The organism is Amycolatopsis sp. NPDC059021, from assembly GCF_042739895.1.
Classification (GTDB): Bacteria; Actinomycetota; Actinomycetes; order Mycobacteriales; family Pseudonocardiaceae; genus Amycolatopsis.
Map to the genome: position 1 here is coordinate 64,783 of NZ_JBHYIQ010000009.1, position 57,671 is coordinate 122,453.

20 protein-coding genes and 2 pseudogenes (1 of these 22 running past the window's edge) are annotated in these 57,671 nt (G+C 71.4%); 3 read left to right on the forward strand and 19 right to left on the reverse strand.

What is annotated here, in order from left to right:
• Nucleotides 1-107: 107 nt before the first annotated feature.
• The 9 genes from ACFWX1_RS07685 to ACFWX1_RS07725 form a co-directional block, all read right to left on the reverse strand.
• Nucleotides 108-890 (reverse strand): choice-of-anchor P family protein, encoded by a 783-nt coding sequence (locus tag ACFWX1_RS07685; protein ID WP_378384933.1) that lies wholly within the window; start codon nucleotides 888-890, stop codon nucleotides 108-110.
• A 60-nt stretch (nucleotides 891-950) separates the two neighbouring features.
• Nucleotides 951-1,757, reverse strand: coding sequence for a L,D-transpeptidase (locus tag ACFWX1_RS07690; RefSeq protein WP_378384935.1), 807 nt, complete (start codon nucleotides 1,755-1,757; stop codon nucleotides 951-953).
• 816 nt (nucleotides 1,758-2,573) lie between these two features.
• On the reverse strand, nucleotides 2,574-4,910 hold the full coding sequence (locus ACFWX1_RS07695; protein ID WP_378384937.1) for an ATP-binding protein: 2,337 nt from the start codon (nucleotides 4,908-4,910) through the stop codon (nucleotides 2,574-2,576).
• A 56-nt stretch (nucleotides 4,911-4,966) separates the two neighbouring features.
• Nucleotides 4,967-5,161, reverse strand: coding sequence for a hypothetical protein (locus ACFWX1_RS07700; RefSeq protein WP_378384939.1), 195 nt, complete (start codon nucleotides 5,159-5,161; stop codon nucleotides 4,967-4,969).
• Between the two features lie 19 nt (nucleotides 5,162-5,180).
• The gene (locus ACFWX1_RS07705) at nucleotides 5,181-8,333 is read right to left on the reverse strand and encodes a GH92 family glycosyl hydrolase (RefSeq protein WP_378384941.1); all 3,153 of its coding nucleotides are present in this window, start codon (nucleotides 8,331-8,333) and stop codon (nucleotides 5,181-5,183) included.
• A gap of 220 nt (nucleotides 8,334-8,553) precedes the next feature.
• On the reverse strand, nucleotides 8,554-8,679 hold the full coding sequence (locus ACFWX1_RS07710) for a hypothetical protein (RefSeq protein WP_378384943.1): 126 nt from the start codon (nucleotides 8,677-8,679) through the stop codon (nucleotides 8,554-8,556).
• Between the two features lie 68 nt (nucleotides 8,680-8,747).
• Nucleotides 8,748-11,465, reverse strand: coding sequence for a GH92 family glycosyl hydrolase (locus ACFWX1_RS07715; RefSeq protein ID WP_378384945.1), 2,718 nt, complete (start codon nucleotides 11,463-11,465; stop codon nucleotides 8,748-8,750).
• Between the two features lie 787 nt (nucleotides 11,466-12,252).
• Nucleotides 12,253-12,738 (reverse strand): hypothetical protein, encoded by a 486-nt coding sequence (locus tag ACFWX1_RS07720; RefSeq protein WP_378384947.1) that lies wholly within the window; start codon nucleotides 12,736-12,738, stop codon nucleotides 12,253-12,255.
• A 188-nt stretch (nucleotides 12,739-12,926) separates the two neighbouring features.
• Nucleotides 12,927-13,859, reverse strand: coding sequence for a GlxA family transcriptional regulator (locus ACFWX1_RS07725; protein ID WP_378384949.1), 933 nt, complete (start codon nucleotides 13,857-13,859; stop codon nucleotides 12,927-12,929).
• 71 nt (nucleotides 13,860-13,930) lie between these two features.
• Between ACFWX1_RS07725 and ACFWX1_RS07730 the strand changes: the two genes are divergently transcribed.
• The 3 genes from ACFWX1_RS07730 to ACFWX1_RS07740 all read left to right on the forward strand — a co-directional run bounded on the left by ACFWX1_RS07730 (nucleotide 13,931) and on the right by ACFWX1_RS07740 (nucleotide 17,178).
• The gene (locus tag ACFWX1_RS07730) at nucleotides 13,931-14,617 is read left to right on the forward strand and encodes an HD domain-containing protein (protein ID WP_378384951.1); all 687 of its coding nucleotides are present in this window, start codon (nucleotides 13,931-13,933) and stop codon (nucleotides 14,615-14,617) included.
• A 38-nt stretch (nucleotides 14,618-14,655) separates the two neighbouring features.
• Nucleotides 14,656-15,075 (forward strand): Rid family hydrolase, encoded by a 420-nt coding sequence (locus ACFWX1_RS07735; RefSeq protein WP_378384953.1) that lies wholly within the window; start codon nucleotides 14,656-14,658, stop codon nucleotides 15,073-15,075.
• A gap of 159 nt (nucleotides 15,076-15,234) precedes the next feature.
• Nucleotides 15,235-17,178 (forward strand): serine/threonine-protein kinase, encoded by a 1,944-nt coding sequence (locus ACFWX1_RS07740; protein WP_378384955.1) that lies wholly within the window; start codon nucleotides 15,235-15,237, stop codon nucleotides 17,176-17,178.
• Nucleotides 17,179-17,248: 70 nt separating this feature from the next.
• On the opposite strand, the gene ACFWX1_RS07745 is transcribed toward ACFWX1_RS07740, so the two are convergent.
• The 10 genes and pseudogenes from ACFWX1_RS07745 to ACFWX1_RS07790 form a co-directional block, all read right to left on the reverse strand.
• A complete protein-coding gene (locus tag ACFWX1_RS07745) occupies nucleotides 17,249-18,304 on the reverse strand; it encodes a DUF1565 domain-containing protein (protein ID WP_378384957.1) in 1,056 nt (351 codons plus the stop codon).
• A 314-nt stretch (nucleotides 18,305-18,618) separates the two neighbouring features.
• Nucleotides 18,619-18,942 carry a hypothetical protein gene (locus tag ACFWX1_RS07750; protein WP_378384959.1) on the reverse strand — a complete coding sequence of 108 codons (324 nt, stop codon included), beginning with the start codon at nucleotides 18,940-18,942 and terminating at the stop codon, nucleotides 18,619-18,621.
• Nucleotides 18,943-19,276: 334 nt separating this feature from the next.
• A pseudogene (locus ACFWX1_RS07755) lies at nucleotides 19,277-28,549 on the reverse strand (type I polyketide synthase); the annotation flags it as partial.
• A gap of 218 nt (nucleotides 28,550-28,767) precedes the next feature.
• Entirely contained in the window at nucleotides 28,768-29,865 is a 1,098-nt protein-coding gene (locus ACFWX1_RS07760) for an HAD-IIIC family phosphatase (RefSeq protein ID WP_378384961.1), read from the reverse strand.
• A 34-nt stretch (nucleotides 29,866-29,899) separates the two neighbouring features.
• Complete coding sequence (locus ACFWX1_RS07765; protein ID WP_378384963.1) at nucleotides 29,900-31,009, reverse strand: acyl-CoA dehydrogenase family protein; 1,110 nt, start codon at nucleotides 31,007-31,009, stop codon at nucleotides 29,900-29,902.
• Nucleotides 31,002-31,280 (reverse strand): acyl carrier protein, encoded by a 279-nt coding sequence (locus tag ACFWX1_RS07770; protein ID WP_378384965.1) that lies wholly within the window; start codon nucleotides 31,278-31,280, stop codon nucleotides 31,002-31,004. The genes ACFWX1_RS07765 and ACFWX1_RS07770 overlap by 8 nt, the downstream gene beginning before the upstream one ends.
• Nucleotides 31,277-32,140: a 3-hydroxyacyl-CoA dehydrogenase family protein gene (locus ACFWX1_RS07775; RefSeq protein ID WP_378384967.1), complete on the reverse strand. Its 864-nt coding sequence runs from the start codon at nucleotides 32,138-32,140 to the stop codon at nucleotides 31,277-31,279. The genes ACFWX1_RS07770 and ACFWX1_RS07775 overlap by 4 nt, the downstream gene beginning before the upstream one ends.
• Nucleotides 32,133-43,766 carry a type I polyketide synthase gene (locus ACFWX1_RS07780; RefSeq protein WP_378384969.1) on the reverse strand — a complete coding sequence of 3,878 codons (11,634 nt, stop codon included), beginning with the start codon at nucleotides 43,764-43,766 and terminating at the stop codon, nucleotides 32,133-32,135. Before ACFWX1_RS07780 ends, ACFWX1_RS07775 begins: the two co-directional genes overlap by 8 nt.
• 51 nt (nucleotides 43,767-43,817) lie before the next feature.
• A pseudogene (locus ACFWX1_RS07785) lies at nucleotides 43,818-53,174 on the reverse strand (type I polyketide synthase); the annotation flags it as partial.
• A 42-nt stretch (nucleotides 53,175-53,216) separates the two neighbouring features.
• Nucleotides 53,217-57,671: the final stretch of a type I polyketide synthase gene (locus ACFWX1_RS07790; RefSeq protein ID WP_378384971.1), read on the reverse strand. Its footprint extends 9,453 nt past the window's final position; only the last 4,455 of its 13,908 coding nucleotides appear in the window; its start codon lies beyond the right edge, outside the window; its stop codon occupies nucleotides 53,217-53,219.

Consider the following 57,671-nt stretch of genomic DNA (forward strand, 5'->3'; position numbering starts at 1 on the left):
GCGACCTCCGGTCCAAACCAAAGGCGCGGGTTTATGCAAACCGCCCCACCGTCTGTTTGTCCACCCCCGGGGTGGGGGCCGCCGGCCACTCGGTGCGTCAGGCCAGGTCAGCCGGTGACGTCGAGGTGGGCCGGGACCGGGGTCGGGGTCGGGGCGTTGCCGTTCGCGTCGGGCTTGTCGCCGGCGGGCTGGTCCGCGTCGCCGCTTTTGTCGTCCGCGGGTTTGCTCGGTGAGGTGGGTTTGTCGGTGGGCTTCGCCGGTTCGGTGGGTGCGGTGGTCTGGGTGACGCCGCCGCTGTCACTCCCGGCGGCGCAGGTCGCCGAGGCCAGGCTCAGCTTCTGGACGCCGTCCACGCTGATCTCGATCGCGGTGACCGCGATCGAGTCGTCCTTGTTCCTGGTCTGCTTGTTCAGGGTGACCGAGGCCAGGCCGGGCACGCTGACCGTGGTGTTCGGGGCGGCGGCCGCGTCCAGCTTGATATCGCCGAGCGATGCCTTCGCCAGCGACGAGGTGGCCTTGCCGTCCTTGCAGTCGGCGGTGATCGCCGCTGCGGTCAGCAACGGCTTGTCCGCGTGGATCAGCACGCCCGGGTTCACGCTGACGTCCTTGATGCTCGCTTTGGCGAAGTCCTTGCTCGCCTGGGCGTTGAGCACGTTCAGCGTGAACAGCCCGCCCGGCAGGGAGAACTCGGCGACCGATTTCTGGTCGAAGCCCGCCGAAGCGCGCACCGACGGCAGCGGGTCGATCTTCAGCAGCCCGCTCGCGGCGATGGCGTAGGCGGAGTTGTCCTGGTGCTCGGTGGCGCTCGCCGCGGGGGCGAGCAGGGCTCCGGTGGCGAGGACGGTGGTCAGCGCGCCGACGCCACCGGCGACGGTCTTACTCGTGGACAATGCGGTGCCTTTCACAGGGAGGATACGGTTTTTCGGGGAGGTGAAGCGGAACCGCCGCGCTTACGTGATGTTCACGATCGTGCCGAGCGGAACCTTGACGAGTGCGTCGAGTGCGTCTTTGGGTACCCGGATGCAGCCGTCGCTGGTGGCCTTGCCGACGAAGCTGTCGTCCGGCCAGGTGTGGATGCCGACCGTGCCCGGCCCGCCGCCGAAGGTCTGGTGCGAGTCGGAGTGGAAGCTCAGCGGGAGCACGATCGGGCTGTACTTGTTCACGGTTTCCGCGATCGAGGCGAGGATGTACGCCCGCCCCTGCGGGGTCGGGTACTGCGGCTTGCCGGTGCCGATCGTCCACTTACCGAGTTTTTTCCCGGACTGCAGCAGTTCCAGGGAGAACGCGTCGCGAGCGACGTTGACGACGTAGTCGTTCCGCGCGTTCTCCGCTTTCCCCGCGTCGACGTGCACCCAGCCCGCGGCCGCGTTCGGCCGGGTCGGCAGCAGCACCTCGGCCCAGGACCCCTGTTCGGCGATCACCGGGACCCAGGTCGGTGACCCCATCTGGATCGGCGGGAGCTTCGCGATCGCCTTCCCGCCGACACTGGTGTAGACGATCAGATCTTCCTTGGGGTGGATGACCTTTCCCGTCGGCTGCCCGCCGGAATCCTTGACCGCCTCGGGAACCGAGCCGAACGTGGTGGCCTCGGGCAGTGCGGTCAGGTCCTCCCGGCTCACCGCCGCCGGGGCCGCCTCAGGGGCGTCGCTGCCACAGCCCGCAGTCAGGAAAGCCAGACCGGCGACCGCCGCTGCCGCGAACCACGCCCGATTCCGTCCCGGCTTCCGGGGACGACTCGGAATAGCGCAGAGTTTCATCTATCACAATCCTTGAATGGATGATTCAACGCAGAAATGAGCAACGCGGGAACGGACTGAGCGAATCGAATTCACTACTTGCCCGCTCGCGGAGATCCAGTGCGTCAACGGATCCCAGGTGACACTCCTGGGAGACACTTACGGATAACTCGAAAGAGTGTCAATCGTTAACGGAACGTCTACGTGCCTACCCTTCGAGCGACAAGCATTCTCACCCAGGTGGGTGCAGGCACGCATACTAGCGACACGCGCAGGCGCACTGCCAGTGGGTCACCGCTACCGAAAAGTCGACCTTTCTGAGTCTTTCGCGCGAGTCGACGCTGATCCGGATGACAAATATTCCGGTGACCAGCGGTGCCGGGGATTGGCCTGCTCGGCGGCGGCGATTCGGTTCGACACGGATGCGTCGCTCGTTTTCATCCGATCGGGTGGAATGGTCACACAGGCGGTAACGTGCACGCGGAAATTGGTACATACCATTCCAGCGTTATTCGGCAGCCCCGCCGTTGTCGGCCAGGTTCGGCGCGTGGGAATTCACCTGCATCGCTCTGCGGAACGTCACCAGGCCGTCGGCCAGCGCGTGAGTGGTGACTCGGTTACGGTCGTGACAGCCCCGGCGTCCACCTCACACCCATCGAGGCGCCGGGGCTCTTACCCGCCCGGTCGGGGCCGGCGTTGCGGGCGCCGCGGTACTGGCACGCGCCGAGCCGAGTGGACCGGAGCGGCGTTGGTGCCCGATGGAGGCGAAGGCCTCCACACCGGACAGCATCGGTTGTTCGCGCACCGGCGCGTTCTGCCGGCTGGGTGACCATCCGTTCATGATCCGCTTGGCGATGTCGTGGCAGTCGCCCGGTCTTGCCGGCGGGTGGTCCAGGTGGCGATCTGGGTGCGGTTGGTGAAGCCGAGTTTGGTCATGATGTGGGCGACGTGCGTTTCGGCGGTGCGTAGGGAGATGACGAGACGCTCGGCGATCTGGCGGTTGGTCAGACCTTGGCGGACGAGTTCGGCGATCTCGCGTTGCCGCCGGGTGAGGGAATCGCCGCCGGTCGGCCGGGAGGGTGATGGGTCGGTGGTGTCGAGGGCGTAGCGCAGCGCGTCGCGTTCGGACATCGCCGCGCCCGCCGTGAAGTGTTTCTCGAATTCGTGGTCGCCGAGGGCTTCGCGGGTGCGCTGGACGTGCCGGGCGTTCGGGATCTCGAAAGCGGCCATCGTGTGCATGGCGATGCCCTGGGCGCGGCAGGCGGTTTCGGTGATCCCGTACAGGGTGGCCGCGCGAGCGTGCTCGCCCAGACGGCCGGCGACCCAGCCGGCGCTGGAGAGCCATTCGACGTCCCACCGATCCAGCCCGGTCTTCTCGGTGGCTGCCACCAGATCCTCGAGGTTGCGCGCGGCGGTGGCCGCGTCACCGAACTCGGCCTCGATCATGACCAGCCCGGCCAGCGCGTAGAGGCGGGCGTACCGGTCGCCGTACTTGGCGCTGCGCGCCAGCCCCTCACGCACCAGGGCTTTGCCACCGTCCGGGTCGCCGGAGAAGCCAGTGCTCCAACCGTGGTGATTGAGAGCGACGAGCTCTCCTCGCCGGTCGCCGGCCTCGCGGAACCCGTCCACCGCGATCGAGAAGATTCCGGCGGCGCGGCCGGGCTCGCCTCGGCACTCGGCGAGGAAGCCGGTAGTGAACGTGGCCCGGGCCACCAGGGCCGCATCGCCCGTCCTGGCCGCGAGTGCGTTCGCTTCGGCCACCAGCTCGGCGCAACGGTCCAGAGCGCCTTCGTGCAGGCAATAGTCCGCGCTGTACAGCAGGGCCAGGCACACCCGCGGCCCGTCGGGCGAGGCGTTCGGCAGCAGGCGGTCCAGCCAGGTCCGGGCTTCGGCGTTCAGGCGCCACATCTGCCAGTACAGGTGCAAGTCGGTCGTCATCGCGATACCGGCATCGGCTTCGCCCTGGGTGCGCAGGCAGAACTCGATGGCGACCCGTAGGTTCGGATGGTCCGGCCGCAGCCGGTGGCACAGCGGCAGCGTGTCCAGTGTCCCCTCCGACTCGCGCACACGACCGGCGCGGGCGGCGTAGCAGTCCCGATGCCGGCGGCCCACCCGCAGCACCTCCTCGGCGGCCAGCTGCTCCCGCCCGTACTCCCGCAGCGCCTCCAGCATGCGATACCGGTTTTCCCCGGCGTGCTCCCGCACAGCCAGCACCGACTTGGCGACCAGCCCGTCGATCAGGTCCAGCACCGCGTCCGGTGCGACGCCGGCGCCACCGCACACCCACGTGGCCGCGTCCAGGTCGAACGATCCGGAGAACACCGAGGCCCGCGCCCACACCAGCCGTTCGTGCGGCGTGCACAGCCGGTAGCTCCAGCCCACCGTCCCGCGCATCGTGCGCTGCCGCTGCGGGGTGGCACGCGTGGTACCGGTCAGCAGCGACAACCGGGCGGTCAGCCGGTCGGACAACTGCCGCACCGACAGTGACCGGACGCGGACCGCGGCCAGCTCGATCGCCAGCGGCAACCCTTCCAAACCGTGGGACAATCGGGCGACATCGAGGTAATTGCCCTCGGTGATTTCGAACGAGGGCAGGACGGCCCGGACCCGGTCGGCGAACAGCGACACCGCGTCGTAGCGCGCGAGTTCGGCCGCGGACCCGATAAGGCGCGGATCCGGCACCGCCAGCGGCGCCAGCTCGAAAAGGTGCTCACCGGCCACGCCGAGGGGCTGCCTGCTGGTGGTCAGCACAACCAGCCGCGGACAAGCCCGTACCAACGCCGCGGCCAGCTCGGCACAGGCGTCGATCAGATGCTCACAGTTGTCCAGCACCAGCAGCATCCGCCGCTCCCGCAGCGAGGCCACCAGTGCCCGCGTCTCGGACCCGGTCCGGCCGCGCAGCCCGAGCGTCACCGCGACCGTGTTCGCCACCAGCCCGGCATCGGCCAACTCGGCCAGCTCGACGAACGCCACCCCGTCCGGCGGTTTCACCACCGGGAGGGCAGTAACCTGCGCGGCCAGGCGGGTTTTCCCCACCCCGGGCGGGCCCACCACGGTCACCAGCCGCTCGGTGCCCAGCAGATTCCGCAGCTCGGTCACCTCGCGCTGCCGCCCCACATAGCTGGTCAGTCGCACCGGCAGTCCGCGCGCCCCTGGCTCGGCCACCCTCGCCATACGCCGCTCCACGTCCCTCACGCACCCTACTTCTCGCCCCCCGCGTTCAGCCCCCGTCAGAATCTGCGAGCCCCGCGCAAGCCGTGGGTGGGCTTGGTTGCCTGGGTACCGTGGTCCGGTCCGGCGACCGCCGAAAACGGACTGATGTCCTTTTTGGACACGCTGGCCCTGTCCACCGCAGCCGCCGCCGTACCGGCGGCCCCGAAGGTGTCAAACCCGACGACGACCACCGTCACGACGGCTGCGATCACGGACTTCACCTGGCCGGCCTCAGCCAAGGCCGATCGTGAAGACGTGGAGGTTCGCCTCGCGCGGCAATGTGACCGTGGCGAGTCGTTTGCCCGCAGGCACATCGAACGGTGCCGTCGCGTAGACCGATGCCCCGCCGCCTCGCGGGTTGCGGTGGTCGGTGCGCGCGACCAGGGTGTTGCCGAACACGGGGGTCGTGCCGCCGCCGGGGAACACCCAGTCGCCGAACGACAGGTCGGCCTGCCCGGTGGTGCCGTCGGTGAAGGTGACCGTGGCCGTGGCGCGGTGGTCGCCGTTGGCCGCCGCGCCGACGAACAGCAGCCGCGTCGCGGTGCTGCCGGTCAGGCCGATCACCTGCCCAGCAGGCACGACGTTGTCCGGCTGTCCGGCGGGCGCGGCGGGCCAGACGAACGACGTGCCCGAGACCTGCGACGTCCGGCCGCCGACGAGTCCCGCGGCCGCCAGTGCCTGGCGCGAGTAGCTGTTTCCGCCGGCGTCCAAGTTCGCCGCGCCGGCGTCGCCGTCGTCGGAGACGCCGACGTTGCCATACGCGGCGGTGAGGCTGTTCTTCGGCGCGACCCCCACGATCACCGAACCCGGCACGGACGTCCCTCCGCCGCGGACGGTCACCGGGATTTCGTGGTAGCCCTCGGCGGTCCCGGCGGCGACGGCGACCGACAGCTTCGCGGTGCCTCCGCCGGTGCGGCCGTCGAGTTCGAGCGTGCGCGGGCCGGACACGGTGAATCCGGTGGGCGGGTTCGCGACGACGTCGAGCGCGCGGTCGTGGCCGCCGAGACGCTGCGCGTTCACCGTGATCTCGCCCGTGCCGCCGGGCGCCACGGTGACCTGGTTCGTGACCGTCGCCAGGAACGGGCGTTCACTGTCGCGATAGGACGGTGGCGCCGCGTCTGCTGCCCATTGCCGGTCGGGCTGCGCGGAGAGGGCGAAGTCGAGCCGCCCGCCGTCCCGCACGGTGTTCCGCGGCAGGTACGTGCGGTTCCAGTCCCGGCCGTCCAGCCGCAGGTCGTGCACGTACGGCGTGGTCGCCGACGCCTTCGGGGCGCGGATGTCGATGGTGCGCCCGTTCGGCAGGGCCATCACCGCGCCTTCGAACAACGGGCTGTGTACGACCAGATCCGGCGTTCCCGGCGTGGCCGGGTAGATGCCGAGCGCGGCCCAGACGTACCAGGACGACTGCGCGCCGAGGTCGTCGTTGCCGGGCTCGCCGTCCGGGGTCGCGCTGAACAGTGTCGTGGCGATCTTGCGGACGACCTGCTGGGTCTTCCATGGCTGCGCGACGTGGTTGTACAGCCACGGCACGCCGAAGTCGGGTTCGTTGCCGGCCCACATGTACGGCTCGTTCGGGCCGGCGTTGAGCTTCTGGAAGAACGTGTCGAGCCGCTGGGACACGGCCGCCGGGCCGCCCATCGCCGTCACCAGCCCGGCCGCGTCCTGCGGCACCAGCCACGTGTACTGCGCGGCGTTGCCCTCGTCGAAGCCGTCCTGGCCGAACTTGCCCGGCGGCGGGGGAACGTAGGCGGGGCCGTCGGGGAAGCGGCCGTCCTGTCCTCGCGGCTGAAGGTATCCGGTGGCCGGATTGAAGATGTTCTGCCAGTTCTGGCCACGTTTCGTGAACTCGCGAGCCACGTCACGATCGCCGATGCCCTCGGCGAACCGCGCGATGGCGAAGTCGTCGATCGCCCATTCCAGGGTGGTCGACGCGCCGTTGCGGGAGTGATCGCCGCCCGAGGCGTCGTTGTTCGGCAGGTACCCGCGGGCGACGTAGTCCGCGATGCCCGGCCGTTCCTGATAGGCGCCGGGCGTGTTGTCGACCGACGTCGCCCCCTTCACCAAGTACTTCAACGCGGTCTTGACATCGAAGTCCCGCGCGCCGAACGCGTAGAGGTTCGAGAGCAGCGCGACCGAACTGTCGCCGGTCATCTGCCCGGTGTAGCCGTTGGCCAGCGGCCAGCGCGGCCACCAGCCGCCCTGCACCGCGTCATTGGTCAACGACTGCGCCATGTCGCTCGCTTCGGCCGGGAAGAGCATGGCGTGCAGCGGCGCGAGCGAGCGATAGGTGTCCCAGTCGGAGAAGTTCGCGTACTGGATGTGCCCCTTGGGCAGGGTACGGATCTTGTTGTCGAAACCGATGTAGCGCCCGTCGGCGTCGTTGAACGTGTTGGGGTGCATCAGCGAGTGGTACAGCGCGGTGTAGAACGTCTTGAGCTGCGCGGTGTCCTTGCCCGCCACGCGGACCTTGCCCAGCGTGACCTCCCACCGGTCCCTTGTGGACTTCCGGACCGCCCCGAAGTCCCAGCCCGGGATCTCCGCCGCCATGTTGGCCTTCGCGCCATTGACGTCCACATAGGACATCGAAACCTTGGCACGCACCTGGCGTTCCGCGCCGAAGGACAGGTACGCGCCCGCCTTGGCGGACTCGACGCTGTCAGTACCCGGTTTCACCGCCGAGCCGTCCCAGGTACCGTGCGCGGTGAACGGCTTGTCGAAGGTGATGGCGTAATAGACGGTGTACTTGTTGGGCTTACCGCAGAACCTGCCGGTGGTCGCCGACCCGCTGACCTCACGGTCGCCGGTGATCTTCAGGTCCGCGTGGGAATTGCCCGCGAGGCTGGCGCCACCCTTGACCAGCACCTGCGCGGCGGCGCCTGCCGGGAAGGTGAACGCGGCGAGGCCGGTGCGCGTGGTGGCGGTCAGCTCGGCGCGGACCTTCGAATCGGCGAGCGTCACGGCGTAATAGCCGGGCTCGGCCTTTTCACCGTCGTGGGTGAAGTGCTCGACGCGGTTCCACGGCGCGGAACCGACACCACCTGTGACCGGCAGGATCGGCACGTCTCCGAACGCGGTGCAGCCGACCGAGGCGTGATCCAGGCTGAACCCGCGGATCTGGTCGCTGTGATACTGGTAGCCCGCGTAGGCGCCCTGGGTGTCTGGGGAGAACTGCATCATGCCGAACGGCACCGCGGGACCGGGGAAGTTGTTGATCTCCCCCACCGAAGTGCCGCCACGCCCGGTTCCGATCAACGGATCGACGTAGCCTGCCGGGTCGCCGACCAGCTCGGACTCCGATGGCATCGTTGCCGGAGTCGCCGAAGCGACGGCAGGCACCCCGATCACCACCGCCGCGACCACCGCCGCCATGAACCTGTGCCGCACCGGTGCCTCCCAAGGCCCGTAGACCGACGTTTCCTGCTCATTCGACTTTCCGTTGCCGCCGCCCCGCGGTCAACACTTTGACAAAGACCTGACCGGTTCCGGAGATTTCGGACACCGTCCGGTGGGCGGGCCACCGGGCGGCCTGATTGTCCACTCAGGACAGGCTCGAACCCTGGCGGGACGGAATTCGCACCACCCCGCCAGGGTTGGCGAGCCACGATCATTCCGAGCGGCTCTCCCAGTTCGCCGGATTCGCCGACGTCTTGACGTTGCCGGAACTGGTACTGAATTCCTTCCGCGTTTCCTCGATGGTCCAGCGCGGCGAGCGACCCTGGTCAACGCTCACGGTCCACTCTGGACTGCGGCGACGAACGCCGGGTAGAGCCCCGCGCCTCCGTTCCTGGCACGCCACCATCAGCCGTGGACCTCGAATTCGTAGATCCGCGCGGCGCCGTTGCCGTTGTTCGCCGGGGTGGTGACGTTCACCTTCACGTACCGTGCCGATCTCGCGGTGATCGGATGGTAGGTGCGGCTGGCTCGTGACCCGCTGACGTTCACCGCCGTCGTCCAGTTCGTCCCGTCGACCGAGGTCTGGATGGTGAACGCGCCGGTGTTCCAGCCGGTGGTCTCACCGCCGAGCCCGGCGTGCTCGAGCACGAACGACGACACGTTACGCGCGGACCCGAGGTCGACCTGCAGGAACTTCGTGCCCGACGCGTTCGAGCACCACTTACTGTTGTTCGCCAGGCTGCCGTCGAACGCCTTGGCCGCGGCTTCGTCCGAGGTGCACGGCGCCGACCCGGTCGCCGGCTTGCCCTGGGCGAGGTTCGTGCCCAGGTTCGGCGCCGTCGCCGGGGGCGTGAACCCGTCGTTGTACGACGGCGGGACGTCCGCGGCGCCGGTTCCCCACGCGCTGGGCGAAGAACCCATCGCGTAGTCCAGCGTCGCAGTGCCCGCGATGTCGCCGTAGCGGATCCACGACTTCGTCGTCGCGGTGCCGTTGACGCGCAGGTTCTGGACGTACTGGGCCCCTTGCCCGGCACCGGTTCCGGTGATCTTGACCGTCCCGTTCGGACGGTTGATGGTCACCGAGGAGAACAACGGGCCGTGCAGCGCCAGCACGTCCGCGCCCGGCGTCGCCGGATACATGCCCAGCGCGGACCAGACGTACCACGCCGAGGTGGCACCGAGGTCGTCGTTGCCGGGCAGACCGCCCGCACCCGTGGTGAACGACTCGTTCATCACGCGCCGTACCGCCGCACTGGTGCCCTGCGGGTAGGCGGCGTAGTTGTACGCCCACGGCACACCGTGCTCGGGTTCGTTGCCGATGTAGAAATAAGGCTGTGTCAGCCCTCCGTTGAGCTTGGTGAAGTGGTGGTCGAGCCGCTGGATCGCGGTCTTGGGCCCGCCCATCAGGTTGATCAGGCCCTGGTAGTTGTAGGGCACCATCCACGTGTACTGCGACGGGTTGCCCTCGGTGTAGCCCGCGTCGCTCGACGGCGTGACCGGCCACGCCCAGGTGCCGTCGCTGCCACGCGGCTGGATGTACCCGGAGTCGCGCCCGAACACGTTGATCCACCACTGCGCCCGCTGCGTGTAGGTGTCGTACTTCGTGCTGTCGCCGAGGGCACGGGCAAACTGCGCGATCGCGAAGTCCGAAGCGGAGTACTCCAGCGAATCCGACGGGTTCTCGTAGATGTAGTGGCGGTCGAGGTAGCCGCTTTCGCGCCCACGGATGGCCCGGCCCTGCATGGTGCCGCCGTGGGAACTCTTGTCCATCAGCGCCAGCGCCGCGGCGGTGTCGAAGCCTCGCACACCGAAGGCGTACATGCTGGACACGATGATCGGACCGGGGTCACCGGTCATCACGAAGTGCTCGTTGCTGTTGTGGGACCACTTCGGCAGCAGCCCGCCCTGCTGGCCGTCCAGCACCATCGACTTCGCGATGTCACTGGCCTCGTTCGGCGCCAGCAGACCGATCAACGCCGACCACGAGCGGTAGATGTCCCAGCCGGAGTAGTTCTGGTACACCGTGTGGTTCGCGGTGTGCACCTTCTGGTCGAACCCGAAGTACTGGCCGTTGACGTCGCTGGCGATGTTCGGATTCTGGAACACGTGGTACAGGGCCGTGTAGAACTTCTGCAGGTCCGGACCGGCGCCACTGCCGACCTGTACGCGGTTGAGGACCGTGTTCCAGCTCTTGTCCGCGGCGGCGCGCACCGCCGCGAAGTCGAACCCGGAGTTCTCCGCGTCGAGGTTCGCCCGCGCGTTGGCCACGCTGACGAAAGAGATACCGACCTTCGCCTGCACCGTCGTGTTGCCGGACGTGTCGAAAGTGAGATAGCCGCCCGAGTTCGTGCCACTGGCACTCGACGACCCGTCGGTGACCTTGTCGCCGAGCCAGGTGCCGAACCCGCTGGGCGCGCGGTCGAACTGGATCACGTAGAAGATCCGGTAGGTCCTCGACGAGCCGCAGAACCCGCCGCCGGTGACCGAACCGGTCAGCTGGCTGCCGCTGATGCTGATCGAACCGTCGCGGCTGCCGGTGGCGCTGCGGCCGGTGTTGACCAGCAGCCGGGCGCTGGTCGTGTTCGGGTAGGTCAGCTTCAGCATGCCGGTGCGCTGGGTGGCGCTGAGCTCGGCGGTGGTGTTGTAGGTGTCGAGCTTGTTCTTGTAGTAGCCGGGCGCGGCCGATTCGCTGGCCTTGGTGTAGCCGCTCGCGTAGCTCGTCCAATTGGTGCCGGGGGACTTCCCGAGCGCGCCGGTGACCGGCAGCAGGCCGAGGTCTTCGTTGTTGGGACAGCCGGCGCCGTTGAAGTGGGTGAGGCTGAACTCCTCGATCTTGGTGTCACCGTAGCGATAACCCGAGGGGGACGCGGTGGGCGTGTCCGGGCTGAACTGCACCATGCCGAACGGCACCACCGCGCCGGGGTAAGTACTGCCGCCCGCCCCGCCCGGCACCGGGTTGGGCGCGTTGCTGTCGTCGGTACCGATGAACGGGTTCACGTACTGGGTGAGAGCGAGCGTCGCGGCGCTCGCCGAGGTGACCGCGGTCGCGCTCGCCGCGAGCGCCAGGAGGACGAGCATCACCGCGGGGACGCGTCTGACGCGCCGTGACCATGTACTCGACATGGGTTTCTTCCCTCTCCGCCGCGCGCCACCGCGCGAACCGTCGATGACAACGTTGTCAGACAACCGGAGAGTGCCTCCCGCGCACCAGGAAGTGGATTCTGCTCCTGGCCACGAACCGGGGTCTGATGGTGAGAGACCATGCCACGGCGAGCCGACGTGTGCAATCGACGTTCGTCGAGTTCACGCCAATCTGTCCTGTCTTGCTATCGTTGTCATAACTGGCGGACGAACGGTCCCGTACGGTCGCGGCGGCCGGCGCGAATACGGGTCGGCCACTTCCAAGTCCAAGGTGGACGGTGAAAAAGTCCGGCAACCAACCCTGCCGGCCGGGCCGTCGGCAACGGACTGCGGAAGGGCGAACGCCGACGTTCGTACACCGATGAGCATCCGCCGCCATTCGAATACACCGCAAGTGCCAAAATTTCGACATCACTGAATCCTTTTCGCATTCCGGGATGTTCTGCCGCGGCAAACGGACTGGCGCCGCGCCCGGCCGGGCCTCCTCGCCGCGCGCCGTCGAGGTGCTCGAGGAGACCTTCGCGCTTCAGCGGAACATCACGATCGACCTCCGGGCCCAGGGCGATTTCGCCGCGGGCACCAAGCTGAGCGACCGCGCAGCGAAGCAACCCCGGAACAGGTACACACGCTTCGTTGCCCGTCCCGCTCGCTCGGTTTTCCGTGCGGCCCGCAACCCGCCAGCCGCCATCGCCTTCCGTTTCAGCTGTGCCTCGGTGAAGTCCTCCACCGACACGATCGCGGTCAGTACGTCAGCACCGTGCGCACGACCTCAGCGATCGACACCGCTCCTTCGTCGCGACCACCAGTACAACGCGGGTGGAGTCCCCGCGAGCAAGCCGGCAATGGTAATGCCGAGGCCGGCCAGGAAAAACGGATATGCATTTTCCATGCCGATGACCGCGCTTTCCATACCGGCGGGCGCGCTCTGGTTGGTGAAGACGAAGGTTCCCCAGCTCAGTACGATGGCCCCGCTGGTGATCAGGCCCACCGCGGCGATGGTCGAGCGCCTGAGACGCTTTTCCCAGGCCAGGAGCAGGGCAGGGGGATGTCGATCACCCCGCCTCCCCAGCAGCCAAGCCAGTGTTGCCACCACGCCGAGCACCAGGCCCATCCCTGTGGCGCACAGGCCGAGGAAGAAGCAGCCGGCGGAACCGATATTGGCACCGGTATGAGGTGGCGTGGTGATCTCGAAGAGGAATCCCGTGCCCAGCAGCGCGGCCCCGGCGGCGATCAGCCAGATCGCGGTGATGGTCAAGGGCCTGACAGCGGTTCTCATGGTTCTTCCTGGTGGCTGAGCTCTGTGTGCGGTGACACGGTCGTCCATTCAGGGTTTCCGCGCCCTCGTAGTGATCTTTCCCGAACAGGCGGACGTTACAGGTGGCGTGGTGTCGTCCTGAACTGTCCCGGACTGCGGCAGCGAAGGTGGCGGGGAGCGAGCCGGGTTCAGCTCCGGAAGGTGCGCCGGTAGGCGGTGGGGGTGGTGTCCAGCACGCGTCGGAAGTGCAGGCGCAGGTTGGCGGCCGTGCCGAGTCCGCAGTCACGTGCCACGTGCTCCACTGGGTGGTCGGTGGTCTCCAGAAGTTCTCGTGCCCGGCCAAGACGGGCGTCGAGCAACCACTGCAAGGGGGTCGTGCCGGTCTCCTCAGCGAACCGGCGCATGAGGGTGCGCTGCGAGAGACCCGCGTGCCGGGCGAGTTGGCGTAGTGTGACCTGCTCGCCGAGGCGTTGTAGAGCCCACTCGCGAGTGTCGGACAACGACGCGTCGCCGGGCACCGCGACGGGGGCGGGCACGTACTGGGCTTGTCCGCCTTCGCGGTGCGGCGCGGCGACCAGGCCGCGGGCGATCCGGTTGGCGACTGTCGCGCCGAGGTCGCGGCGCACGATGTGCAGACACAGGTCGATGCCGCAGCACACTCCGGCCGAGGTGAGGACGTCGCCCTCGTCGACGTAGAGCACGTCGCGATCCACTGACACAGCGGGGAAATCGCGTTGGAAATCATCGACGTACCGCCAGTGGGTGGTGGCGTGCAGACCGTCCAGCACGCCCGCGGCGGCCAGCGCGAACGCTCCCGTGCAGATCGACACGATCCGCTTGCCCCGCTCGTGCGCCTCGGCCAGCGCGGCGAGCATGGCTTCCGGCTGCCGGCAGGGTGGCTCGGATCCCGGCACGATCACGGTGTCGGCAGCGCGCACCTGTGCCAAACCTCCCTCGGCGACCACCGCGAACCCCCCGGTGGTGTGCACCTTCGCGTCGAAGGTGCACACGGTCGTCTCGTACGGGGTCTCCGGCCGAGCGGAGAAGATCTGCGCCGGGATCGCCAGATCCAGGGGCATGACCCCGTCCAGCGCCAGGATCGCGATCCGATGAGCCGTCATGGCAATATCCTAACGAAGTAGGGCAATTTTGCCTATCGCCAGGTCAAAGCGGATTCCAGCACGCTGGGAACATGACCGGACCTACCCATGAGGCGACTGCTGAGGGGGCGGCGGACTTGCTCACGCTGCCCGGTACCCCGCTGGCCGAGGCCGTGGTGGAGCTGATCCGCCCGGTGGAGACACCGCCGGTGTTCAACCACAGCATCCGCAGCTACCTGTTCGCCCGGCTGCTGGCAGGTCACCTCGGCCTGACCGCGGGCAGCGACTACAACGACGACCTGTTGTTCTCCGCGTGCGCGATGCACGACCTCGGCACCGCGGCGGACGGCCCGCGCCGGCAGCGGTTCGAGGTCGAGGGCGCCGATCGCGCCGCCGGATTCCTCGTCGAACGCGGGGTGCCCGGATCGGACGCCGACCAGGTGTGGCAGGCGATCGCCTTGCACACCTCGCCGGGCATCGCGGAGCGCCGCGGCACACTGTGCAGGCTCGTCCGCGAAGGCGTCGCGCTCGACTTCGGCGGCCCGATGGGCAACAACCACGGCGAGGCGGTCACCGACGAACAAGCCGATGCCGTGCACGCGGTGTACCCGCGGCTGAACATGATCCGTTCGCTCGTCGACGCGATCGTCGCACAGGCCGCGGAAAACCCGGACAACGCGCCCCGCTACTCGATCCCCGGCGAACTTCTCCGTGAACGTGAGGAGTTCGGCCGGACCCGGATGGAGCACTCCTTCCGCTCGTCCCGCTGGGGCAACTGAAACCCGCGATTCAGTAACAACAAAAGGGGAACACCGTAATGAGCATCCACACCGTCGAAGTCCCCGAGGACTCCGAAGTGTTCGGGAAAACTGTCAGCGCTTTCGCGAACTTCGGCTACTCCGCCGCCGTTCGTTCGCACGGGCATCTGTTCATCGCCGGCACGATCGGCCGCCGAGCCGACGGCTCCATCCCCGACGACATCGAGGAACAAACCGAGATCGCCATCGGGCGCATCGCCGAGATCCTCCGGCTGGAAGGCCTCGATCTGTCCGCGCTCGTCGAGGTGACCAGTTACCACGTCGACATCCACCAGCACCTGCCCGGCTTCTCCAGGGCCAAGGCGCGCCTGATCACCCCTCCCTACCCGGCCTGGTCGCTGATCGGCGTCAGCGGGCTGGCCAGCCCCGGGCTGCTCGTCGAAATCCGCGCCACCGCCGCCTACCCCGATCCGTCCTGACCGACCACCGCTCCCGAGAGCGGTGGTCACCGACTGGGAATTCCTCATGAGAACCGTCCGGCATACGGGCACTGGCGGCCTCTTGTCGCCAACCTCGACGTGTCGGCGGAGGGACGAAGCTGGAGCCGCTCAAACCCCTGCTGAACTCCATTGAGCAATGTGGAATTCCTCGTCCAAGCCGCGCCGCAGCCTGCAGAGAAACGCAACCGAGGGCTGGTCAAGTCCGTCCTGCAGACGCGCGCAAAAGTGCGGCTTGAATCCATGGCTCCATTCCGGAACAGCACGGTCGACGGCAGTGTTCGTCCCGCCAGCCCATCATGGCTACGCCGACTGGGTGGCAGATTCCTTCCCGACCGTCATGCTCACCACCATCCGTCTATCATCCCGGCTGTGTTCGAGGGGCAGGTTCTCGCGGGCCGTTACGAACTCGTGGAACGGATCGGCGCGGGCGGTATGGGAGAAGTCTGGTGCGCGACCGACAAGGAACTGCGCCGTGCGGTGGCGGTCAAGCGGGCCACTACGGGTGACACGGACCAGCTGCGGCGCGAGGCGCGTATCGGCGCCGGCATGCAGCACCCGAACGTCGTCACGGTCTTCGACGTCATCCCGGACGGGAACGACCGCCTGCTGGTGATGGAATACTTCCCCGCCCCCAATCTGGCCGAAATCCTGAACAACGAGGGCACGCTGCCGCCACGGCGGGCAGCCGAGATCGGGGCACAGATCGCATCCGCGCTCGCGGCCATGCACGCCAAGGGCATCGTGCACCGCGACATCACTCCCGGCAATGTGCTCGTCGCCGGCAACGGAACCGCGAAGCTGACCGACCTCGGCATCGCCATCTGGCGGGACCTCACCCTGACCGGTATCGACCGGGTCGGTGGAACGCGCGGGTTCGTCGCACCCGAGGTCACCAAAGGCAGGGTCGCGACATCCGCGTCCGACATCTTCGCGCTCGGCGCCACGCTGTTCGCCACCGTGGAAGGCACCCCGTACCAGCCTCCCGGGACACCGCGGCGCGCCGGGCGTCTGGCCCCGGTCCTGTCCGCGATGCTGGAACAGGACCCGGCCAAAAGGCCGACCGCCGAACAGGCTCGGCGGATGCTGCACCGCACCAGCGGCCGACCGCGGCGCATCACCGCCCTCGGCGCGGCCGTGACTGTTGCCGTCGCGATGCTCGGCGCCACCGTCTGGCAGCTGTGGCCGGCTTCCAGCGGATCCCCGGAACACCCCGTGCAGGCCCTCGCACCGCCGAACTTTCGCAGCGTGATGGGCGATCCGCGCACCGCGGACCCGTGTGCGTTGACCGATCCCGGCACGCTCGCCCGGTTCGGCCAGCCGCAGCTCGACTCCGACTACGACAACGGCTACCTCAACCAGTGCGACGTGCTGGTGCGCCTGAGCGAGGACAAGAAAGACGAGGCGGACGTCCGGATCGCATTGGAACCTCCGGAACCGAACACTCCCGCGGCACCCTCGTCGGAGCCGCCACCGGTCAGGTTCGAACCGCAAGACCTGAACCAAGGCGAATGCCGCCGCACGATCCGGTTGTCCGACACGTTCAGAGTCGTGATCACCGCCAAGCACAACGACGACAGGCCCGCCGACCTGTGCGCCATGACCGACGCCCTGACCGCGGGCGCCACCCGCGTGCTGGAGCGGGGCGAGGTCCCGAGACGGGCGCATCCCATCGACGCCGCCTCGGTATTCCGGCTGAGCACGTGCGCGCTGCTCGACGGCAGCGAGACAGCCGCGGCGATCGACGGCGCCACGCCGCCGGAGCAGGGATTCGGCGACTGGAAATGCCGGTGGGGCAGCAAAACCGACGGACGCTCCGCGTCGATCTCCTTCGGCCGCAGCAGACCGCTGTACTCCAGAGACGGCGACCAGATCAGGCTGCGAGGACGCGAGACCTGGGTTCAGGCCGACGGCCACGGCGCCGGAACCTGCGTCGCCCAGATCGTGTACCGGTCCATCACCGACCTCAAGGATCGATCGGAGCTGGAGGTGGTGATCGTCGAGGTCCGCGGAGGCGCGGGAGAGCAGCTGTGCCAACCTGCCACCAGGCTGGCCGACGCAGCCGCGGCGCGGTTGCCGCGCTGACCGATCACGCCAGGCACGATCACGCAAGCGTCACCGCCGCAGTGGCGGTCGTCCAGAGCCCGGCCCGGTGTCACTGCTCGTAGGCGCCGATGTCGTATCCGCGGCCCTGCGGTCGCCTTCGGCCGTCGATGTCGTGCCGGGGCGCCCCGGCGGCGGTGCCGCCGTCGATACCGGGGCTGCCCATTGCCAGGTGATAGTCGCCGGAACCGTCAGCCCGATAGTTCACGAACCGCGGATCCGCGACGACCACGCCGGGCAGCCGCGCACTGCCACTGCCGAAGGAAAGATTGTGCGACATCGTGGCTGTGCCCCGTACATCGTAGTTACTCGCCTGGTTGCCGAAGCTGATGTTGTTGAGCACCGTGAAGTCGGGGCCGGTGAGAATTCCCCTGCCATTGTTGAACACCGTGTTGTTCGCCACCAGCCAGTATCGTGGACGATGGTAGGAATGGATGCCGAAGTCAGCGACCTGGTGGACGAGATTGTTGACCACCGCGCACCCGCGGCACGGCACCGAAATGTAGATGCCCTGCACGAGCTGGTTGTCCCCGACGGAAAGCCCGATATCGTAGACATGATTTCCATCGACGACCACGTTCTCCAGCGGCTCGTAGTCGTCGGTGAACACCGTCAATCCGGAGCCGCCATCGGAGTTCGGCTCGAATTTGTGGATGTCGTGGAACTCGTTGTCCTGGATGACGGTATTGCTCGCCGTCACGTCCATTCCGTCGCGGATATGCGGCCCAGTGATGTCGAAGCCCGCCACCCGGACATACTCGCGCTGCACAGCGAACCGCCCCGAGAGCACGGCGGCGTGCCGGACTTCGGACAGGAAAGTGATCCACGAACCCGGCTTCCCGGCCTTTGCCAACACCACATCACCGGCGTAGCCGCCAGGCGCGACATGGACGACGGTACCGGGCACCGCGACGTCCGCGGCCTTCTGGAGTGTGCGGAACGGAGCGTCCCGGGACCCCACATTACCGTCGTCGCCGTCAACGGAGACATACAGCGCGGTGCCGCCACCACCCGGGCGCATACCGCTCGCGCCGGCAACGCCACCCATGGCCACCATCAGTATCGCGCCGGCACCGCAGGCCCATACCCTCCGCGCCACGGACCGCATCCTCGCCCCTCCCTGCCCCCGCCCACACCACGATTCGCTCCGTTGTCCCCCTGTCCCACCGAACGTAGCGTGGCAACGCGGGGACCCCTCCCACGCAGCGGCATCCGAACACACCGCGTTGCCAAAGCCGCCAGCCGACCGGGACTTCGCCATCGGCGGGTTTCCCGGCCGGGCCTGGACGGAACAGGTCACTGGTTCAATCCGGTATTGGCGCGCCCGTTTTCGTCAAGGCGTGGCTCAGACGCCAAGACGCAGGGCCGCCAGGTCATTCCGCACCTGACGGCCCCGGGTTCACTCACCCATGGTTTCCCCGGTCACGGGCGGTGCCAGTAGAGCCCCACGTTGGTGCCGCCACTGAACTGGAAGCAGTCGGCGGTGTCGTACTTGCTGTGGTCGTAGTCCCACATGTTGTGGTCCGCCCGGCAGTTGCCGTACGTCCAGAACCAGGTGACGTAGTCCCAGCAGTTGTTCGTCCGGTGGAGCTGCTCGCATTCCGGGGGTGTTTCCAGCACCGACGCCGGTTTCACCGAAGCGGCCGGGCTCGTCTCCTGTGCCGACGCGGTACCGGTGGCGACGATGCCCATCAACGCCGCCGCCGCGAACCCCACTCCCGCGGCCTTTCTCAGCTTGAAGCGCATGACTTCTCCCATTCTCGAGTCAGGACTGGTCTTCGAGATCTCCCTCTGACGAAAGTGGCGGAATAACTCTCCGCCCCTTTCCCTGGACAATCATTCACCGCCGCCAGGAGAGCGGGCAAGGTATTCGATCGTCCTCGAAGGACGCGGGTCAGCGCTCTCTTCGCGATCGTTTCGCGGGCGGCGGAAGCGATTTCCGCGCCCCCTCGGCCGAGGAAAGCGCCTCGGCCCATTGCGCTCTGTCGGTAGACCTCGAGCTCGTCGGCAGGGTCTGCGTCCCGCCTGACGCTCCACAGTCGACGGTCCGCAGCGACAACCAGCAGGACAGGCCGGCCGGTCACACGTCGGAGAGACCGAGTTCCGTGTCGATGAGCGTGAAGATCTCGTCGTCGGTCGCTTCGGCCAGTTCCCGTTGTCCGGCTTCGTCGTCGGTGACGCCGGTGTGGAAGTCCCGCAGCAGGCCTTCGAGACGCGCGAGGGCCTTGGCCTTCTCCGCGGGATCCTCCGTGGCCGCCAGCAACGACTGCAGGTCGTCGAGAGCCGCGAGCACCGGCGAGGGCCCCGGTTCGGCCCCGCCGAGTTCCCGCAGCAGGTACGCGGCCAGCGTGCTGGGCGCCGGGTAGTCGAACATGAGCGTGGGCGAGAGCTGCCTTCCGGTGGCGGTGGTGAGCCGGTTGCGCAGTTCCACCGCGGTCAGGGAGTCGAAGCCGAGTTCGCGGAAGGTCCGGTCCGCGGCGACGGCGTCGGGGCCTGCCATGCCGAGTACGAGCGCCGCCTGGGTGCGCACGATCCCGAGTATGGTCTCCTGCCGTTCGGCCGGCGGCAAACCGGCGAGACGCTCGGCCAGGCCCGACGACGGCGCGGCGCTCCTCGCCGTGCGCCGGGCCGGGCGGCGGACGAGGTGGGAGAGCAGGGGTGGCGGCTCGACGTCGCCGAAACTCGTCGTGTCCACGCGGGCGGGGATGAGCAGCGGGTCGCCGACGGCGAGAGCGGCGTCGAGCAGTGCCAGGCCGTCGGAGCCGGTGAGCGGCCGCAGTCCCTGGCGGCCGAAGCGCTGACGATCGGCGTCCGTCAGGCTGCCTGCCATGCCTTGGTCCCAGGGCCCCCAGGCCAGTGAAGTCCCCGGCAGCCCGAGCTGACGGCGGTGCGTGGCCAGCGCATCGAGGAACGCGTTCGCGGCGGCGTAGCTGCCCTGCCCCGGATTGCCCCAGATCCCCGCCACGGACGAGAAAAGGACGAACGTGTCGAGATCCTTGTCCCGTGTCAGCTCGTGCAGCAGCCACGCGCCCCCGGCCTTCGGGCGCATCACCGACGCGACCCGGTCCGGGGTGAGCGAACCGAGCACCGCGTCGTCGAGCACTCCGGCGGCGTGCACCACCGCCTTCAGCGGCGCGGATTCCGGGATCGCGTCGAGCACGGCGGCCGTCCCCGCCCGGTCGGCGACGTCGCAGGCCACCACGCGCACGTGGGCACCGAGATCCGCCAAGGCGGCCGTGGTGTCGGCGATTCCGGACGCGGCGACGTCCCGGCGCGACATCAGCAGCGCGTGCCGGGCCCGCCGGCCCGCCACGACGTGCCGGGCCACCAGGCCACCCAGCGCACCGGAGGCGCCGGTGACCAGAACCGTGCCTTCGGGGCCGGCCGGTGCGGGGATGGTGAGCACGACCTTGCCGATGTTCCTGCCCTGGCCCAGAAAGCGGAACGCGTCCGCGGCCTGCCGGACGTCCCAGCACGTCACCGGCAACGGCCGCAGCGCCCCCGACCCGAACAGCCCGCGCAGCGCGGACAGGATCGGGCCCATGACCGGTACGCCCTTCTCGAGCAGGTCGAACGCCTCGTAGGAAACCCCGTGCGCGCGTCCGACCTCGTCCGGATCACGCAGATCCGTCTTGCCCATCTCGACGAACCGGCCGCCAGGTGCCGTCAACCGCAGGGAAGCATCGACGAACTCACCGGCCAGCGCGTTCAGCACAACGTCGACACCGCGCTCACCGGTCGCGGCGCGGAAAGTCTTCTCGAAGTCCAGAGTGCGGGAGGAGGCCAGGCGCTCGCCCGCGCATCCCAGTGCCCGCACGACCGGCCACTTCGCCGGGCTCGCCGTGCCGAACACCTCGGCGCCGAGGTGACGCGCGAGCTGCACGGCGGCCTGCCCGACGCCGCCGGCGGCGGCGTGCACCAGCACCGACTCCCCCGCGCCCAGCCCCGCCAAGTCGACCAGGGCGTGGTATGCGGTCGCGTAGGCCACCGGCGCCGCCGCGGCCTCCGCCCACGACCAGCCCGCGGGCACCGGAGCGAGCAGCCGCGCGTCGGTCACCGCGACCGGGGAGAACGCGCCGGTGAACACGCCCATCACGGCGTCGCCGATCGCCAGCCCGGTCACCTCCTCGCCGGCTTCGAGCACGATCCCCGCGGCCTCCAGGCCCAGCGGCCCGGCCGGACCGGGATAGACGCCGAGCACGGTCAGCACATCGCGGAAGTTCACCCCCGCCGCGCGCACCGCCACCCGGACCTCACCGGGTGCCAGCGGCCGATCGTCGCCGGTTTCCCTCAGTGCCAAGGCTTCCAGCGTGCCCTGACCGGTGTAGCCCAGTGCCCAGCCACCGGATCCGCCGGGGATGTCGAGCCCTCCGGTGGCACGAACCAGCCGGGGCACACGCACCTGCCCGCCGCGCACGGCGAATTCCGGCTCCCCCAGGGCGATCCCGGCGGCCAGCGGACCGGCGACGCCGGCGAATCCGTCGACGTCGGCGAGCACGACACGTCCCGGGTTCTCCGAAGCCGCGACCCGCAGCAGCCCCCATCCGGGCGCGCCGGCGACCCGCACCGGCACGTCCGGCCCGGCGTCCACGGCCCGTTCGGTGACGACGACCAGCCGGGCCCCGGCCAGTGCGTCCTCGGCGAGCCAGGCGCGAATCAGCTCGAGCACGTCGACAGCGCCGCCGACTGGGTTCTCCGGGGCGGAGCTGGCGACGACGACCGTGTCCGGGACTTCGGTGCCATTACGGACGCTGTCGGCCAGTTCGGCGAGGTCTCCGAAACGCGACGCGCCGGGCAGTTCGGGCGCGGTTCCGAGCAGCACCCAGCCTGTGGTGTCGACATCCTCCTCGGCGGAGGCGTGCTGCCATTCCAGGCGGAACAGCGCTTCGCGCGCCACCTCCGCGCTCGGCGCCGCGGGCGTGAAGTTCCGCATTGTCAAGGATCCGACCGAGACGATCGGGCCGCCCGTGGCGTCGGCCAGTGTCACCGACACGCCACCGCCGTCGGCCGGCGCGACGCGGACCCGCGCGGCGACCGCGCCGGCGGCGTGCACCACGACGTCCGACCATGCGAAGGGAACGCGGGTGCCTTCGCCGAGGGCGAGGACATGCAGCGCCGCGTCGAACAACGCCGGATGCACGCCGAACCCGGCCACCGCGACGCCGTCGGGCAACGAGACGTCCGCGAAGAGCTCGTCCCCGCGTCGCCACGCCGCCCGGACGCCGCGGAACACGGGCCCGTAGGCCAGCCCGTTTTCGGCCAGTGCCGGGTAGAAGCCGTCGCCGACGTCGATCGGCGTGGCGTCCGCGGGCGGCCACCGCACCGATTCGCTGTCCACAGAGGACAATTCGAGTGGGGCGAGAGCGCCCGACACGTGCCGGGTCCACGTGCCCTCCGGGTCCTCGCCGGTCCGGGCATGGATCGCCAGCTCACGGCGTCCGTCGTCGTCCGGTGCGCCGACGGTGACCTGCACCTGGGCGCCGCCCCGCTCCGGCACCGTCAGCGGTGCCTCGATCAGCAACTCGGCGACACGACCGCAGCCCGCCTCGTCGCCCGCACGCACCGCCATCTCTGCCAACGCGGTACCGGGCACCACCACCGATCCCGCGACGACGTGATCGGCGAGCCAGGGATGCGTCCGCAGCGAAAGACGGCCCGTCAGCAGGAACCCGTCGCCGTTCGCCACCTCGACGGCCGCGCCGAGCAGCGGATGGTCCGTAGTGGACAGACCAAGACCGGTGGCGTCCGGCGGTTTCCCGGAGTCGAGCCAGTAACGGGTGCGCTGGAAGGCGTAGGTCGGCAGGTCGATCCGCCGGGCCCCGGAACCGGCGAAGAATCCCGGCCAGTCCACCTCGCCGCCCCGGGCGTGCAGGCCCGCCACCGCGGTGACCAGGGTCGTGGGCTCGGGACGTTCCCGGCGCAGCACCGGCAGCCAGGCCTCGCCCTCGGCCGGAGCCGCCATGGGCGTGAGCGCCGCGTCCGGGCCGACCTCGACGAAGGTGCGGACACCGGTCCCGCGCAGCGTGGCCAGCGCGTCGCCGAACCGGACGGCCTCGCGCACATGCCGCACCCAGTACCCGGGGTCCAGTACCTCCTCCGTCACCGGACGACCGGTCAACCCGGAGACCAGCGGGATCCTCGGAGCGTGACCGGTCACCGACCGGGCGACCTCCGCGAACGCGGCCAGCATCGGCTCCATCAACGGCGAATGGAACGCGTGCGAGACCCGGAGCCGCTTCGTCCGCGCACCACCCTCGGCCAGGAGATCCGCCGCGGCCAGCACGGCCGCCTCCTCACCCGAAAGCACCACCGAACGCGGGCCGTTCACGGCCGCGATCGCCGCGCCGGGAAAACCTTCCAGCACACCGGAAACCCGGTCCTCGGCCGCGGTCACCGCCACCATCGCCCCGCCACGCGGAAGTGCCTGCATCAACCGTCCCCTGGCGGCGACCAGCGCACACGCGTCGGACAGCGACCACACCCCCGCGACATACGCGGCGGCGAGCTCACCGATCGAATGCCCCGCGACCGCGTCCGGCTGGACACCCCACGACTTCAGCAACGCGACGATCGCCACCTCGACCGCGAACAACCCGGCCTGTGCCCACTGCGTCTCGTTCACCAGTCCGGCGTCCGAGCCTTCCACAATGGACTTCAAGGGCCGATCGAGATGCCGGTCCAGCTCCGCGCACACCGCGTCGAAGGTCTCCGCGAACGCCGGATACGCGGCCCGCAGCTCCCGGCCCATGCCCAGCCGCTGCGCGCCCTGGCCACTGAAGACGAAGGCGATCCTGCCCGCGGCCCCGGCCGTCCCGGCGACGGCGTTCGGCGCCTCGCCGCCCTCGGCGACCGCGGTCAGCCCGGCCAGCAGCTCATCACGGCCGCCGGTCAGCACCACCCGGTGCTCCAACGCCGCCCGCGTCGTCGCCAGCGACCAGCCCACGTCCACCGCGTCCGCCGCCTCGTCGAGCTGCTCGGCGAGCCGTCGCGCCTGGGCGGCCACCGCGTCCGGGGTCCGGCCGGACAGCGGCCACACCGGCACCGGCAGCTCTCGTTCGGCGACGGGCTCGGGAATCTCCGCCTCGGGGGCTTGCTCGAGGATCACGTGCGCGTTGGTGCCGCTGATCCCGAACGACGACACGCCCGCCCGCCGCGGCCCGCCGCCCTCCGGCCACGGGGTCGTCTCGGTCGCCAGCCGGACGGCACCCGGCGACCAGTCCACCCGCGACGTCGGCGTCGCGGCGTGCAAGGTCGCGGGGACGACGCCGTGCCGCAGCGCGGACACCATCTTGATCACCCCGGTGACGCCCGCGGCGGCCTGCGTGTGGCCGATGTTCGACTTCACCGTGCCCAGCAGCACCGGCCGGGCGGCGTCCCGGTCACGACCGTAGGTGGCGATGAGCGCGTTCGCCTCGATCGGGTCACCCAGCCTCGTCCCGGTGCCGTGTGCCTCGACGACCTCCACGTCCGAAGTGGACAGACCGGCGTCCGCCAGCGCCGCGCGGATGACCCGCTGCTGCGCCGGGCCGTTCGGCGCGGTCAGCCCGTTCGACGCGCCGTCGGAGTTCACCGCGCTGCCCCGGATCACCGCGAGCACCGGGTTCCCGTCGCGCCGCGCGTCGGAAAGCCGTTGCAGCACCAGCATTCCGGCTCCTTCGGCCATGCCCATGCCGTCGGCGGGCTCCGCGAACGCCTTGCACCGGCCGTCCGAGGCCAGGCCGCCCTGCTGGGTGAACCAGACGAGCCACTCCGGCGTCGCATGCAGGGTGACCCCGCCCGCGAGGGCGAGCGAGCACTCGCCCGAGCGCAGCGCCCTGACCGCCAGGTGGAGCGCGACGAGCGAGGAGGAGCACGCGGTGTCCACCGTAACGGCCGGGCCCTCCAGCCCGAACGTGTAGGCGATCCGTCCGGAAAGGACACTCGACGAGATGCCGGTCATCAGGTGCCCGCTCCGCTCACCGGCGTCCAGCACGCCGTTCGGGCCGCCGCCGTAGCCGGAGGAGAAAGCCCCCGCGAACACGCCGGCATCCTTGCCTCGCAACGACGCCGGGTCGATTCCGGCCCCTTCCAGCGCCTCCCAGGACACCTCCAGCAGCACCCGCTGCTGTGGATCCATCGCGACCGCTTCGCGCGGCGAAATCCCGAAGAAGCCGGCGTCGAAATCGGCCACCCCACGCACGAAACCGCCGCCGGAACCGGCCAGCCCGCCGAGATCCCAGCCCCGGTCCGCCGGGTAGCCCGCGACCAGGTCCGTGCCCGCGCTGACGACCTCCCACAGTTCCTCGGCGCTGGACACTCCCCCTGGCAGACGGCATCCGGTGCCGACGATCGCGATCGGCTCGCCGTCGAACGCCGTGGCCGTGGCCACTTCGACGTCCTCGCCGTCCCCCAGTAGTTCGGCCCGCAGGTATCCGGCCAGGGCGACCGGGGTGGGCCGGTCGAAGACGAGGCCGGCCGGCAGCGGGAGCGCCGTGACGGCGGCCAGCCGGTTGCGCAGTTCCACCGCGGTCACCGAGTCGGCACCGAGTTCCTTGAACGTGCGTTCCGCCCGCACCTGCTCCGGCCCGGAGTGGCCGAGTACCGCCGCCGCGTGCGTGCGGACGAGATCGAGCAGTTCCCGCGTCCGGTCCGCCTCCGGCAGCACGGCAAGGCGCTCGCGCAGGAGGGACTTCCCGGTGTCCTCAGTGGACTCCACGGGCTCGATCGAAACCGGGTGAGCGGCCGGCTCGCCGCCGTCCAGCCAGAACCGCCGGTGCTGGAACGCGTAGGTGGGCAGGTCGACCCGTTCGCCGCCGGGCAGCACCGCCGCCCAGTCCACGGTGACGCCGCGGACGTGGACCTCGGCCAGCGAACGCAGCAGGCGGCCGGGACCGCCGTCGTCGCGGCGCAGCGTGCCGGTGACGACGGCTTCACCGGCGGTGTCGGTCACGGCGGCGGTCAGCACCGGGTGCGGGGAGGTCTCGACGAAGATCCGGTGCCCGCTCTCCGCGAGTATCCGCACCGCACGGGCGAATTCGACCGGCTCGCGAAGGCCGGCGTACCAGTACGAGGCGTCCAGCTCCGGCCCGGCGAGCATCTCGCCGCTCATCGCGGAGATCATCGGAATTCGCGCTTCGTGCGGGGAAATCCCGTCCAGTGCGGCGAGGATCTCTTCGCGCAGCTCGCCCACCTGGGCACCGTGCGAGGCGTAGTCCACCGGGATCACCCGGGTCCGCACGTCGCCGTGTGCCCCGGCGAGCGCCCGCAACGCCGCCGGATCACCGGACACGACTGTCGACAGTGGACCGTTGATCGCGGCGACCGACAGCTTCTCGCCCCATGGCCCGATCCACTCGCGGACGACGTCCGCGGCCTGCTCGACGGCCATCATCCCGCCGCGCCCGGCCAGCGTCCGCAAAGCCCTGGCGCGCAGGGAAACCACGCGCGCGGCGTCCTCGAGGGACAGAATCCCCGCCACCGCGGCGGCGGCGATCTCGCCCTGCGAATGCCCCACCACCGCGTCCGGCGCAACCCCCGCGGCCTCCCAGACGGCGGCGAGGGACACCATCACGGCCCAGAGCGCGGGCTGGACGACGTCGGCCGCCTCGAATCCGTACGCACCCGCCAGCACATCGTCCAGTGACCAGTCCACAGAGGACGACAACGCCTCGGCGCACTCGGCCAGCCGGGCCGCGAACACCGGCGACGACGAAGCCAGTTCACGGCCCATCCCGACCCATTGGCTGCCCTGACCCGGGAACACGAACACCACCGGCGACGTCGTCCCGGCCACTCCCGTGACGACGGAAGCGCTGGGCCGGTCGGCGGACACCGCGGCGAGACCGGCCGCCAGTTCGCCCCGATCCGCGCCGAACACGACGGCCCGGTGTTCGAACACCGAGCGGGTCGTGGCCATCGACCACGCCAGATCGGCGGGCTCCGGCCCGGATTCGCCGGTCAGCGCCCGTATCCGGCCAGCCTGGGCCGACAGCGCTCCGGGAGTACGGCCGGACACTGTCAAGGCGTAGGGCCCGGAGGCCAGCACCGGCGTGTGTTCCCCGGCCGCGCGCGGCTCGGCGGCAGGCGGCTCCTCGACGATGACGTGCGCGTTCGTGCCGCCGATGCCGAAGCCGGACACGCCTGCCCGGCGCGGGCGGCCGGTGTCCGGCCACGACGCCGGTTCGGTGAGCAGCCGGACCGCACCCGCCGACCAGTCGACGCCGGGCGCCGGCTCGGTGATGTGCAGCGACTCGGGCAGCGTCCGGTGCCGCAGGGCCTGCACGGTCTTGATCACGCCTGCCACGCCCGCGGCGGCGAGGCTGTGGCCGAGGTTGGACTTCACCGAGCCGACCAGCAGGGGCCGGTCCCTCGGGCGGTCTCCGCCGTATGCGGCGAGCAGCGCGGCCGCCTCGGTCCGGTCACCCAGCCGGGTGCCGGTCCCATGTGCCTCCACTGCGTCTACGTCGCCGGGCGTCAGTCCGGCGTCGGCGAGCGCGGCCCGGATCACCGCCTGCTGCGCGTCGCCGTCCGGGGCGGTCAGGCTCTCGCTCGCCCCGTCGGAGTTGATCGCGGAGCCCCGGATCAGGGCCAGCACCGGATGCCCCGCGCGCCGGGCCGCGGAAAGCGGTTCCAGCGCGATCATGCCGACGCCCTCGGACCAGGCCGTGCCGTCGGCGTCGGCGGAGAACGGCTTGCACCGGCCGTCCGGGGCCAGTGCCCGCAAGGCGCTGAAGGCGACGAAGTTCCCCGGGAGCGCCATCACCGACACGCCGCCCGCGATCGCCAGCGTGCACTCGCCGCGGCGAAGCGCGGACACGGCCAGATGCACCGCGACCAGCGAACTCGACGCCGAGGTGTCCACGGTCAGCGAAGGTCCGTTCAGGCCGAGGACGTAGGCGACGCGTCCGGAAAGGACACTCCCCGCGGTACCGGTGAACAACCGGCCGGCCACGGTGCCGGGTGCCTCGTGCGGCCGGGGACCGTAGTCGCCGGCCTCGGCGCCGAGGAAGACGCCGGTCCGGGTGCCGCGCAACGACGCCGGCGCGATCCCCGTCCGCTCGAGGACTTCCCACGCGGTCTCCAGCACCAGGCGCTGCCGTGGATCCATGGCCGTGGCCTCGCGTGGGGAGATGTCGAAGAACGCCGCGTCGAACCCGGCCACGTCGTCGAGGAACCCACCACTATCCACAATGGACTTCGCGGCGGTGCCACCGGAACCGAGCAACGCGCCGAGATCCCAGCCGCGGTCGGCGGGGAACCCGCCTCCGCCGACGTGGCGGCCGTCCGCCACGACACGCCACAGGTCCTCCGGCGAGCCGATCCCACCGGGATAGCGGCAGCTCATGCCGACGATCGCGAGGGGCTCCTCGAGCATTCCAGCGCTCCCATCCGTACGCGCCACACCCCGCGCGGGGCAGGGCGTGGGTGACCATCACCGGCGCCGGGTCCCCGGAACGATTCAGTGTTCCAGGGGCCGCGGGTGCCGTAAACGCGTTCAACCGCGGGGGCGGCGCCACCTGAACACCGCTCCTGACGCCGTATCGGATGCGTCCGATGCACCCGACGCCACTTCGGGGCGCTTGAGCCCCCGATTCAGCCCGCTCGCCCGGCGAGCTGGTTCTCGGCCAGTTTCGGTGCCACGAGCCGCATCGTGGCGGGTGCCGGACGGGCCTGGGCGACCAGGTGCCGGAACTGGACGTCGCCGCGGTCGTCGCCGCCCAGCTCGGCCAGGCACGCGCAGGCGTCGTCGGTGAACCCGGCGAAGCGGTAGGCGATGTCCATCATGCGGTTGCGCTCGGTGCGCCGGAAGTCCGCCGCGAGGTGCACGCCCGCCTCCGCCGCCTCGGTGACCAGCCAGTTCAGCAGCGCGGCGCCCGCGCCGAAGGACACCACGCGGCACGACGTCGCCAGCAGCTTCAGGTGCCACACGGATTCGTGGTACCCGAGCAGCAGGACGCCGACCGCGCCGTGCGGGCCGAACCGGTCGGTCAGCGTGACGGTCAGCACCTCGTGACCCGGGTCGGCCAGCAGCGCGCGCAGATCGGCGTCCGAGTAGTGCACCCCGGTGGCGTTCATCTGGCTGGTGCGCAGGGTCAGTTCCTCCACCCGCGACAGATCGATCTCGTCCGCGCGCTTGATCTCCATGACCAGGTCGAGCGAGCGCAGGAACTCCTCGTCCGGACCGGCGAAGGAGTCCCGCTCGCTCTCGCGGCGGAACCCCGCCTGGTACATCGACCGGCGCCGCTTCGCATCGACGGTGACCACCGCGGGGCTGAAGTCCGGCAGCCCGGGAAGCTCCCGCGCCTGCCCCGCGTCGAAGCAGCGGACTTCCTTGTGGTGGTAGGAGACCTCGGCCCGTTCGGCGGGCTGGTCGTCGATGAACGCGATCGTCTTCAAGGCGAAGCCGAGCTCGTCGGCGATCGCCTTGACCGACCCGGACTTCGGCCCCCAGCCGATGCGCGGCAGCACGAAGTACTCGGCGATGCCCAGTGCCTCCAGCCGCGCCCAGGCGTGGTCGTGGTTGTTCTTGCTGGCCACCGACTGCAGGATGCCCCGGGAGTCGAGCTCGACGATCACCGCGCGGATCTCGTCGGGCAGCACGACCTCGGGGTCCTCCAGCAGGGTGCCGCGCCACAGCGTGTTGTCCAGGTCCCAGACCAGGCACTTGACCAGGGTCGGCTCGTCGGACACGGGGATCCCTCCAGTTCCACGGGTTTCTCAGGTCTCAGAAGTGGTCGAGTGCGTGCCGGGCGAGCACGAGCCGCGAGATCTCGTTGCTGCCCTCGATGATTTCCATCAGCTTCGCGTCGCGGTACGCGCGGGCGACGACGTGCCCGTCCTCGGCACCCCAGGACGCGAGCACCTGCATCGCGACCGCCGCCGACCGCGCGGCGTGCGTGGCGCCGACATGCTTGGCGAGCACCGCCGCGACCGCCATGTCCGGCGCACCGGCGTCCCAGCGTTCGCTGGCGTACCGGCACACCTGGGTGGCCGCCTGCTCGTCGACGAACAGATCGGCCAGGTGCCCGGCGACGAGCTGGTGCTCCCCCAGCGCCTTGCCGGACTGCTCACGCAGCCGCGCCTGCGCGGTCGCCGCGCCCAGACAGGCACGCAGGATCCCGACGCAGCCCCAGGCCACCGACATGCGGCCGTAGGACAACGCCGTGGTGAACAGCAGCGGCAGGGACTGCCGCCCGCCACCGAGCACAGTGGACAGTGGCAGCCGGACGTCGTCCAGCATCACTCGCGCGTGCCCGGCCGCGCGGCAGCCGACCGGATCCGGCACCGGTTCGACACGCACGCCGGGAGCGTCCGCGGGCACCATCACCGCGGCCGCGTCCTCGCCGTGGCGCCCCAGGATCATCAGCAGGTCGGCGTAGCGCGAGCCGGTGACCCACCGCTTCTCCCCGGTGACGACCACGTCGTCGCCGTCGGGACGAATCCGCGTCGTCATGGCCGACAGGTCGCTTCCCGCGCCGGGTTCGCTGAACCCGACCGCGGCCAGCTTTCCGCCGGTCAGCTCGGCGAGATAACGCTGCCGCTGCGCCCGGTCGCCGAACCTGCGCACCGCGGTGGCGGCGATGCCCTGCGAGGTCATGATGCTGCGCAGCGAACTGCACAGGCCGCCGACGTGCGCGGTCAGCTCGCCGTTGCGCCTGCTGTCCGCGCCGAGGCCACCGAACCTCTCCGGTACCTCGGCGCACAGGACGCCCATGCCGCCGAGCTTGCGCAGGAGACCGGCCGGGAGTTCACCGGCGAGGTCCCACTCACGGGGGCCGTCGCCGATGAGCTCGTCGAGGAAGGTCAGCTCGTCCAGGAGCGCGGGCTCACCCATCCGATCCGGCACTTTCGCGCAGCCGCAGCACGAGCGCGGTCATCGCCTGCACGCTCCGGAAGTGGTCCAGCGTCAGCTCGGGCCCGACGATCTCGATGTCGTAGGCCTCTTCCAGGTGCACCACGAGCTGCATGGCGAACATCGAGGAGACCAGCCCGGCCCCGAACAGGTCCTGGTCGGGCGTCACCGGCGCCTTGATCCGTTCGCCGAGGAACTGCAGCAGTTCGGCCTCTACGGCCTTCGCGTCAATGGTCTCGTTAGCCGTGGTCATCGGGCCGTCTTTCCGTAGTCGTAGAAACCACGACCGGTTTTCCGGCCGTGCTGTCCCTCGCGGACCTTTTCGAGCATCAGGTCGCACGGGGCACATTCGGGGTCGCCGGTGCGCTCGTGGAGCACATTGAGCGAGTCGACGAGGTTGTCGATGCCGATCAGGTCGGCGGTGCGCAGCGGACCGGTCGCATGGCCGAGGCAGCCCTGCAGCAGGCCGTCGACGACCTCCGCCGAAGCGACGCCCTCCTGCACGAGCATCGCGGCGCGGTTGATGAGCGGGTGCAGGAGCCGGTTGATCACGAAGCCCGGCGCGTCCCTGATCACCAGCGCCTCGCGGCCCAGCGCGGTCAGCAGGGCGACGACCCGCTCCATGGTCGCGTCGCTCGTCGCGGTGCCGCGGATGACCTCGACCATCTTGATCAGGTACGCGGGGTTCATGAAGTGCACGCCGACCAATTCGTCGCCACGGCCCACCCAGCCGGCCATCTCGTCGATCGGGATGCACGAGGTGTTGGAGATCAGCAACGTGCCGGGACGCACGAGGCCGGCGACCTCGGTCAGCACCTTCGCCTTCGTTTCGGCGATCTCGACGACCGCCTCGATGACCGTGGTCGCGTCCGCCGCGTCCGACGGCGACGTGCTGGTGACCAGCTCACCCCGCGCACGCCCGGCGGGCAGGACGCCCATCAGCTGGGCGTGTTTGAGCTTCTGCCCGACCGTCGCGCGCGCGGTCGCCAGCACCTCGTCGGCGACGTCGACGAGCACGACCGGGACGCCGTGCCCGATCGCCAGCGCCGCGATGTTGGTTCCCATGACCCCGGCGCCGATGACGGCGAGCCGGTGTCCGGTGTGTTCACTCATCTGAACCGCCCTGTTGTTCGGCGAGCCATTCCCCGACGGCCCGCGCGGTCGTTTCGGCGTGTTCGCCGATCATCGTGAAGTGGTCCCCCGGCACGACCACCTTCGTGACGGCACCGGAGAACTCCCATGGGGAATCCGGCGCGCCGGAGACCTCCCCGGACCCGCCGCCGACCGGGTCGGCCGCGCGGACGAGCAGGGTCGGGACGTCCAGCCGCGGCAGCCCCCGCCAGTCGAACGCGTAGTAGTGGGCCAGCGCGGTGAGCCAGTCGTCACCGCCCACGTTCTCCTGTGCGTGCGCGTTCGCGAGCACCGCACCCGGCAGCGCCGCCAGGATCTCCTCCGGCACGCCCGCGCTCTCCGGGGCGAAGGTGTCGATCAGCACCAGGGCCGCGGGCGTGCTGCCCGCCTCCGCCAGCCGCGCCGCCAGCGCGTGCGCGACCAGACCGCCCGACGAGTACCCGGCGAGCGCGAACACCTTGCCGTCGACGAACTTTCGCACGCTCGCGGCGTAGACGTCCAGGAGCGCGCCGGTGTTCGCGGCCAGCGGCTCGCCGGCGGCGAACCCGGGCGTGGCGAGCGCCGACACCGCGCGCACGCCGCGGAAACCGCGCCCGAACCTGGCGAACTCCCGCGCGTCCGCCGTGCCCGCGAAGGAGGGCAGGCAGATCAGCCCCGGCAGGGCCGGGCCGCGGGAGACCGGCACCGGCGGCGGCATCCGGTCCACTTCGGACGCTCCGGCGAATTTCGGCCGGAACTCCGCCAGTCCGCTCACCAGCCGCATCACCTCGGCCGCCCGGCCTTCCCTCGCCGCGCGCAGATACAGCGTCGTCAGCGAATCCAGTGACGTGCCGGTGTCCGTACCCGACGCCGTGTACCGGCGCGGGTCCCGCGTCACCGGCGCCGAAGCGTCCTTTGTGGACATCTCATCGGCGAGCCGGGTGCACAGATACGCGGCGAGCAGCGCGGGGGTCGGGTGGTCGAAGGCGAGCGCCCCGGTCAGCCGCAGCCCGGTCACCATGCCCAGCCGGTTGCGGAACTCCACGGCGGTCAGCGAATCCAGGCCCTGTTCCAGGAAACCGCCGTCGATCTCCACCGCCTCCGGGTCGCCGTGGCCGAGTACCGCCGCCGCCTGTTCCCGCACCAGCTCGACGAGCATCCGTTCCCGTTCCGGGCCGGTGCCCCCGGCGAAGCGCTCGCGCAGCGCCGGGCCGGCGGCCACATCCTGCACCACCCGCGGCGCGGGGGCGAGACCGCGCAGCACCGCGGGCAGGCGCCCGCCCGCCCTGGCGATCGCGCGCAGCACGGGCACGTCCAGCGGCGTGGGCACGAGCAGCGCCTCGTCCCGGTCCAGTGCGAGGTCGAACAACGCCAGGCCCTGCTCGGTGCTCAGCGTGCCGATCCCGGTGCGCGCGAACTTGGCGCGGTCGGTGCTGCCCAGTCCCTCGGTCATTCCGCTCGCGTCGGCCCACAGGCCCCAGGTGAGCGACACGGCGGGCAGGCCCTCGGCACGCCGGTGCGCGGCGACGGCGTCGAGGACGCCGTTGGCCGCGGCGTAGTTGCCCTGCCCCGGCGCGCCGAGCGTGGCCGCCGCCGACGAGAACAACACGAACATGTCGAGGTCGCGGTGCCGGGTGAGCCGGTCGAGATGCCAGGCGGCGTCCGCCTTGGGCCGCATGACGGTGTCGACGCGCTCCGGGGTCAACGATCCGATCACCCCGTCGTCGAGCACCCCGGCCGCGTGCACCACCCCGGTCAGCGCCGGTTCCCGGTCGAGGACCCCGGCCAGTGCGCGCGGATCGGCGGCGTCGCACGCGGTCACCCGCACCGGCACGCCCCGGCTGGCCAGCCCGGCGGCGAGTCCGGGCACGCCCGCGGCGGACGGACCCGACCGACTGGTCAGCAGGACCTCGGCGGCCCGGCCCGCGTCGGCCAGATGCCGCGCGACCACCCCGCCCAGCGTTCCGGTCCCGCCGGTGATCAGCACGGTCCCCGCGCGGCGCGGCACGACCGGGTCCGGCGGGATGGTCAGCACGGCCTTGCCCAGCAGGCGGCCGCCCGCCACGGACCGGAAGGCTTCCGGAGCCCGGCGCACGTCCCAGGCACGCACCGGCGGCAACGGCAGCTTCCCGGTGGCGAGCAGATCCACGACTCGCGTCAGGACCTCGCCGAAGCTCACCTCCCCGACCTCCGGGGGCAGATCCACCACGACGTCCACAGTGGACGCTTTCGCTTCGAAGTCGCCGGGCGAAGCCAAATGCGCGGTGTCGAAACCGAACTCGGCGAGCGCCGCCCACCGGCCGGGCTCCGCGGTGCCGAAGACCTCGAGGCCGAGGTGCCTGGCGACGGCGGCCGCGGCCAGCCCCGCCCCGCTCGCGGCGTGACGCACCAGCACCCGCTTGCCGGGCGCGGTACCGGACAGGGCCTGCCAGGCGGCGGTGAACGCGACCGGCACGGACGCGGCGGTCGCGAACGTCCAGTCCCCGGGCATCGGCGCGAGCTGGTGCTCACCGGTCACCGCGAGCGGCCCGTACGCGCCGGGCGCCACGCCCAGCACGCGGTCGCCGGGCGCGAGCCCGCCGACCCCCGGCCCGGTCGCCACCACCACCCCGGCGATCTCCCGGCCCAGCGGACCGTTCCCGCCGAGGACGTCGGCCCGGTCGAGCCCCGCCGCACGGACCGCGACCCGCACCTGGCTCTCCTCCAGGGGCAAGGCCGGCTCCGGGCACGGCCGCAGCACGAGGTCGTCCGCCGTACCGGCGAGCCGCCACGGCTCTCCACCGGCCGGCACGGCCAAGCCTTCCGCGGGCCGCGCGAGCCGTCGCGTGCGGACGCCGTCCGCCCGCACCGCGAGTTCCGGCTCGGGCGAGCCCAGCGCCGCGACCATGGCGGCCGCCGGATCGCCGTCGCCCGCGGCGGGCAGGTCGACGAGGACCAGCCGGTCCGGATTCTCCGACTGCGCCGAGCGGACCAGGCCCCAGACCGCGGCCCCCGCGAAGTCGGTGACGTCCTCGCCGGGCGCGGTGGCGACCGCCGCCCTGGTCACCACGGCGAGCCGGGCGGGGTCGAACCGGTCCTCGGTCAGCCACTGCTGCACCAGCCCGAGAACGTCCCCGGTCACGCGCCGCGCGCGGTCCGCAGGCGACGCGCCGCCGGGTCCCGGCAGACAGGCCAGCACGATCTCCGGAGCGGGCTCGCCCGCATCGACGGCCTCCGCGAGTTCGGTGAGCGTGTCGTACGAGCCGACGTCGACTCCGGCGACGGCGAGCCCGGCGGCCAGTCCGTCCGGATCCTCGCCGAGGACGATCCACCGGCCCCGCGGAGCCGGGGACGCGACGCGCACCGGTGTCCAGTCCACTCCGAACAGCGCGTCCCCGGCTCGGGTGGCCGGGGCGGACCGGTCGGCACCGGTCGCCTTGCGCATCACCACGGAGTCCACAGTGAACACCGCGGCGCCGGTGACGTCCGCCGCGGCCATCGACAGCCCGCCGCCTTCCTCCTGGCGCAGCCGGACCCGCACGGTTTTCGCGCCGGTCGCGTGCACCGACAATCCGGTCCAGCCGAAGGAAAGCCAGGTCTCCCCGGACTCCCAGCCGCCGGTGGCGAACACCCCGGCCTGCTGGGCGGCGTCGAGCAGGGCCGGGTGCAGGCCGAACACGGCCGCGTCGGCGGCGAAGTCCTCGGGCAGCGTCGCCTCGGCGAACACGTCGGTTCCGCGTCGCCACACCGCTTCGAGCCCCTGGAACGCCGCTCCGAGCAGGTATCCGCCCTCGGCGGTGGCCGCGTAGAACCCGTCGATCCCGACCGGCTCGGCACCCACCGGCGGCCATTCGGCGAAGTCGGCGTCCCGCGCGGGCTCGACGACCTCGGCGGTCGGGGCGAGCAAGCCGGATGCGTGCCGGGTCCACGGCAGATCCTCGGCGGCCTCAGCGGGCCGCGAGTACACGCTCAGTTCGCGCCGTCCGGCGGCGTCCGGGGAGCCGACGACGGCCTGCACCCGGACCGCGCCGTCCTCCGGAAGCACCAGCGGCGCTTCCAGGGTCAGGTCCTCGACACGGGCGCAGCCGGACCGTTCGCCCGCGGCGAAGGCCAGCTCGGCGAACGCCGCGCCGGGCAGGACGGCCGTCCCGCGCACCACGTGGCCTGCCAGCCACGGATGCGTCCGCAGCGACACCCGGCCGGTGAACAGCAGTCCACCGCCCACGGCCTGGTCGACCGCCGCGCCCAGCAGAGGATGGCCGACCGGGCTGAGCCCGAGGTCCGCGGCGCCGTCCACGGCGGCGCCGTGGGGCCTTGGCCAGAACCGCTGGTGCTGGAAGGCGTAGGTCGGCAGTTCCACCCTCTGTCCACTGAGGACGGTGGACCAGTCGACGGGCAGGCCGTGCACGTGGGCCTCGGCCAGCGAGCACAGCAGCCGTGCCGCGCCGCCGTCGTCCCGGCGGAGCGTCCCGGTCAGCACGGGGTCCGGGAGATCTTCGCGCGACTCGAAGATCTCCTCGACCGCGGTGGTGAGCACGGGGTGCGCGGAGATCTCCACGAAGGTGCGGTGCCTGGACCCGGCCAGTGCCAGCACCGAATCCATGAACCGCACCCGGCGGCGCACGTTCGCGTACCAGTACGCGGCGTCCAGCGCGGTCCCGTCGAGCCACCGCGATTCGACCGTCGAGAAGAACGGGATGTCCCCCGCGGTGGGCACGATGTCCCGCAACGACTCCGCCAGCACCTCCTCGACCGGCTCGCACAGCGCGGAGTGCGCGACGAAGTCCGTCTGCGGGATGCGCCAGCGCAGCACCTTGCGGGACCGCAGTTCCCGCTCGAATTCGAGGAGCGCTTCGGGCTCGCCGGAGACCACCGTCGCGGTGGGACTGTTGACCGCGGCGACCGACAGCCGGTCGCCCCAGGGTTCGAGGATCTCCGCGGCCTGATCGGCCGGGAGCACCGCCGAGAGCATCCCGCCCTCGGCGTCCAGCTCGCTCAACGCCTTCGACCGCAGCGCCACCACCTTGGCGGCGTCGTCCAGCGACAGGATCCCGGCCACGCACGCCGCGGCGATCTCTCCCTGGCTGTGGCCGATCACCGCGTCGGGAACGATCCCGGCGGCCCGCCAGACCTCGGCCAGCGACACCATGACGGCCCACAACACCGGCTGCATCACCTCGGCGGCGTCGATACCCGGCGCGCCTTCGACGCCGTTCACCACGTCCGCAAGCGACCAGTCCACATAGGACGCCAGGGCTTCGGCGCAGTCGGCGAAGCGGGCGGCGAACACCGGCGACTCGGTGAGCAGCCGCCGCCCCATGCCCGGCCACTGGCTGCCCTGCCCGGGAAACACGAACACCACCTTGCCGGGGCCGCCGACCGGGATGGCGCCGACGACCGCACCCGCGTCCGGCTGGCCGGTGGCGACCGCGGCCAGCCGGGCGGCCAGTTCCTCGCGGTCGGCGCCGACCACCACGGCCCGGTGGCCGAAGGTGGACCGCGTGGTGGCCAGCGACCAGGCGACGTCGGCCGGGTCCAGTTCGGGACGGGCCAGGGCGAACTCGCGCAGCCGCCCTGCCTGGGCCGCCAGGCCTTCCTGGGTCCGGCCGGAAACCGGCCACGCCCGCGCGTCACCGGTGAGGACCGGGAGGCGTTCCCCGGCGACCGGCTCGTCGGGCAGGCCGGCCATCGCGGGTTCCTCGATGACGACGTGTGCGTTGGTGCCGCTGATGCCGAAGCCGGAGATCCCGGCGCGGCGCGGGTTTTCGCCCACCGGCCAGTGCACCGGCTCGGTGAGCAGCCGGACCCGGCCCGCCGCCCAGTCGATGTGGCCGGAAGGCTCCTCGGCGTGCAGCGTGCGCGGCAGGACCTGGTGCCGCATCGCCAGCACCATCTTCATGATCCCGGCGGCACCGGCCGCGGCCTGGGTGTGCCCGAGGTTGGACTTGACCGAGCCGAGCCACACCGGCCGGTCGCGGTCCTGGCCGTAGGTCGCGATCAACGCACCCGCCTCGATCGGGTCGCCCAGCACGGTGCCGGTGCCGTGCGCCTCCACCGCGTCGACGTCCGAAGTGGACAGACCGGCGTTCGCCAGCGCCGCCCGGATCACGCGCTGCTGTGACGGGCCGTTCGGCGCGGTCAGCCCGTTGGACGCGCCGTCCGAGTTCACCGCGGTCCCGCGGATCAGCGCGAGCACCGGGTGCCCGTTGCGCCGCGCGTCGGAGAGCCGTTCGACGGCCAGCATGGCCGCGCCCTCGCCCATGCCCATGCCGTCCGCGCCGGCGGAGAACGGCTTGCACCGCCCGTTTTCGGCCAGTGCCAGCGCGGAGCCGAACCCGAACGCGCCCGGTGTCGGCATCACGGTGACACCGCCCGCCAGCGCCAGCCCGCACTCCCCCGACCGCAGTGCCTGGACCGCGAAGTGCAAGGCCACCAGCGAAGAGGAACACGCGGTGTCCACCGTCACCGCGGGTCCTTCCAGGCCGAGGGTGTACGAGACGCGTCCGGAAAGGACACTGCCGCCGTCGCTGGCCGGGGTGTAGCCCAGCATGGAGCTCTTGGCGAGGACGTTGGCGTAGACCTGCAGCCAGCCGCCCGCGAACACCCCGGTCCGAGAACCCTTCAGCGACACCGGATCGATCCCCGCCCGCTCCAGCGCCTCCCACGAAACCTCCAGCAGCAACCGCTGCTGCGGATCCATCGCCAACGCCTCACGCGGCGAAATCCCGAAAAACCCCGGATCGAACTCGGCGGCGTCCTGGACGAAGCCGCCTTCCCGGCCGTAGAGCCCTTTGATGTCCCAGCCGCGGTCCTGGGGAAACGGCGAAATGGCGTCGGTGCCCGCGGCCAGCAGCTCCCACAGCTGTTCGGGGCTGGCCACGCCGCCGGGGAACCGGCAGCCCATACCGACGATGGCGATCGGGTCGTCGTCGGCCGCGGCGGCGAAAACCGGCTCGGCCGAAGCGGTTCCGGCGCCGAACAGCTCGCCGAGCAGATGGCCCGCGAGCGCGGTGGCGGAGGGGTAGTCGAAGACCAGGGTCGACGGCAACCGCAGGCCGCTGACCTCGGCGAGCCGGTCGCGCAGCTCGACCGCGGTGACCGAATCGAAGCCGAGGTCACGGAACGCCCTGCCGGGCTCGACGTCCTCGGCGCCGGAGTGGCCGAGCACGGCGGCGGCCTCGGCGCGGACGAGACCGGTCAGCACCTCCTCCCGTTCCGCGGGCGACAGCGGGGAAAGCCGGCCGGCCAGCTCACCCCCGGCGGCACGTCCGGCATCCTCACCGTCCTTTTCGGACCCGTTGAGCGCGCGGACGGCCTCGGGCAGCGTGGCGATCAGCGGGCTGGGGCGGCGCAGGGTGAACGTCGGGGCGAACCGCGCCCAGTCCACGTCGGCGACCGCGAGCAGCCCGTCGCCGTTGTCGAGTGCCTGGGCCAGCGCCTGGATCCCCCGCTCGGGATCCATCGCCCGGAGCCCGTAGCGGCGCAGCTGGTCACCCGCGTCGCCCGCGCCCATTCCACCCCCGCCCCACAGGCCCCAGGCCACCGAGGTGGCGGCGAGGCCACGGGCGCGGCGGGACTCGGCGAGCGCGTCGAGGGCGGCGTTGGCCGCGGCGTACCCGGCCAGCAGACCACTGCCCCAGGTCGCGGCGCCCGAGGAGAACACCACGAACGCGTCCAGGTCCAGGCCCGCGGTCAGTTCGTCGAGATGCACCGCCCCCGCCACCTTCGCGGCGGAGACGTCGGCGAGCTGTTCGACGGTGGTGTCCTGGACGAAGGCGGCCCTCGCGACCCCGGCGGAGTGCACGATCGAGGACAACGCGGGCCCGGTCGCGGCGATCCGGTCCAGGAGCCCGGCGGTCCGGGCCCGCTCGGCGGTGTCGCAGGCGATGACGTCCACCGCGCTCCCCCGGCCGGCGAGTTCGGCCACCAGCGCGGGCACGTCCGCGGCGGCCGGGCCGGAGCGGCTGGTCAGCACGATCCTCGGCGCGCCGCGCTCGGCGAGCAGCGCGCCCGTGCGACCACCGATCAGCCCGGTGCCGCCGGTGATCAGCACCGTGCCGCGGGGCGTGTACGGTGCGCGACCCGCACGCGGCCGCGAGGCGCGGACCAGCCTGCGGGCGAGCAGGCCCGCGGCACGGATCGCGACCTGGTCCTCGCCGATGCCCGCCAGCACCGCGCACATCCTGGCCGCGGCCCGTTCGTCCTCAGTGGACGGAAGATCGATCAGGCCGCCCCAGCGTTCGGGCAGTTCGAGGCCGGCGACCTGGGCCAGGCCCCACACCTGGGCCTGCGACGGAGACGGCGGCGCGTCCGTTCCGGCGGCCACGGCACCCGAGGTCAGCGCCCACAGTGACCCGGTGACCCCGGCGTCGGCCAGTGCCTGGACCAGCGCCAGCGTGGCGGCGACGCCGGTGGGTACGACCGGGTGCCCCGGCAGCGGCGCCTCGTCGAGTGCCAGCAGCGACACGATGCCCGCGAAGTCTCCGGCGGGCAGGGCCTCGGCGAGGCCCGCGCGGTCGGCCGCCCCGGTCTCGACGAGCCGGACCTCCGCGCCGCACTGGCGCAGCGCCCGCACCTGGGCGTCGGCCTGCGCCGCGTTCCTGGCGACCACGAGCCAGGTTCCGGACAGCACCGCGGTGGCCGGCTCGGCCACCGGCTCCCAGGTGATCCGGTACCGCCAGCCCGTGACGGCGGAATCCTCGCGGTTCCGCCGTCGCCAGGAGGCCAGCGCGGGCACGACGTCGGCCAGCTGCCGATCCTCCAGTGCCAGCGTGCCGGCCAGCTCGCCCAGGTCGCCGTCCTCCACCGCGGCCCAGAAACCCGCGTCGACGGTGCTTTCGCCGTCCACTTCGGACACCGCGCGCTCGACGGCAGGCCAGTATCGGCGGTGCTGGAAGGCGTAGGTAGGCAGCGTGACAGCCTGTCCACTGAGGATGGTGCGCCAGTCGACGCCGGCACCCCGCACATAGGCCTCGGCGAGCGAGGTCAGCAGGCGCGGGGCGCCCCCGTCGTCGCGGCGCAAGGTGCCGACGGCGATCGGCGGTTCGGCCCCGCCGCCGAGCGTGTCGGCGATGGCCCCGGTGAGCACCGGATGCGGCGACGTCTCGACGAAGATCTCGTGCCCGGCCCCGCCCAGCGTCCGGACGGCCCGCTCGAATTCGACCGGCTCGCGCAGGCTGGCGTGCCAGTACTCCGCGTCCATTTCCGGCCCGGTCAGGAATTCCCCGCTCATCGCCGAGATCATCGGGATCCCGGCCCGGCGCGGGGAAATCCCGCGCAGCGCGGTGAGGATCTCCTCCCGCAGGGCGTCCACCTGCGCGGAGTGCGAGGCGTAGTCGACCTGCACCAGCCGCGTCCGCACGTCCGGGCAGGACCCGGCGAGTTCGCGCAGTGCTTCGGGATCACCGGAGACGATCGTCGTCACCGGGCCGTTCACGGCGGCGACGGCGAGGCGCTCGCCCCAGGGCACGATCCGCTCCCGGACCGCGTCCGCGGCCTCGGCGACCGACATCATCCCGCCCTTGCCCGCGAGCACCCGCAAAGCCTTGCTGCGCAACGCGACCACCCGGGCGGCATCCTCAAGGGACAGAATCCCGGACACCGCGGCCGCCGCGATTTCACCCTGCGAGTGACCCACTACCGCGTCCGGCACGACGCCAGCGGCACGCCAGACCTCGGCAAGCGACACCATCACAGCCCAAAGCGCGGGCTGCACCACGTCCGCCGCCTCAAACCCATGCTTGCCATCCAGCACATCGTCCAGTGACCAGTCCACAAAGGACGACAACGCCGCACCACACTCGGCCAGCCGCGCCGCGAACACCGGCGAACACGACGCCAGCTCACGACCCATGCCGACCCACTGACTTCCCTGACCGGGAAACACGAACACCGTCCGGCCCACACCACCGGGTGCCACCGCACCGGTCACCACCGACGCGGCGGGCTCGCCGGTCGCCACCGCGGCCAGCCCGGCGGCCAGCTCCTCGCGGCCGCCGCCCAGGACCACGGCCCGCCGGTCGAACGCCGACCGCGTCGTCGCCAGCGACCACGCGACGTCCGCGGGCTCCAGCTCGGGGCGGGCCAGCACGTGCTCGCGCAGCCTGCCGGCCTGTGCCGCGAGCGCCGGGGCACCCCGCCCGGAGACCAGCCACGGCACGACTTTCGCCCCCTCCAGCACGGCGGGCCGCTCGACGGCCTGGGTCTCCTCGCCGTCCCCGTCGCCGGTCGCGTCCGCGATGTCCTCTTCGGACGGAGCGGCCGGGGCCTCCTCGAAGATGATGTGCGCGTTGGTGCCGCTGATCCCGAACGCCGACACCGCCCCGCGGCGCGGGCGCTCGCCTTCCGGCCACGGCAGCGCGTCCTGCAGCAGCCGGACATTGCCCGAGGCCCAGTCGACGTGCGGGGACGGTTCGGCCGCGTGCAGCGTCGCCGGCATCACGCCATGGCGCAGCGCCAGCACCATCTTGATCACGCCGGCGATCCCGGCGGCCTGCTGGGCGTGGCCGATGTTGGACTTCACCGAGCCCAGCCACAACGGGTTCTCCGCCGGACGGCCCTGTCCGTAGGTGGCCAGCAGCGCCTGCGCTTCGATCGGGTCGCCGAGTTCGGTGCCGGTGCCGTGTGCCTCGACGAGGTCGACGTCGCCCGTGGTCAGCCGGGCGCCGGCAAGGGCGGCCTTGATGACCCGGCGCTGTGACGGGCCGTTGGGGGCGGCGAGGCCGTTGGACGCGCCGTCCTGGTTGACCGCGCCGCCCGTGACGACCGCCAGTACCTCGTGGCCGTTGCGGCGTGCGTCGGAAAGCCGTTCGAGCAGGACCATCCCCGCGCCTTCGGCGATGCCCATGCCGTCGGCCGAGGCGGCGAACGCCTTGCACCGGCCGTCGGCGGCGAGCACCCGCTGCCGTGAGAAGCCGACGAACTCACCGGGGTCCGCCATCACGGTCACCCCGCCGGCCAGGGCGAGCGAGCATTCCTCGTTCCGCAGGGCCTGGCAGGCCAGGTGCAGGGCGACCAGCGACGAGGAGCACGCGGTGTCGACGGTGATCGCGGGTCCCTCCAGCCCCAGGGTGTAGGACACCCGCCCGGAGATCACGCTGGTCACGTTGCCGGTGATCAGGTGCCCCTCGGCGCCCTCCATCCCGGCGCCCGCGCTGAGGTATCCCGACGGGGCGGCCCCGGCGAACACCCCGGTCGGCGAGCCGCGCAGCGACTCCGGGTCGACGCCCGCGGCTTCGATGGCCTCCCACGCGACCTCGAGCAGCAGGCGCTGCTGCGGGTCCATGGCCAGCGCCTCACGCGGGGAAATCCCGAAAAACCCGGCGTCGAAGTCGGCCGCCCCGTGCAGGAAGCCGCCCTGGACGACGTAGGTCGTGCCGTTCCTGTCCGGGTCCGGGTCGAACAGGCCCTCGGTGTCCCAGCCGCGGTCGGCCGGGAACCCGGAGATCGCGTCCCCGCCGGAGGCGAGCAGCTCCCACAGCCGCCCGGGGCCGGTCACCCCGCCGGGATACCGGCAGCCCATGCCGACGACGGCGATCGGCTCACGGTCCCGCTCGCTCACCTCACGCAGCCGCGCGCGCGTCTTGCGCAGTTTCGCGGTCACCTGCTTGAGGTACTCGAGGAGCTTGTCCTCGTTCTGCATCGTCGTCACGTCCTTCTCACCGGGCAAGTGCTGGCGGGCTGGGTCACACGGGACCCGGGGTCATTCGAGATCGGGGTCGTTCAACTCGTCTTCGAGGAGCGCGAACATCTCGTCCGCGGTCGCGCCCTCCAGTGCGCGTTCCGCCGCGGCGTCCTCGGCGGCCCTCGCCGAGGGCCGGGCGCGGAACCGCTGCGCGAGTGCTTCCAGCCGCGCGGCGATTTCCGCCCTCGCCGCCTCGTCCGGCGGCGTGAGCGTCGCGGCCAGCCGGTCGAACTCGTCGAGCACGGCACCGTGTCCTTGCTCCGCTCCGGAGATCTCCGTCCACAGGTGCTCGGCCAGCACGGCCGAATTCGGGTAGTCGAAGATCACCGTGGCCGGCAGTTTCAGCCCGGTGGCCGCGGTGAGCTGGTTGCGCAACTCGACCGCCGTCAGCGAATCGAAGCCCATGTCCCGGAACGCGCGGTTCGCGGGCACCTCGCCCGCCGAACCGTGGCCGAGGACCGCAGCCGCGTGCGTGCGGACCAGGTCGGTGACGATCCGCAGCCGTTCGGCGTGCGGCACCGACGCCAGCCGCTCGGCCAGCTCCCCGCGCTCGTTCGCGCGCTCTTCGGAAACCTCTTCCAGTGCACGGACTTCGGGGATCCGGTCCAGCAGCGGACGGGGCCTTGCCGCGGTGAACACCGGCGCGAACCGGGCCCAGTCGACATCCGCCACCGCCAAGAACGTCTCGTCATCGTCGAGCGCCTGCCCCAGCGCGGTCAGCGCCCGCTCCGGATCCAGGAAGTTCATCCCCTGCCGCAGCAACCGGTGCGGGGTGACACTGCCCGGCTTGTGGTCCATGATCGCGTCCACCGCGTCCCAGTCGCGGGTGTCCCAGACGCCCCAGGCGATCGACGTCCCCGGCAGGCCCCTGGCACGCCGCGACTCGGCCAGCGCGTCGAGGTAGGCATTGCCCGCGGCGTAGGCGCCGTGATCGTTACTGCCCCAGGTCGCCGAAATCGACGAGAACAGAACGAACGCGTCCAGATCCAGACCCGCGGTCAGCTCGTCGAGCCACAACGCACCCGCCGCCTTGGCACCGAGCGAGATCGACAGACCGGTGACGTCGGTGTTCTCGAGCCGGGACAGGTAGGGCGCGTTCGCGGAGTGCAGGACGGCCGACAACGGTGGCCCGTCGGAACCGATCCGGTCCAGCAACCCGGAAACCTCGGCACGATCCGCGGTGTCACAGCAGACGACGTCGACCCGGGACCCGGCCTCGGCCAACTCCGCCGCAAGCTCCGGAACACCGGGCGCCCCGGGACCCGAGCGGCTGGTCAGAACGACCCTCGGCGCACCCCGCCCGGCCAGCCACGCCCCGACCCGCGCCCCGATCGACCCGGTACCCCCGGTCAGCAGCACGGTGCCGCGCGGGGCCCAGCGGTCTTCGCGTTCCCGGCTGGGCTCGGCACGGACCAGGCGGCGGGCCAGGACCCCGCTGTGCCGGACGGCGACCTGATCCTCCTCGCCGCGGGCCAGCACCGCGCAGAGTCCCGCGGCCGCCCGCGCGTCCCAGTCCCCCGGGAGATCGATCAGACCGCCCCAGCGGTCCGGATGTTCCAGCCCCGCCGCCCGGCCGAGACCCCAGACCTGTGCCTGCACCGGGCTGGTCAGCACGTCGCCGGGCCCGGCCGCCACCGCGCCCCGGGTGAGCACCCACAGCGGAGCGGCGATTCCGGCATCCCCCATCGCCTGTACCAGCGCCAGCGTGGCGGCCAGGCCGCGGGACACCGTGGGGTAACCGTCCACACGCGACTCGTCGAGGGCGAGCAGAGACAGTATGCCCGCGATTTCCCCGGTGGGAAGCCGTTTCGCGAGGGTGTCCCGGTCCACTGTGCTCTCGGCCAGCACGACGACGTCGGCGCCGTGGTCCTCCATCGTCCGCACGTATTCCCGCGTGGACTCACTGTCGTCGGCGACGACCACCCAGGTGCCGGGCAGGACCACGACGTCCGGCTCGGCGACCGGGGCCCAGGTGATCCGGTACCGCCAGTTCGCCACGGCCGAGCGCTCGCGCTCGCGGCGGCGCCAGCCGGCCAGCGCGGGCAGGACCTCCGCCAGGCTGTGGTCGTCGACGGCGAGGAGGCCGGCCAGTTCGTGGGTGTCGCCGTTCTCGACGGCGGTCCAGAACCCGGACTCGCCGGGCCCGGCCTCGCGGGCGGGCGGGACGGCGGCCACCGGCTCCGGCCAGAAACGCTGTCGCTGGAAGGCGTACGTCGGCAGGTCCACCGCCGGGCCAGGACGCAGGACGGTCGTCCAGTCGACCTCGGCACCGCGGACGTAGGCCTCGGCGAACGACGTCAGCAATCGTTCGGCGCCACCCTCGTCCCGGCGCAGCGTGCCGACGACGAGAGCGTCGTCCAGCGTGTCGGTGATCGCGGCCGTGAGCACGGCGTGCGGCGAGGTCTCGATGAACACCCCATGGCCGTTCTCGCCGAGTGTCCGCACGGCCTTCTCGAACTCCACCGTCTCCCGCAGACTCGCGTACCAATACTCCGGATCCATCTCCGGACCGGACACCATCTCCCCGTTCAACGCCGAAATCATGGGAATCTCCGCCTCGCGCGGCGCGATACCGTCCAAAACGGACAGAATATCCTCCCGCAACGCATCCACCTGCGACGAATGCGACGCGTAATCCACCGGGATGACCTTCGTCCGCACCTCAGGACACGAATCCGCAAGCTCTCGCAACGCCTCCGGTGTACCGGACACCACCGTCGACAAAGGACCATTCACCGCAGCCAGCGACAATCGCTCACCCCAGGACGCGATCCGTTCCCGAACCGCGTCCGCGGGCTCGGCGATCGACATCATCCCGCCCTTACCCGCGAGCACCCGCAAAGCCTTGGAGCGCAAAGCAACCACCCGAGCAGCGTCCTCAAGGGACAGAATCCCCGACACCGCGGCCGCCGCGATCTCACCCTGCGAATGACCCACCACCGCGTCCGGCACGACGCCAGCAGCACGCCACACCTCAGCCAGCGACACCATCACAGCCCAGAGCGCAGGCTGGACCACGTCCGCCGCCTCAAAACCATGCTTACCCGCCAGCACGTCCTCAAGGGACCAGTCCACAAAGGACGACAACGCCGCACCACACTCAGCCAGCCGCGCCGCGAACACCGGCGAAACACGTGCCAGCTCACGGCCCATGCCGACCCACTGACTCCCCTGACCCGGGAACACGAACACCGTCCGGCCCGCACCTCCCGGCGTCGTGGCTCCGGTGACCACGCCCACGGCGGGCTGACCGGTCGCCACCGCGGCCAGACCCGCGGCGAGGTCCGCACCGGTCACCACCGCCCGGTGCTCGAACGCCGACCTTGTCGTCGCCAAGGACCACGCCACCTCCGCGGCGTCCAGCTCCGGACGGCCCACCACGAACTCGCGGAGCCTGCCCGCCTGCGCGGCCATGCCGTCCTTCGACGCACCGGAAATCAGCCACGCGGGCGAGCCGGAAATCAGCACGGGAGCGGGCTGGAGCACGGCAGGCGCGGGTACCGGATCCGGGGCCTCTTCGAGGATGACGTGCGCGTTGGTGCCGCTGATCCCGAAGGCCGACACCCCCGCGCGGCGCGGGCGTTCGCCGGCGGCCCACGGCACCGGTTCGGTGAGCAGCCGGACGTTCCCGGCCGCCCAGTCGACGTGCGGGGAGGGCTCGTCGGCGTGCAGGGTTCTCGGCAGCTCTCCGTTCCGGAGCGCCATGACCATCTTGATCACCCCGGCCACCCCGGCCGCGGTCTGGGCGTGCCCGATATTCGACTTCACCGACCCCAGCCACAACGGCCTGTCCCCGGCCCGATCCTGGCCGTAGGTGGCCAGCACGGCGTGTGCCTCGATCGGGTCACCGAGCGAGGTCCCGGTCCCATGCGCTTCGACAGCATCGACGTCCGAAGTGGACAGACCGGCGTTCGCCAGCGCCGCGCGGATCACCCGTCGCTGCGAAGGACCGTTCGGCGCGGCGAGACCGTTCGACGCGCCGTCCTGGTTCGTGGCGGTACCCCGGATCACGGCGAGCACCTGGTGCCCGTTGCGCCGGGCGTCGGAAAGCCGTTCCAGGACGACGACACCCGCGCCCTCGCCCCAGCCGATCCCGTCGGCCCCGGCCCCGAACGCCTTGCAGCGACCGTCCGCGGCCATCCCGCCCTGCTGGGAGAACTCCATGAACGCGCCGGGCGTCGAGAGCACCGCGACACCGCCGGCCAGCGCCATCGAGCACTCACCCGACCGCAGCGCCTGCACCGCGAGATGCAGCGCCACCAGGGAAGACGAGCACGCGGTGTCCACCGTGACCGCGGGGCCTTCCAGCCCCAGCGTGTAGGAGATCCGGCCGGAGATCACCGCGGTCAGCCCGCCGGTGAGCAGGTAACCCTCGGAGCCGGTCTCACCGCCCGCGAGGCCCATGCCGTAGCCCGCGTAGGTCGCGCCGACGAACACGCCGGTCTTGGATCCCTTGAGTGACCGGGGATCCAGTCCGGTCCGCTCCAGCGCTTCCCACGACACCTCCAGCAGCACCCGCTGCTGCGGGTCCATCGCCAGCGCCTCACGCGGAGAAATCCCGAAGAACCCCGCGTCGAACTCCGCCGCGTCGTAGACGAAAGCCCCTTGGCGTGTATAAGCCTCACCGGAAGTGACCTCCTCGGTGCCATACGCCTGCTCGACGATGTCCCAGCCGCGGTCGGCCGGGAACCCGGAGATCGTGTCGGTGCCCGAAGCCAGCAGATCCCACAGCTTCTCCGGGCTGCTCGCGCCGCCGGGATAGCGGCAGCCCATGCCGACGATCGCCAGCGGCTCCCCGTCGGCGGCCGCGAGCACGGGTTCGCTCCCCCGCTCGTCCCCGGCGCCCAGCAGTTCGGCACGCAGGAATCCGGCGAGCGCCACCGCGTTCGGGTGATCGAAGATCAGCGTCGAAGGCAGCTTGATCCCCGAGGCCTCGGTGAGCCGGTTGCGCAGTTCGACCGCGGTCAGCGAATCGAACCCGAGATCCTTGAACGCCCGGTCGGCGCTCAGCGCGTCCGCGGAGGCGTGCCCCAGCACTGCGGCGGCTTCGGCCCGCACCAGTTCGGTGAGCAGCCTGCCTTGCTCCATTTCGGACAGTCCGGCCAGCCGCCTGCCCAGCTCGGTGTCCGGAGCACCCGGCCCCGGATCCTGTCCGTCGAGGATTTCCCCGACGTCGGGCAGGGAGGCGATGAGCGGGCTCGGGCGGCGCAGGGTGAAGGTCGGGGCGAACTTCGCCCAGTCGATGTCGGCCAGCGCGACCGCGCCCTCGCCCGCGTCCAGCACCTGGGCGAGCGCCTGGATACCGAGGGCGGGGTCGATGTCCCGCAGGCCGTAGCGGCGCAGCTGCTCCCCGGCGGCGCCCGCGACCATCCCGCCGCCACCCCACAGCCCCCAGGCGACCGACGTCGCGGCCTTGCCGCGGGCGCGCCGGCTGTCGGCGAGCGCGTCGAGGTGGGCGTTGGCCGCCGCGTAGCCCGCGAGCAGGCCGCTGCCCCAGATCGCCGCTCCGGAGGAGAACATCACGAACGCGTCGAGGTCACCGGTCAGCTCGTCGAGCCACCGCGCACCGGCGACCTTGCCCGCCATCGCGGCGGACAGGCCGGCGACCGTGGTGTCGGCGATCGCGCCGCCGTCTCCGACGCCCGCGGCGTGCACAACGGCCGACAGTTCCGGTCCGATCCGGGCGAGGAGCCCGGCGACCTGGGCGCGAGCGGCGATGTCCCCGGCGAGGACGTCGACCGCCGCGCCGCGGGAGGCCAGGTCGGCCACCAGTTCGGCGACCCCGGCGGCGCCCGGTCCGGAACGGCTGGTCAGCACGACACGTCCGGCGCCGCGCCCGGCCAGCCAGCGGCCGACGTGCCCGCCGATGGCGCCGGTACCGCCGGTGATCAGCGTGGCGCCACGCGGCTTCCACTCGGTGGTCGCGGTGGGCCGCGGGGCGTGGACGAGCCGCCGCGCGAGGATGCCGGTGGGGCGCAGGGCGACCTGGTCCTCGCCGAGACCCGCGAGCACCGCGCACAGCCGGGCCGCGGTGCCCTCGTCCCCTGCCGGTGGCAGATCGACGAGACCGCCCCAGCGGTCGCCGTGTTCGAGCGCGGCGACCCGGCCGAATCCCCACACCTGCGCCTGCGCCGGGCTGGGCAGCCGCTCGCCGGGCACGGCGGCCACCGCACCGCGGGTGAGTACCCACAGCGGGGCGGTGATGCCCTCCTCGCCCAGTGCCCGCACGAGCCGCAGGGTCGCGGCGAGGCTGTTCGGGACCACCGGGAACTCCGTGTCCGGCGTCTCGTCCATGGCCAGTACCGACACGATCCCGGTGATCTCACCGGCCGGGATCTCGTTCAGCCGCCCGGGATCGGCCGTGACGACCTCGGCGCCTTGACGGGAGAGCGCTTCCGCGATTTCCGGGGACTCACCGACGAGCAGCCAGGTGCCGGACAGCATCGCGGCGCCGGATCCGGTGACCGGTACCCAGGTGATCCGGTAGCGCCAGCCCGCGACCACGGAGCCTTCGCGTTCGCTGCGCCGCCAGGACGCCAGCGCGGGCAGCACCTCCCCGAGCGACGAGTCGTCCACGCCGAGTTCCGCGGCGAGCCCGCGAACGTCACCACGTTCCACGGCGGTCCAGAACGCGCTGTCCCCGGCGGTGTCCGCGCTGACGGTGACCGGCTCGGGCCAGTAGCGCTCGTGCTGGAAGGCGTAGGTGGGCAGCTCGACGGTCTCGCCGGTCTTCAGCACGCTGGCCCAGTCGACGCCGGCACCGCGAGTGAACGCCTCCGCGAACGACGTCAGCAACCGTTCGGCGCCACCCTCGTCGCGGCGTAGCGTTCCCACCACGACCGGCTCGTCGAGCGTGTCGGTGATCGCGGCCGTGAGCACAGCATGCGGTGACGTCTCGATGAAGACACCGTGGCCGTTCTCGCCGAGCGTGCGGATGGCGCGTTCGAATTCGACCGTCTCCCGCAGACTCGCGTACCAGTACTCGGGATCCATGTCGGGGCCACTCAACATCTCGCCACTCAACGCCGAAATCATCGGGATCCCCGCCTCGCGCGGCGCGATACCGTCCAAAACGGACAGAATCTCACCCCGCAACGCATCCACCTGCGCACTATGCGAGGCGTAATCCACCGGGATGACCTTCGTCCGCACCTCAGGACACGACTCGGCTAGTTCCCGCAGAGCGCCGGGATCACCCGACACCACCGTCGACAATGGACCATTCACCGCGGCCAGCGAAAGACGATCACCCCACGCTGCGATCCGCTCCCGGACCGCGTCCGCGGGCTCGGCGATCGACATCATCCCGCCCTCACCCGCAAGCGCGGTCAACGCCTTGGAGCGCAAAACAACCACACGAGCAGCGTCCTCAAGCGACAGAATCCCCGCCACCACCGCCGCCGCGATCTCACCCTGCGAATGCCCCACCACCGCATCCGGCACAACACCGGCAGCACGCCACACCTCGGCAAGCGACACCATCACCGCCCAGAGCGCGGGCTGAACAACATCCGCCGCCTCAAAGCCGTGCTTACCGTCCAGCACATCATCCAGCGACCAGTCCACAAAGGACGACAACGCCGACGCACACTCCGCCAGCCGAGCAGCGAACACCGGCGAAACCGCGGCCAGCTCACGGCCCATGCCGACCCACTGACTCCCCTGACCGGGAAACACGAACACCGTCCGGCCCGGGGAAGACGGCGCCGTGCCGGTGACCACACCCGCCGCCGGACGGCCGGAAGCCACCGCCGCGAGACCGGCGGTCAGCTCGTCGCGGCCGGTACCCAGCACGACGGCACGGTTTTCGAAGGCGGACCGGGTCGTCACCAGCGACCACGCCACATCCGCAGCGTCCAGCCCGGGACGTGACACCACGAACTCCCGCAGCCGCCCCGCCTGCGCGCGCAGCCCTTCCGCACCACGCCCGGACACCGTCCACACCGGACCCGGCGACGCCAGGACCGGCATCCGCGACTCGACGTCAGTATCCTCTGGGGACTCCCCGACGACGACCGGCGCTTCCTCGACGATGACGTGCGCGTTGGTCCCGCTCATCCCGAACGACGACACCCCGGCGCGACGCGGGCGATCCCCGGCAGGCCACGACACGGCCTCCGTGAGCAGCCGGACATTGCCCGACGACCAGTTCACATGCGGGGTCGGTTCCGCGACGTGCAACGTCCGGGGCAGTTCGGCACGCTGCAACGCCATGACCATCTTGATCACGCCCGCGACCCCGGAAGCCTGCTGTGTGTGGCCGATGTTCGACTTCAGCGACCCCAGCCACAACGGCTCCGCCCGATCCTGCCCATAGGTCGCCAACAGCGCCTGCGCCTCGATCGGATCACCCAGCGTCGTCCCGGTCCCATGCGCCTCCACGACGTCGACGTCGGCGACCGAGAGCCGGGCGTTGTCGAGCGCCGCCCGGATGACCCGCCGCTGTGAGGGGCCGTTCGGCGCGGTCAGGCCGTTGGACGCGCCGTCCTGATTGATCGCACTCCCGGACACAACCGCCAGCACACGATGCCCATGGCGCCGCGCGTCCGACAACCGCTCGACCACCAGCACCGCGGCGCCCTCGGACCACCCCGTCCCGTCGGCATCCGCCGAAAACGACTTACACCGCCCATCAGCGGAAAGCCCTTGCTGACGCGAGAACTCCGCGAACGTCCCCGGCGTGGCCATCACCGTCACACCACCGACGAGCGCCAGCCCGCATTCCCGCTGCCGCAACGCCTGCACCGCCAAGTGCAACGCCACCAACGACGACGAACACGCGGTGTCCACAGTGACCGCAGGCCCCTCCAACCCCAGCGTGTACGACACCCGGCCGGAAATCACACTCCCGGCATTGCCCGTCATCAGATAGCCCTCGGCGCCGGTGCTGTTCCCGGCGAACCCGGCGGCGTAGCCGGAGGTCGCCGCCCCGGCGAAGACTCCGGTCCGCGAGCCCTTCAGCGAAACAGGATCAACACCCGCACGCTCCAACGCCTCCCACGACACCTCCAGCAACAACCGCTGCTGCGGATCCATCGCCAACGCCTCACGCGGCGAAATCCCGAAAAAGCCCGCATCGAACTCCGCCGCGTCATAGACGAACCCGCCTCGCCGGGCGTAGTCCGATTCGACGTCGCCCCCGGCGACGTCCCAGCCGCGGTCGGCGGGGAAACCGGACACCGCGTCCGTCCCCGCGGTGACCAGCTCCCACAGGTCCTCCGGGCCGCGTGTCCCACCGGGCAGGCGGCAGCCCATACCCACCACGGCGATCGGCTCGTGGGCACGCTCCTGGACATCCTGCAGCCGCTGCCGCGTCTCGTGGAGACTCTTCGTCGTCCACTTCAGGTAATCGCGCAGAGTTTCTTCGTCCGCCACCGCTACCTCATTCGCCGTCGATCCGGAGAGTGCCCGGCTTGTTCATTCGGACCGCCCCAGTTCGGTGTTGATGAACTCGAACATCTCGTCGTCCGAAGCGGCCTCGATACGCCGCGCCACCGTCTTGTCCTTCGTCTTCCCGGCTCCGGCCCATTCGGTGAGGAACCGCTGCAACCGGGCGGCGACGAGTTCGTGCATCTCGTCGTCCGGTGCAGCCCCGGCCAGCAGTGCCTCGAACCGGTCCAGCTCCTCGGCCAGGCTCGCCGGCCCGCCCGCGTCGCCGAGCAGTTCCCCGCGCAGGAAGCCGGCGAGGACCTCCGGTGTGGGGTAGTCGAAGACGAGGGTGGCCGGGAGGCCGAGCCCGGTCGCCGCGGTCAGCCGGTTCCGCAGTTCGATCGCGGTCAGCGAGTCGAATCCGAGGTCCTTGAACGCCCGGTCCGGTTCGACCGCCGACGCGCTCGCGTGGCCGAGCGCCGTCGCCGCCTCGCCGCGGACCAGATCGGCCAGCAGCCGCTCCTGCTCCGCCCGCGACAGCCCCGCCAGGCGCTGCGCGAACGCGCCGTCGCCGTCCGCGACCGGTGCGCCGGTGCCGGTCGTGAGCGCGGCCCGCACCGCCGGCATCGACTCGATGAGCGGGCTGCGACGCCGGAGGGTGAACGTCGGGGCGAACTTCGCCCAGTCGACGTCGGCGACGGTGAGCAGGCCTTCACCCGCGTCCACCGCCTGTGCCAATGCCGCGATCGCGTGCCGCGGGTCCATCATGCCGAGGCCGCGGCGGGCGAACTCCTCGCCGGCGGCACCGGCACCCATGCCCGCGCCCGCCCAGAGTCCCCAGGCCACCGAGGTCGCGGCCCGGCCGCGCACGCGGCGGTTGACCGCGAGCGCGTCGAGGAAGGCGTTGCCCGCGGCGTAGGCGGATTGCAGGCTGCTTCCCCAGGTCGCGGAGATCGACGAGAACAGCACGAACGCGTCGAGGTCGATCCCGGCGGTCAGCTCGTCGAGCCAGACCGCGCCCGCCGTCTTCGCCGCCACGACGCGCGAGTGCTCGGCGAGCGTGACCTCGTCGGTCGGTGTGGTCTGCCCGATGCCCGCCGCGTGGATGACCGCGGTCAGGTCGGGAACGCGGCCGAGCACGCCCGCGACGTGCCCGCGGTCGGCGGTGTCGCAGGCGAACACGTCCATCGCGGTGCCCCGCCCGGCCAGTTCGGCGGCCAGCGCGGCCACCCCGGCCGCGGCCGGGCCCGAGCGGCTGGTGAGCACCAGTTTCGGCGCGCCGCGCCCGGCCAGCCACCGGTCGAGATGCCCGCCGATACCCCCGGTGCCGCCGGTGACCAGCACGCTGCCGCGGGGGACCCAGGTGCCGGTGCCCTCCGGGCGCGGCGCCCGGCCGAGGCGACGGGCGAACAGGCCGCCGGCCCGGACGGCCACCTGGTCCTCGTCGCCCGCGAGCACCCCGCACAGGCGCGCGCCGCTCTTACTGTCCATAGTGGACGGAAGGTCGACCAGACCACCCCAGCGCTCCGGGAACTCCAGTGCGGCGACCCGGCCGAGTCCCCAGACCTGCGCGAGCGCCGGATCGGCGATCGGCTCGCCGGGTGCGGTCGCGACCGCGCCCTCCGTCAGGACCCACAGCGGCGCGGCCACGCCGAGGTCGCCCAGCGCCTGCACCAGCCCCAGCGTCGCGGCGACGCCACGCGGCACCGACGGGTGACCCGGCACCGGATCGGCTCCGGCGGCCGGGAGCGCGACAACGCCCGCGAGATCGTCGACGTCGGCGGGCAGCGCCTTCGCCAGTGCTTCGCGGTCGACCTCGTCGGTTTCGACGAGGATCACCCGCGCGCCGTGGCCGGACAGCGCGCTCACGCAGTCTGCCGCCCACCTTCCCGGATCGGCGACCACCACCCAGGTGCCGGACAGCTCCGCGCGCGCGGGATCGGCCACCGGTTCCCACGTGACGCGGTAACGCCAGTCCGCGACCGCCGCGTCGTCACGCTCGCGGAGCCGCCAGGACGCCAGCGCGGGCAGCACCTCGCGGAGCGGGCGGTCGGCGTCGACCGCCAGCGTGTCGGTGATCCCGCTCAGATCGCCCCGTTCGACGGCGGCCCAGAACCGCGCCTCGCCGGCCGTTCCGGTGTTCCCGGCGGCCGGGAGCGCGGCTTCCGGCCGCTGAGGCCAGAACCGCCGGTGCTGGAACGCGTAGGTCGGCAAGCCGACCTTCCGTCCACTCAGGACGGACGTCCAGTCGACGCCGACGCCGTGGACGTGGGCCCGCGCCAGCGCCGTGACGACCGCGGTACCGGCGGGAACGTCGGTACGCAGGACGGGAACGAATACGCCGTCCGGGTGTACGGCCGATCCCATCGAGGACAGTGTCCCGTCCGGGCCGATCTCCAGGAAGACCGTGACTCCTTCGGCAGCCAGGGTTTCGACGGCGTCGGCGAACCGCACCGCCTGGCGAGCCTGCTCCGGCCAGTACCCGGCGTACGGGGCCTCGATCGGTTCACCGGTGAGCGCGCCCGCCCAGAGGATCTTCGGTGCGGAGAACTCCAGCCTGCCGGCGATCCGGGTCAGCTCCTCGATGACCGGGTCCATCCGTTCCGAGTGGAACGCGTGGCTCACGCGCAGCCGCCGCACCCGGCGGTCCCGCGCACGCCAGCGCTCCGCCACCGTGTCGATCGCCTCCGCGTCACCCGAGACGACCACCGATGCCGGGCCGTTGACCGCCGCCAGCGCAACACCCGGCACGTCGGCGATATCCGCGAGGATCTCCTCCTCGGTCGCGGCGATCGCGGCCATCGCGCCGCCCTCGGGCAATGCCTGCATCAACCGCGCGCGGTGCGCCACCAGCCGCGCCGCGTCCCCAAGCGACAACACTCCGGCCGTATGGGCGGCGGCGATCTCGCCGACCGAATGGCCCGCCACCGCGTCCGGTTTCACGCCGCAGGATTCCAGCAGCGCCACCAAACCCACCTCGACCGCGAACAGCCCGGTCTGCGCGTACAGCGTCTGATCGGCCCGCTCGTCCGCGGCCTCACCGAGGACGACGTCCCGGACCGGCAGGCCCAGCTCGGCCTCGATCAGCGCGCACGCTTCGTCGAAGGCCGCCGCGAACACCGGGCTGGCGGCGTGCAGCCGCCGTCCCATCCCCGCACGCTGGCTGCCCTGGCCGGCGAACACGAACCCGATCCGGCCGGTGCCCCCGGCCGGGACCGCGCCCGTCACCACGCCGGGAGCCGACCGCCCCTCGGCGACCGCGGCCAAGCTCTCGATCAGCTCGCCGCGATCCGCACCGACGACCACCGCACGGTGCTCGAACGCCGTCCGCGTCGTCGCCAGCGAAAAACCGATGTCCGAAACGGACAGTCCGGGGCGCGCCAGCAGGTGCTCGCGCAGCCGGGCGGCCTGCGCCGCCAGTCCCGCGGCCGATCGCGCCGAGACCGGCCACGCCAGGCCGGTGATCGCCGGGACACGCGGCGGCCCGGCGGGCTCGTCCGGTTCCTCGGCAGGGGCTTCCTCGATGATCACATGGGCGTTGGTGCCGCTGATCCCGAACGCCGACACCCCGGCGCGGCGGGTGCGGTCCCCGGCGGGCCAGCCGACGGCTTCCCGGAGCAGGCGGACGCCGCCCGAGGACCAGTCCACATGCGGCGAGGGCTCGTCCACGTGCAACGTGGCGGGCAGTTCTTCGTTACGCAGGGCCAGCACCATCTTGATCACGCCGGCCACCCCGGCCGCCTGCTGCGCGTGCCCGATGTTCGACTTCACGGACCCCAGCCACAGGGGCCGCTCCCGCGGACGGTCCCGGCCGTAGGTCGCCAGCAACGCCTGTGCCTCGATCGGATCACCCAGCTCGGTGCCGGTCCCGTGTGCTTCGACCACGTCGACGTCCGAAGTGGACAGACCGGATCCCGCCACGGCGGCCCGGATGACCCGTTGCTGTGCCGGGCCGTTGGGCGCGGTCAACCCGTTGGAGGAGCCGTCCTGATTGGTCGCGCTGCCGCGGACCACCGCGAGGACCCGGTGGCCGTTGCGCCGCGCGTCGGACAAACGTTCCAGCAGGATCATGCCCGCGCCCTCGGCCATGCCCATGCCGTCCGCGGACGCGGCGAACGCCTTGCTCCGGCCGTCGGCGGCCAGCACGCGCTGCCGCGAGAACCCGACGAACTCCGCCGCGTCCGCCATCACCGTCACACCGCCCGCCAGTGCGAGTGAGCATTCACCGGCCCGCAGTGCCTGCGCCGCGAGGTGCAGGGCGACCAGCGACGAGGAGCACGCGGTGTCGATGGTGACCGCGGGCCCCTCCAGGCCGAGGGTGTAGGAGATCCGTCCGGAAAGGACACTGCCGGTGTTGCCGGTGATCAGATGTCCTTCCACCCCTTCGAAACCGGCACCGCCCGCGCCGAGGTAACCGGAGGGCGCGGCACCGGCGAAGACGCCGGTCGGAGAACCCTTGAGCGACGCCGGATCGATCCCCGCCCGCTCCAGCGCCTCCCACGA

What these genes read in the sequence shown, in the direction of transcription:
- ACFWX1_RS07765 (WP_378384963.1), bottom strand. Translation starts at nt 31,009, where the DNA reads ATGGGTGAGCCCGCGCTCCTGGACGAGCTGACCTTCCTCGACGAGCTC.
- ACFWX1_RS07725 (WP_378384949.1), bottom strand. Translation starts at nt 13,859, where the DNA reads ATGACGGCTCATCGGATCGCGATCCTGGCGCTGGACGGGGTCATGCCC.
- ACFWX1_RS07770 (WP_378384965.1), bottom strand. Translation starts at nt 31,280, where the DNA reads ATGACCACGGCTAACGAGACCATTGACGCGAAGGCCGTAGAGGCCGAA.
- ACFWX1_RS07690 (WP_378384935.1), bottom strand. Translation starts at nt 1,757, where the DNA reads ATGAAACTCTGCGCTATTCCGAGTCGTCCCCGGAAGCCGGGACGGAAT.
- ACFWX1_RS07775 (WP_378384967.1), bottom strand. Translation starts at nt 32,140, where the DNA reads ATGAGTGAACACACCGGACACCGGCTCGCCGTCATCGGCGCCGGGGTC.
- ACFWX1_RS07730 (WP_378384951.1), top strand. Translation starts at nt 13,931, where the DNA reads ATGACCGGACCTACCCATGAGGCGACTGCTGAGGGGGCGGCGGACTTG.
- ACFWX1_RS07745 (WP_378384957.1), bottom strand. Translation starts at nt 18,304, where the DNA reads ATGCGGTCCGTGGCGCGGAGGGTATGGGCCTGCGGTGCCGGCGCGATA.
- ACFWX1_RS07750 (WP_378384959.1), bottom strand. Translation starts at nt 18,942, where the DNA reads ATGCGCTTCAAGCTGAGAAAGGCCGCGGGAGTGGGGTTCGCGGCGGCG.
- ACFWX1_RS07715 (WP_378384945.1), bottom strand. Translation starts at nt 11,465, where the DNA reads ATGTCGAGTACATGGTCACGGCGCGTCAGACGCGTCCCCGCGGTGATG.
- ACFWX1_RS07735 (WP_378384953.1), top strand. Translation starts at nt 14,656, where the DNA reads ATGAGCATCCACACCGTCGAAGTCCCCGAGGACTCCGAAGTGTTCGGG.
- ACFWX1_RS07695 (WP_378384937.1), bottom strand. Translation starts at nt 4,910, where the DNA reads ATGGCGAGGGTGGCCGAGCCAGGGGCGCGCGGACTGCCGGTGCGACTG.